Here is a 57,671-nt window from a genome sequence, read left to right on the forward strand (position 1 = left end):
CGCAGCACAACCCCATCCCGCAGACACTTACCGCTTAACCTGCAGAAACAGGATCACGCGGAGATCAACTCATACACCACTCCGCTGGACGTGACCCGCGAACCACCCATGCCCGGACTCCGGTTGAAAGGCTGAACATCCTTCTTCGGAAGGCTGCCCCCGACCAGGACAACCCACCCGACACCGCAGACCTGGACCGGCTGCTGATCACGCCACCCCGACTACGCACCCACCTCGAAAGCCGCATCGGTGGCCGTGTCGCCCAGGTTCGCGTAACCGGCACGTTGGACCGGCGATTGGTCTTCCTCCAGCAGCAAGACATGACCTGGCTGGTCGCAGACCTGTCCGGCGAGTCCCACGACAGCCGGGAGTGGCCCGCATGGACGGCCGGCCACCTGGAGCTGGAGACCCCCGACTCCTGGCTGTCGGCAGCCAGCCTGGACGACCACGCCGTTCATCGGCTCTCCCGGCCGCGTATCCTGCTGACCGCTCTCTACCACCCCGAACACTTCCCGCTGCCGCGTTTCCCCCTGGGAATCAGCGACCTGGCTCGGGCCGCCCGCTCCACCCTGCTGGGAGAGGTCACCCTGACCGACATGCAGCTGGGAGTCACGTTGCCGGACCTGATGCGGGACGTCATCGACGACCAGCCCGACATCCTCGGGATCTCGGCGACCTTCGGCCAGCACGACCTGATGATCGAGCTGCTGGACACCGTTTACCGCTTGTCGACTCCGCCCCTGGTCGTCGCCGGAGGCAGCCTCACCGCGCGTAACGAGGGTCTGCTTTTGGATCGTTACACCGGACTGCTGATCGCCCGAGGAGCCGGAGAGTCGACCATCGCCGATCTTCTGACCTACTGGCATGGCGACATCGTCCAGGGTCAAGTTCACGGGATCGGCTACAACGGCGCCGCCCGAGGAACCGGGACCATGACCATCGGCCGACGGCACACCGCCAAGCCGATCAGTCGTGCTCAGGACGACATCCTGCCCGAACTGGATCTCCTGCCCGCCACCTTCGATCACCACGGCGTGGCCCAGCTCGAAGGCTCGCGCGGCTGCACCAACTTCTGTTCGTTCTGCCCGCGTGGTCACAAGGGCCGATGGTCAGGTGCCGAACCGGCCTCGTTTCCCTGGATCCTCGATCAGATGGGGCGCATCTTCGACCACTATCCCGGTATCTCCCGCACCGTGTACCTGGTTGACGAGGAGTTCGTGGGACGCGGCCCTGACGCGGTGACAAGAGCACTGGAGATGGCGAACACCCTCCACCGCGCCGGATTCCGGTGGGAGACGAGCTGCCGCATCGACCAGGTGGTCCGACGGGACCGGGACCATGCTTGGCACGAAGAGCGCGCCGTCATGTGGCGGACCCTGGTGGAGCGTGGCCTGCGCCGCTGCCTGTTCGGCGTGGAGTCGGGCGTGGACTCCATCCTTACCCGCTTCAACAAGGAGACCACCGGCGAACAGAACGTCCTGGCGATCCGTACCCTGTCGGCTCTGGGCGTCCCCACTCGCTTCACCTACATCACCTTCGACCAGCTCATGACCCTCGACGAACTGAAGGCGACCCATGCGTTCCAGGGACGCACGGACCTTCTGCTGAAGCCGTTGCCACACCTGACGCCCGAGGAGATCGTCGAAGGTGTTCGCGACCCGGAGTTCGTCGCCCGGACCACGACAGGCAGGCCCTTTTACAGCGGCATCTCCTACATGCTGGTCTCCATGGAGTGCCTGATCGGCGCGGCCTATACCAAGCAGGCCCAGGCCGCTGGCCTGACCGGCGACATCCGGCCGTCGATGGGCCGACAGGACGCCCGGTTCGCCGACCCTCGCATCGGAGCGTGCAGCCAATGGGCACAGCTGTGGGTGGACCGCAACTTCGCCTTGGACTACACCCTCAAGTCCCTGGAGAAGATCCTCGACGGTCACCCACGCCAGGCCGTACGACAGGCCCGCGTGGTCATCAAGGACGCCGCCTACACCGTGTTCGGGCACATGATCCAGGCCATCGACGGCACCTCGTTGACCTCGGCCGACGCCGAGCGGATGGGCACACGCCTGCATCAGGTCCTGGACACCGAGATTCGCGCTCTGCGGGAACGCATGGGCCTGGTCGTCGAGCAGGTCATCAGTGCTCTGCCACCGGAGAACGCGCGAGTCCTGGAGCAGGAGCACACACGATGGGCCGACACGACAGGGTGGCGGCTGATCAACGCCGCAGATCCCTGCGGGACGTGACAGGAGCGAACGACATGGAGCATCGGCACCTTCCCGGGCTCGCCCGCGACGTCTCGGCCATTGGCGCCGGCTGTTGGACCATCGGCGGCCTGGCCAGCAACCGCGGAGTGCCCATCGGCTGGGCCGGGATCGACCCTGACCAGGCATACGCGGCCCTGACCCGTGCCTTTGAGCTGGGCATCACCCTGTACGACACCGCCGACGTCTACGGCCTGGGCGAGTCGGAGCGACTGCTCGGGCGGTTGCTGGGCCAGGTCGACCGCAGCCGGATCGTGGTCTCCAGCAAAGTGGGCTACTTCGCAGGCACCGCCGTGCACCCGTACCAGGAACGGCAGCTCCTACGCCAGTTCGAGACCACCCGCGACAACCTCGGCACCGGCTACCTGGATCTGTATTTCCTGCACAGCGCGGACTTTGGCCCGGCCGACCGCTACTTGGACGAGGCCGCCGACACCTTGAGACGTCTTCGGGCCGACGGTTTGATCCGCGCCATGGGTATAAGAGCACCGCACGAGTTCGCCGAGGAATGGGCAACGGACCCGAGCCACCCCCAGGCCACCGCGACGGCTCGATTCCTGTATCTGTTCAACCGCATCCGGCCTGACGTGGTCACCGTGCGTCACAACCTGATGAGCCTGACCTATTCGCTGGCAGAGACCGACATCTTCGCTTTCACCCGTAAGCGCGGGGTAGGGGTACTGATGAAGCAGGTCCTCGGCCAGGGGCTCCTCCTGGGCACCTACAGCCCGGACGCGCCGCCGCTCTTTCCGCCCGAGGACCATCGCCACGCCGACCCCCGATTCACCCGGCCGATCCTGCGAATCATCCACGACGGCCTGACGGCCCTCGGGCACCGCTTCGGCTACCGGCCCGTCGACTTGGCGCGAGTAGCCCTGTGCTACGCCCTTCAGGCCGATCCGAACGCGGTCGCATTGGTCGGCTTCCGCAACCCCGCCCAAATCACCGCCAACCTCGACGTTCTGCGGTGCCCCCTGAGTCCACAGGACATTGACGAGATCCGGCACCTCACGGCACCTCTTCGCGTCATGCTGGCCCAGCACACCCACCCACCCGTCCGCGGCCGATAGGAGCAGCGCATGAAGTACATCGAGGTTGAGCAGAAGTTCCGCCTCCTCAGCCCGGTGGACGAGTTGAAGGCCACCCTCACCGAGCGCGGGGCCAAGGCCGAGGAGTCCTCCCGTCAGGTGGACACCTACTTCAACGCCCCGCACCGCGACTTCCTCGGCGGGGAGATCATCTCCGAGTGGCTGCGCATCAGGGAGGAGGCCGGGAGCGCGTCCCTGAACTTCAAGCGGTGGCACCCGCTGAAGGAGAAGATCAAGACGCACTGCGACGAGTACGAGAGCGCGATCTCCGATGCCGAGGCTGTCCGCCGTACTCTGGCGGCTTTGGACTTCACCGAGCTAACGGTCGTGGACAAGACGCGCGAGGAGTGGCACCTGGACGGCATCGCGCTGGCCTTCGACAGCGTGACCGGTCTCGGCGACTTCGTCGAGTTCGAGTTCAAGGGCGAAGCCGAGAGCATCGAGCAGGCCACCGCGGCCATCACCGAGTTCGTCGACAGCCTCGGCATTGAGCTCGGGGAGAAGATCAACGCGGGATACCCGCACCTTGCCTTGGGCATCCACCCGTCGGTCTGAGCGCCGCCAAACGGCGGATATCGGGCAATCGCGTGGCGCCGGACGATCGGAACGTGAAACAGCCCCGTTCCGGTTGGCCGACCGATGAAGTAGTAGGTATCTCCTCTCTGGCCCGTTGGCCGGTCATGTTTCCGAAGGAGAGGACGAGAAGCAACACGGTAGAAGTTTTCCCAGTTCAGGACGGACCAGGGCATGCGTGGTCAGGTGCCTGCCTGCCCCGGTGCGGCCGAGCGGTTGTTGGTATGTTGTTCCGCGTTTCGTGTGGCCCGTCCCAAGTGCAGGAAGCTGGTTTTCTGCAAAACGGCCGGAAGCCGTTCAGGCCGAATACCTACTACTTCCTTCGCCGGTGGCGGTCTTCAATGAGATGGTGATCACGCTTCGGTGGCCGGGATCGAGCCCAGGCGGCCTGCCTTGTAGTCGTCGAAGGCCTTGACGAGTTCTTCGTGGGTGTTCATGACGAAGGGGCCGTAGTGGGCGACCGGCTCGCCGATGGGTTCGCCGCCGAGGACGATGACCTCCAGGCCCGAGGTGGGTGAGGCGGTGATGGTGATGGTCTCGGCGTCGGTGGTCAGGCCGGGGCGGTTGCCGAAGCCCTCGAAGACGGCGAGCTGCCCGCTGGTGATGGGTGCCTTCTCCGTGCCGACGCTGCCCTTGCCGGACAGGGCGTAGGTCAGGGCGTTGAAGTCCTTGCGCCAGGGCATGGTGAGCCGGGCGCCGGGGCTGATGCTGGCGTGGAGCAGGGTGATCGGGGTGTGGGTGGAGCCGGGGCCTGCGTGTCCGGCCACGTCGCCGGCGATCAGGCGGACCAGGGCGCCGCCGTCGTGGCTGCTGAGCAGGGAGACCTTGGCGCGTCCGATGTCCTGGTACTTCGGGGTGAGCATCTTCTCCTTGGAGGGCAGGTTCACCCAGAGCTGGATGCCGTGGAAGAGGCCGCCCTGCTGGACGAGCCACTCCGGCGGCGCCTCGATGTGCAACAGGCCAGATCCAGCAGTCATCCATTGAGTGTCGCCGTCCGCGATGACGCCGCCGCCGCCGTGGGAGTCCTGGTGGACGAAGGTGCCGTCGATGATGTAGGTGACGGTCTCGAAGCCGCGGTGCGGGTGCCAGGGGGTGCCCTTGGGCTCGCCCGGCGCGTAGTCCACCTCGCCCATCTGGTCCATCATGATGAACGGGTCGAGGTACTCGAGCTTGATAGCCGCCAGGGCCTTGCGGACGGGGAAGCCCTCGCCCTCGAAGCCGCTGGGCGCGGTCTCGACGGCGAGCACCTTCCTGTCGATCCCCAGGTCCTGCGGGATGCGGGGCAGGGCGAGGATGTTGTCTACGGTTACGGCGGGCATGTGGTGCTCCCTTCCTGTGGAGTTCACCGTCGTCAACTCAGTTGATATTTCAACTATTCCGGATGGTGAGTCGGGATGTCGAACCGCTGTGCACCTAGGCAGCCACTGTCTCCCTGTCAGGGCAGACACCTGCTTGAACGGTCTGACGGGGCACCCCTCTTCGGGGCCGTTTAAGGGTGGGGGCACCCTGGTGAAGGCGCCAAACGTGCTGCACGCCGAAACCGAGGCGGGAGGCTGTACCAAGAGGCGGTACTTCTCGCGCGCACGGGTCCGTGCGTGCTGCCACTCTGAAACTGGTGGTCGGTGTCTTCAGCGCTTCTTGCCCAAACCTGGCAGGCCGCTCGACATCGTGCGCACGCTCACCGACGGCCCCTCGGGCGGGACAGCGTGTCTCTTGGTGGGTGGCGGTGTGCTGTGCGGTTCCTCCAGGGGAGGCAACATAGGCGGCGTGCCTCCCGCGGGCTCCAAGACCAAGGAGCCGGAAGCGCTGCAAACCTTGGTTGATTTAGGTATGGGATGGGAGTACAGGCGGCCGGTGCGCTGATTGGCGCGTGTGCTGGCTCCGCATTCCGAACAAAGGTGATCCACCGCATCGGGGTTACGCACCATGAGCTCCACCCTTGTGCGGCAGCGCCTGCTCGTCCAGAGCCTATTTCATGTCGAGCCTCTCGGCGGTAATGCATGGTCGAGTGCCCGTCCAACGTCGTTTCCTGATCGTGTCCATGTCTTGATGGGCACTAACGCCAGGTATATGGACATGCTGGTCGGACTTGGCGGAGGTGACCCGCAGCAGGTCAGGCGAGGGTGGGCGCTCCTTTTGCAAGAACGAATCAACCGCACTGCGTTGACCCTGAGAGAAGCTACCGACGAGGGTGAGATACTGGTGGGGGTGATCGGTCCGTCGATGCTGGTTGCCGCGAACATGCTCAACGTGGTCAATCGGCGAAATATGGTTCCCGATATGGTGGCCCAAGTCTTCGATACAGCTGAACGTAACCTGGAAGCTGTGCATAACACCCTTAGCGAGGTACGTGAGATTTTTCGTGAGCGTGCCTTTCCTGACCTATAAGGTTCCCTGCTGCGGACACAATCCCACGACATAGCGCGACGGTAGCAGCCCTACCTGCTGCGGCCTCCGGCGCAGCTCACATGTCATCACCCTCATCGGAAGCTTCGTCGATAGTGGTGCCGGTTTCTGGAGCCTGTTCCTGCTCTGTGCCGGCTTGGGCGCCGTCCCCACTGGACGATTCCGTTGCGGTATCGTCCCACTGGATTCGCCCGAAGCCGTCCTTTTGTCGAATGACCTTCCAGCCAGTTGGCAAGCAGTGCTCACCATCCGGCTGTGACAATCGGGCATCAGTGAACCAGGTGTCCCCTCCGTAGGTCACCTCGCTGAACACAGCCTTCCCTATAAAGGCCACCCCGCTGAAGCTGACGCTCTCCATAAAGGTCACCCTGTCGAACCGGGCGCACTCTTGAAAGGTCGCCCCGTCGAACCGAGTGTCCCCTCCGTAGGTCACCTCGCTGAACACAGCCTTCCTCGTGAAGGTCGTCCCGTCGAACCAAGCGTCCCTCGTAAAGGTCATCCCGCTAAACACGGCGTTCCCTATGAAGGTCACCCCGCTGAACTGTGCTTCGGTAATACGACATGCAACAAAGTCAAGGTCGATGAGGGTGGCGCCGGTCAGATCAAGTCGGATGTCGGGCCAGAACCGGGCTGGGGGCGAGGTCAGGCGCTGCCAACCTTGGTGCTTAGCAAGTGAGGAGTAACGCAGGTGATCGGCTAGGACGCGCTGCGCGGTGAGGCGGACCTGGCGTTCTTCGTACGGATCGTGCCCAGTGGCAGAGGTGGAGACTCTAGCGACGGTGGCGCATGGGACGGTGTGGCCCAGATCGCTCTGTGCGGCGGCCTTGGGTGGGGTGTAGGGCATGCGCAGGTAGGCGCAGATCACGTTGATGACGGTCTGGCGATGGGGCGAGTTGTCCTGGGCCAGGCGCTCCAGCGCGTACAAGCCAGCCAGGCGGACGGCGGCCTTGTCATGGCCGAGCTGCTCGACGGCCTTGGTATACAGCTCGGTGATGTGGTGGTTACTGCTGGCATTCAGGTAGATGATGGTCTTGACCATGCCGCCGGAGCGGGGAGTCAGTATGGCTCGGGCGTGGGGCAGCAACTGAGCATAGGCAGGCCAGGAGGTGCTGTCTGTCGGGTCATCGGGCAGGGCCGCATCGATGAGCGCAGCTGCGCGCTTGCGGATGGCAGTGCGCTGGCGCTTGGACAGGTCAGTGCGGATAACTGCTTGGACCAAGCGGTGCATGATGACCGCATCACCATCGGCCGAGCGACTGATCATGTTATAGGAGGTCAGCACCCGTAGCGCCTCGGCCACCGCGACCTCGTTGGCGTCTTGCATGCCGTACAGCACCTGGCAGGGCAGCTGCTCAGGGGCGTAGCAGGCCAGCAGATGCAGCATCTTGGTGGCCAGAGGATTGATCTGGGTGATGCGGGTGATGGTGAGCGTCAGTGAGCGGCCTACCACTTCCAGTACTCCTGGTCGGCCACCCGCAGAGACAGGGGCAGTGCGCAACAGCCGCAGGTAACGGGTCAGATCCATGCCAGGCACAGTGGCGATGTAGGCACCGACGTGCCGCAACGCCAGCGGCAGCCCATCCAGTTCCTTGGCGAGCTCTTCAGCCAGCGTTTGATCCCAGGCGGCGGCTTCGCCGATCGTCTCGCGAAGCATTGTCACAGCCGTGGAGTGCTCTAGCACTTCCAGCTGTACCACGGTGCCCGCGTCGGTCCACTCGGTACTGCGGCGGCTGGTGATCAGGACATGGCCGGTGTTCAGCCGCCCTAGATACGGCTGAACATGAGCAGCCTCTTCGACATTGTCGAATACCAGTAGCCACCGAGAGTGGGCGTTGAGCCAGGCCAGCGCCCAGTCCTCGGCTTCTTGAGCCAACGCTTGGGCAGCGGCCGCCGAGGCCGTGCCAGCGCACAAGGCCCGACATAGCTCGACCAAGCCCACTCGCACGGCCCCCGACGTTTCGGCGTCCATCCACCAAATGAGGTCGTAATCGTGGCGGTGGATGGTGGCGTGTTGCAGAACTAGTTCGGTCTTGCCGATGCCACCTAACCCGACCACGGCTTGAGCGACCATCCCTGGCCCCTGTTTCAATGCCTGGGCCAACTGCCGCAACTGCGGCTCGCGACCGATGAACACTGCCGAGGCCCGCCGTGGCAAGCTGAACAAACTGTTCGCAGGCACTTGGGTTACCGGCGGCAGTCCCGGCCCGGCTGCGGCCATCCCCACGGGCACATTGGTCAGGGTGATCGACGCATTTCTACCGGTGACGATGACGCCGGGATTATTGCCTCCCAGCGCAGCCGCACCTCGCCCGGCCGCCTCCGCTCGGGTGGTGGCCGTGCCAGTGACCGAGCCGTGGAAGACGCCGCCAGAGAGGTCGATGTGGTCTCCGCTGTAGGCGCGCGTCGGCACGCCGTTGTCCGCAGGCGGTGCTACGGCTGAAAGCGACGGGCTACGGAGCTGCAGCAGAAGGGCGGCGCCAGCGATGAGCAGTCCAACTAGGCCAGTGAACATGCTGATCACGCTGGCGCGTTTGTCCAGCACGTCAAGGACTTCGTCCGGTATGTGCAGCGGGTCGGCGAAGAATCCGACCACTCCGGCTCCCAGTAGTCCCAGCGAGACGAGAATTACCACGGCGGTCACAGCGCGACGAGTACGGGAGCGGTGTGGGGCCTGGGACGCGGTCTCAGGACCTGACGACGGGAGAGGGGGCGGCACGTTTTCCAGCTTGGCGCCAGCTGATGGCAGGTGGGGGAGGGTAGCCGATTTGTTACCGATTACCGGATAGGGCGAACGCTCTTTCTATCTACGTCTCACCCCCGATGGCGGGAGGTATCGGGGGTGCGCAGGCGCAGCAGTCCAGCTGTTGGGACCCCTAAGTTTCCGACAGTTAGCGCCCAAAACTCGGCTAGAAGGTACGTAAGTTCACTTATCGTAATTCAGGCACGAGAATTCACACTCTCGCCACTGGTCCGAGGTGTTTGGCGGCGACCAGGACGTTGGTCAGCGAGCAGCGCTTTCGGCCAGCGCTCCTGTGTGGTTCGCCGGGGGACATCTACGGTGTCGCTGATCCTCCCGCAATGCTGGAGGGTCTCGGACTGGTACCGCCTCTGATCAGGAATTTTGGGCCAAGCCGCTTCCTACCTCCTCTTGGGCCAGGTGACTGGTCCCATCTGGTGTCGTTTCCAGTCGCCACCCATCAGGCCACACATGTGCGGCCGCAGGATCGACTACCACCATTCTGTTGGACCAGACGTTTCCGGCAAAGATCACCTTGTCGAACCAGGCGCGCTCGGCGAAGGTCGCCCCGAAGAACCAGGCGTCCTCGGTGAAGGCCGCCGCCTCAAATCGGGCTACGCTGCGGAAGGTCGCCATGCGGAACCCGGCTTCTCCTGCGAAGGTTACTTCGCCGAACCGGGCAGTTTCGGCGAAGGTTGCCTTGTCGAACCCAGCGTGCTTACAGAAGGTTGCCCGCACGAAATCGGCGACCTCGGCGAAAGTCGCCTTATCGAACCAGGCGATCTCGCGGAAGGTCGCCTCGTAGAACCTGGCTGCCCCAGTGAAGGCTGTCCCGCGGAAGACAGTGTCTTCGTAGAAGACTGCTCGCTCGAAGCCGGCGTCGGTGACGCGACCATTGGTCAGGTTGAAATCGATGAGGGTGGCGCCGGTCAAGTCCAGACTCATTCCCTCCCAGAAGGCCGGTGCGGCCGGGAGCGTGGAGGGTTGGTCCGCGGGGCGGTCGTCGCGCAGGTGGACGCTGAGAATACGCTGAGCGGTCAGCCGCACCTGCAGTTCGCCTTCCTGGCCACCGCTTTCCTGCCGAGACGCGGGCTCGGCAAGCAGGAGTATGCCGGCGCGGGCGGCCTGGTGACGGCGCCGAGCCGCTCGCAACGCGACCTTGCGATCTCGCTCGGGATTAGGGGCGTGTGCGACCTTGGGTGGGGTGTAGGGCATGCGCAGGTAGGCACAGATCAGGTTGATGATGGTTTGGCGATGGGGCGGGTTGTCCTGGGCCAGGCGCTCCAGCGCGTACAAGCCAGCCAGGCGGACGGCGGCCTTGTCATGGCCGAGCTGCTCGGCAGCTTTGGTATATAGGTCGGTCACTCGCCGCTCGGTGGCGTCGTACTTGGTGTTGTCGGCCACCTGCTCAGCCAACGCGGCGTTGCGTTCAGCGAGGTAGGCGGTGACGTGCGCGGTGTGCTCCTGATGGCGTTGGCGGCGGAAGGCGAGCATCAGTGTGATCGCCGCGCCGACCCCAGCGCCAGCCGCCAGCGCGGTCTGAACCGCGCCCTGACGAATAGTGGCCTCGGCCGCGCTCCACCCGGCGGCTAGCAGCAGCCAAGCTACCCCGCCGACCACACCGCCCACCAGCAGTGTGATCGGCATGATCCACCATGCGGCAGGCCTGGGAGTGCGCAACTGCGGCGGAACTATTTTTGCCGCGACGACAGGCACATCGGCTCCGGAGGGGCGGTGAGGCGGAAATAACGGCATGCTCTCCATTCCAGCGGTCTGCGGCCCGCGCCTAACCGAATGGCGTCTGATCGTTACAAAGCGGATCGGACAGCACCGATATTCTGTCAAGTATCACTGGCTGGTGTCCGCCGCACCTGGGCTGCTGAAACGGCAGCACATCCTGCCCTACTGCCAAAGTCTGTACCGATCCTCCTTGGAGACCAGTAGGCGCATGCAAGCTCCACGGTCACGGAGTCGGGGGAGCCAGTTTGTCAATGAGGAACCGGGCGGCGCAGGTAAGGCTCAGCAAACGATGGTGCACTTCCGCAGCGGTAGTCACACCCGGGTGCGGCCCATTGGTGTGGGAGATTTGCCACAGTCCGCGGAGGTAACCACCGCCGTCACGCTCCGGCAGAGCAGTGGAGTTGATGAGATGGTTGATCGCGGGGCCACCACCGCCGTGGCCGGAAGCGACGACGAAGCCGTTCTTTTGCGCAAAGTGAACGACGACTGCTTCGAACATCGCACGCAATTGGCCGTTCGCCGCCTCCATCCGGTTGTCGGTATAACAGTCGACGGCCTGCTGGTAGTGATTGAGCGCGGTCGTCAGACCGAGGCGAGCAAGGTCGTCTTCCAGGGCTGTGATGCTCCTGCCGGGCGGGATCTCTGGTTCGTCGATCGGAAGGATCCGCACCCCGCGGAAGTAACCATCGGCTGAAAACATCCGTCGTAGGTCGAAGCCATCGACCAGCAAGCGTTCCCGCAGCTCCCACAACGGCGTGCCATGCTCTAACTCGCCCTCTGGGTACAGCGGCGCAAGCTTGGTCGCCACTGCAATGACCAGCTCACTCAAACCCTCTGTTGCTGCCACATCACCACTGTCCGCCGCAGCCTTTGCAGTCCTCACGGTGTTGGAGACCGTCGCAAGCTTCCCATAAGCGGACGAATAGTACTCATCTAGCCCTGCCGCCATGAACAGCATCTCGATTTCCCCCATGGTGTACTTCTCGGGAATCTGTTGAGCCGCATAGCCAATGACGCGGGAAGAAAACGGTCGCATAACCCTTGATCCTGGACCGCGTGCCGCCAGCTGTCATCCGGATTGGTCGCTCTCACTCGATATAGGACTCAGATCTAACTCTTGCTGACCTAGGCGATCGCGATCGTGTGTACCTGGTGACACGAGTCTCGCCGACATCCCGAGCCGTATCTGCAGTTCGTGCAGGCTCTTACGCACGCGCGGGCGACAGCTCACGAAATCCTGCTGACGGCTGCGTTCCGCGATGCGGGCGGTGGCATCGAGATCTCCCGCACCGTCCGCCCAGGCGGCGCTAAGACGGTGCGGACTACCCCGCCCAACGGCAGGTTAGCCCTGGAGATCCTGGGCCTGATGAGTCTGGACTGGCGGTGGAGATCTTCGGGTCGTAGGGCGGGAGAGAAGGCCGGCTACGACCCCGGGGTGATCGAGCGTCTGGCCAAACGAGTCAGCCGCGCCCGGGCTGAGTACGAACAGTACGAGCCAGGCAGCCCGGGAGAAAGCCGATGAAACGGCTCTGGTGTTGTGAGCCGTCATCACCGGCTACGTGGTCTCGAACGTCGACCTGGCCGGTGTCGGGGTTGAGAACTCGTCTCCTCGCCTATCTCTGGGGTAAGACGAGAGAGAAGACTTTTCACGCGGTGGCTCGTATGATGACCAGGCTTAAGGGGTGGCACTCTTTACAGTCAGCCCTGTGAAGGCGGAAGGCCTCCTGCCCATTGAGGTCGGGAAACCTGCGGCAGGAGGCCCTCCATCCCCTACAGGAGGGGATGCACAGGTAAAGCCTCACCAACGGTGAACAGCATCCACAGGGCCCATATCACAAACCTCACGTAGGCGAGATGCGTACGAGTCCTCCAGTACCGCTCAGCCGCCGTCTCGGCGCTGTCCCGTGGCCCTTCTTCAGGGTCTCCGTTTGCACGGACGAACCTTCTCTCCCAGCAGGACGCCGGGGTGCCTCGCCGGGCCATCCGACGAGCTCGACCCGGATGATCTGGCTATGCGGGACAGACGCTAGAGCCATCGATGCCTGTACGGCAACGTCAACTCCGAAGACGTCCGGTATGACCGATTGACGTGTGCGATACGCGCTCTTGTCGTGCGTGTCGGCAGAGATCCGCTTGTCGACCGCGTGTGTCCCATGGGTGGCAGCTCGCCGCAGTTCTGTGCGGCTGGCCGGAGCACGGTAGAAAGAGGCGACGCAGGCGTGGACGTACTGTCTGGTCCGACGGTCGCCTTCGTTCATGCCAGATCGGCGAAGCCGCGCACCGTTGCCGGACCTGATTGGACGACGTAGATCCCGCTTCCCATACCGGTCTCTTTTGAGCGGGCCTTGAGGGCTTCGACGTCCATCTCTTCTGACCACTTTGTTCTGCTCTCGGACCACTGCACACCAGTGAGGTCGACGCTGATCACGTTTGCGGCGCGTAGATCAGCTGTCGTGAAGTCGTCCAGGAAAGCCTTGATCAACTCCTTGTGGAGAACAGGTAGATCTTGACCTAGTGCCAGGGCGATGGCGCGGCGGACTTGGTCCACGCAAAAGCCGATGAGGTCGTCGGTGCGGGCGAGGGCGAGGGCGAAGACACGGGCGAGGGTGTGGGCGAGGGCGAGGGCCTGCTCCTGGGAAAGAGCAGAGATAAGAGGGCGGTCGTTAACACGGCTGGAGGCGTGGGTGAGGTCAAGTGAAAGGTTGCCCACGATTTCGTAGATGTGGGTGAGGTCACGGACGAGGAGGTGGGGGAGCATGAAGTTGAGGGCCATGTCGTGGGCGAGGTCGCTGGCGTGTGCGAGGTTTTCGACGAGGTCGATGATGAGGTAGCGGATGCGATAAGGGTCGCGGATACGGTCGGAGCCGTGGGCAAGCCGGTGAGCGCGGGTGAGGATGTCGTTGAGGGTTAGGACCTCTTCGAGGTGGCGGGATGCTGATACGACGACGGGGCGACGGCGTAGTAGCAGGCGGCTTTCGGGGCTGACTGACCGGAGGAACTGCTCGACAGTAGTGTGACCTCGCTCCTCCGTGCGCAGCCCCGACTGGGCGACCGGTGCGGATGGGGGTTTGGCAGGCAGGATCGCAGCCAGACCGGCTTCGACATCCAGGACGGTGTCTAGGTCGTTCCCGAGGACAGAGTGACGGGATTGGAGCAGGACCTCCTGTAGACCAGCTTCGATATCAAGGAGAGAACCGAGGCCGCTTTCGAGGACGTGTTGGTGCTCGTTGAGCCAGCGGTCGACGGCAGCGTCGTGGTGCTCAGGCGGGTGATGGGCGTTCACTGCTCCTCCTCTCTGGTCTTGAGGTAGTGGGCGGCGGCGCGGCGGGCCTTCTTGAGATTGGCGCTGACTGTGTTGGGGGTTATGCAGAGCTGTTCGGCGATCTCGGTGGGGGTGTAGCCATCGAGGGTCCAGGCCAGGATCTGGCGCTGCCGGGGCGGCAGGTTTCGCAGCATCCGCAGTGTGTCGTGGCGGGCCTCCCATTCTGCGGCGGCGTCTGGGTGGGGTAGCAATGATGTCGGTTCGGGGAGTTGGTCGCAGGGGTCCTCGAGGATGTCGACGATCTTGCGAATCAAAGCGCGGGAGGCCACGGCGTAGGCCCATGCCTTGGGCTGATCGATCTCGGTCCAGCGCTGGTATGCCTTGGTCATCGTGTCCTGAGCGATGTCCGCAGCCACGGTCAGCTCGGCGCCTTGGCTGAGCAGGAAAACGACCAGCTGGCGGATAGTGGTGCGGTAGAAGGTGGAGAACTCATGGTCAACCGCGAGACGCGCTGTGTCGGGTTGGTCGAGAGCGTCCGAGGGACTAACTGGGAGGAGGGGCGGAGGGAGGGTACGCTCCGGTTCATGATCGCTCATGCTGCCTGGTTTCTTTGCGACGCCGGAGTGCCGACGATCTTCACATGCATGTGGTGACTCGCGCCCCCCTGCTCGTCGAACTCCAGCCGGCCGCCCCGGGCGACCGCCTTGCTCATGCGGGTGAGGTATCGGTCTCGAATCTCTTCACGTCGTATCCGCGAGCGCAACCACAGTTCCAGCAGACCGCACGTTCGGACCGTGATGATTGCGCCGAGGGCGACCACAGCTGTGAGTACGTCCATGCACATCTCCTTCTACAGGGAGTGGGGCCGGTGATGAGCTCTTCATGAGTAAGAGGCGGAACGAGGCGTGTGCATGAACTCTGACTTCAAGATTTTTTGAGGGAAGACGGTGGATCCGCGGGGCAGAGCCGGATCCAGCGCGGGGAGATAGTTTCTCTGCCATGTTGGGTCTGGCCGGTGCGTCTGGGGGCGAAGGCGCAGTTAGTCGACTCTGGCTCCTGATAATATTTCTTCTCAAGAGTCAGAAATGAACGAGCGGAGCCCCCACCCGTGACCGAGATCGCCCGATACGCCGAGGCGCGAATCGTCCCCACCCTCGCCGCCGAAGTGTCCATCCACGCCGAGGCCGATCTCCACCTCAGCCACACCGCCCAGGCCGCTATCGCCGCGGGAATCCCGGGGGCGACCCGTCGCGCGTACGCCACCGACTGGAAGACGTTCGCCGCCTGGTGCGACCGGCAGGGCCGAGTGTCGATGCCCGCCACCGTGCAGACCGTCACCGAATACGTCACTCACTTGACGGTGACCCCCTCGGCGCGCACCGGCCGCCCGCTGTCGCCCTCCAGCATCGAACGAGCCTTGGCCGCCATCCGGACCATGCACTCGGCAGCCGAGGCCGTCCAGCCAGAAACCAAGGCCGCCCGTAAGGTGCTGAGCGGCTACCGCGAGCGCCTGGCCCTGACACACGACCCGGCCGCACAGACCCGCAAGGCCGATCCCGCCGTCCCCGGAGCGCTGCGCGCCATGCTGGCCACCCTCGACCGGGCGACGCTGGCAGGAATGCGGGACGCCGCCCTCCTGCTGCTCGGCTACGCCTGCGCCGCCCGCGTCTCCGAGCTGGTCGCCCTGGACATCTCCAATGTCACCGAAACCCCTGACGGATTGCTGGTTACGATCTACCGCCGCAAGATCAAGGCGTTCACCGAGGTCGCCGTTCCCTATGGCAGCAACCCGGCAACCTGCCCCGTCCGCACGGTACGTGCTCTGATCACCGCGATGGCCAGCCAGGGACGTACGACTGGACCGCTTTTGGTCCGTATCGACCGTCACGGCCGCATCGCCCCGCCGATGATGCGCAAGGGGCTTCCCATTGGTGACCCGCTCGGCCGCATGACCTCCGAGGCCGCCGCTGATGTCGTGACCCGCATCGCCGAAGCGGCCGGACTGGACGGTAGATGGACCGGCCACTCTCTGCGCCGGGGCTTCGCCACTGCCGCCCGACGGGCTGGAGCCAACTTGGAGCGGATCGGCCGTCATGGCGGTTGGGCCGACGGCTCCCGCGCGCTGCTCGGCTACCTCGAAGAGGGAGACCGCTGGACCGATAATCCAGTCACGGGGCTGTAGAGCGCTACCTGCATATATAGAGTTCCCCTCTGGCGCTGCCACCAGCCAATCGCCTTGCGCACGATGGACAGCTCCCAGTTGACGGTGTCGGCGTCCATCTCGCTCGTCCGCGCCGCTGTCAGCTCAGCCAATACCTCCGCCGACGCCGAGTCATCGATCGAGGCGACAGGGAAGACGGGCGGCTTCGCGCCCCGGCGGGCAGGGTCGGTCGGCACCAGGTAGCCAGCGAACATCCCCCCACATCGTCAGCGAGATCTGGGGGATCCGAGCAGAGGAGTTCGCGATGCCGCACTGGTGAGGTATCGCTCGACTGTTGCGGTGTACGACGACAGCAGGGCAGACAGGGGCACCACCCAGGCGTGGGACAGTCGGAGTGCGTGCCCGCCCCCGAGCTCGGTCACTGGTCCGATGACCATGCCCGTCCCGCCTTCCATGCTGCCGCAGTAAATACGCACACCTCACTCCGGCAGCTGGAATGGTCCGTCGCAGGTCACGATGATTACGCTAAAGGCCTTTCCGTGATAAACGTGACATTTGCCACGGTAAATCGGTCACCTTGGCCTATTTGTCGACAAAATCGACAATTAAGAGGCTAAATTTCCGAACAGCGTGCAGTGCGGATGACTTTCATTATTATGTGAGACACATAGCAACCTGCGGGCTCGGAAAGAAAGTTATCTATGACCATCACTGTCGATTCGTCACGTCTCTCCCTGGTGCGCGAGGAGTCCACCTACCTGGCGATCCGGACCAGCCAGGGCGGCCGGACTGTTTACACGACGCGCATCCCGCTCGCCGACCTCTCGGTCATCCTCACCATCCCTGACCCGATCAAGCCGGACCCGGACAACCGCAAGGTAGACATCAACCACGCCAAGGGCTTCGGCCAGTACCTTGCCGACAACCCTGGCTGGGTGGCTCCGGCCCTCCTCATCCGCGACACCGGCGGTTGTCGTTTCGAGCCGATCAGTGAAGACGGCTCGATCGGTTACCTTACCGTTCCGTGGTCCATTGGCGGCATCGGACGCCTGATCACGATTGACGGCCAGCACCGCATCCTCGGCGTCCATTTGGAGAAGAAGCGCATCACGGACGAGGTCTCCCGCGTCGACCGGGAGATCCACCGCGCCAACGAGGCTAAGAAGGCGAAGCTGGAGCAGGAACGTGAGGCCTTGATCGGCCGAATGCAGCGACTCAAGGACGAGTTTGTCGGCATTGACATCTACGTTGAGCCTGACGGCGTCAAGGGGCAGCAGATGTTCGTCGACGTTGCGGACAACGCCAAGGGCATCTCCGGCGCTGTCCGGGCCCGCTTCGACACCTCACGTATCGCCAACCGCACGCTCAGCGACATCGTCACCCACCCTCTCTTCCTGGGCAAGATTGACATCGAGCGGGACCGGATGACCCTGGCCAACCGCAACCTGATGGGTGCCAAGCACGTTGCCGACATCACGCGGGCCGTTATCGCTGGCCCCGGTGGCCGCGTCAGCAAAAAGGTTGAGTCGCTGACCGATAACGAGGTCATCGAGAGTGTCCGCGGCTTCCTGGATGTCATCTCCGTCGCTTTCACTGCGCTCGCGGAGATCACCGAGGAGGATGTCGACAACTACGACCCCTCGCTCTCCGAGAAGAAGAAGAACGAGCCGCCGGCGCCCCCCACTAAGGCCATGAGGCTGCGTGAGTCCTCGCTCCTGGGCTCGGTGGGCATGCTCCGGGTCATCGGCGGCGTCTACCGCAACCTGCGCGAGGACGGAGCCGAGGACGGTGACATCCAGGAATTCTTCAAGCGGCTTGACCGGCATATGGCCGCACCGGTCACCGAGGACAGCCTCTGGCGTACTACGGCTGCGAACGAGGACTTCGAGCCGAACGCCTCCGCCCCGATCATGCGTCAGCAGAACGTAGTACACCTGACCAAGGTGATTACTGACTGGTACAAGAAGCCCCCGGCCGCCATCTGATCCACCAGCAGCACCGGGGCCCCTCCATATCTCACGCGGAGGGGCTCCTTCCACATCGCGCCAGCATGCCTCGGCCCCAATCAGGGAGGTCGTAAGTTCTTAAAACGCCGAGTGGCTGGAGGTGCCTCTCGACGTTGCAGAGGGCCGTACCCTGGCGAAGGTTCTGTTGAAGTAAGGGAAAGAAGTATTATTCAGGCACATATCAGTCCGCTGCTCAATGCGGTCGTGTTCTAAGAATCCCATCTTGAACTGACCCGGCTTCTGTTCGCTGACTTCGATACGTTCGTCTTGGGCATTATCGTCGGCCCTTCCTCCTTACAGTCGCGCTCGACGGTACGGTCCGCAGGCATGTTTCCGACTTCCTGTTGTTGATCCGACTGGTTCAGTGATCGTTGACGTCAAGCTTGCCGACCACGTGGCGGCGCCGAAAGTAGTTGTCACCTCCGTCTCGGACTCGACAAGTGGTTGAATCTCGCGGCTGGCGCTACGAGTGATGGAGCGAGGCGGAACTGTGCGCGACTGAACCGGACACCTCATGGCAGCCCTCATGCGGCGCGTCATGAGCGCACAGGTTGGCGACATCGAACAAGTGCCCGAACTCGGCTCACATGAAGCGCTAGCATCTCGTCTTGCTTTTACTCTACGTGTCAGGAGTGTCCCGAATCGTGACCGCTGAAGTGTTATCCGAGTATCCGGATCCGCCTACACCCGACACTGTCGACCGCCTGGTCGAGGCCGCGTTGGCTACTGATGGCATCAATGTGCCCCGCGAGGCGCTGACGGCCGCATTTGTCTACGTTGCCGAGCCGGTCGAGCACCTAATCACTAGCGAACGAGGCCGCGAACAAATCCACCCCTCTCGCCTGCGCCCCATTCGTGCCGGCGGCGAAGACGCCTTGGAGCTTTCCCTGCGGCTGCTTGGCTGTGCCGGTAGTACCTGGGAACGTAACGAGCGCAACGACACTTATTGGGCCTCCCCGGCCGACCCGGCCTCGGCCACCGCAAAGTGGATGCTTCCGCCCATCGAGGTCTGGCATGGTCCGGACGGCAAACCAACAGCCGCGCTGAGCGTCACAATGACGAGTGCCGAGCGCGTTGTCGAGGTGGTCAAGCGCTCCGCGGAACTGCTCGCCGAAGGCGACGGCCGTCGCGGCTACGATCTCACCGCCGACCTGCTGCTGAGCGGGCAGGAGGACTCCTGCATGATGGTCGCCCAGGTCTATCGCACCCCTGAGGGCGATTTCTGGGCCTGGCCCACCGTCAAGGGCAACAACCGGACGAAGAGTCGCCATCAGATCCTGAACACCAACCAGACGGCGCTGCTCACGGCGCCGGACGTGACTGCTGCCCTTCAGTTGTGGGTGGACGAGCGCAATGCTGAGCTGAAGCATGCCGATTCAGATGAGTACTCGGCGCGACTCGCGCTCCAGGTCGCCGTCGTGGAGACCCGGCTCGTTGTCGGTTGCACCAAGCCCGAACTGCTGTACCAGACGGTGCAGACTGGGAATCGGCGCGACCACATCCACGCAAACTTGGAATTCACGGCAAGCAATCAGGACCGCGCGATCGGCCGTCGTGTCTTGGAGGAGTACCGGGTCGCCGGGATCCTCGACGACACCGTGTTCGGGGTGCTCGCTGGAGACCTGCCGATCACACGGTTGCGCGAGTGTCCACCCGATGCTGGCGTCTGTGAGCAGCGAGACCTGCGCTGCATGCTGTTGCTCGCTCAATTCTTCCCTGTCGCAGGAGACAGCCGCCGCCGTCCTCTGATCCGCAAAGCGATGGCGGAGCCTTACGGCGAGTTGCTGAACTCACAGCACACGACCGAGCGGTTGCGGGCCTACTCTGCGCTGTGCTCGGTGAGCTGGCCAGAGGCGTGGAACCCGCGTGTGGACGACAACACCGTCCCAGTTGTCAATGCCCGGCGTGGCGTCACACTCAGCGGTAAGAGCGCCGTGCAGTTGCTGACTGTCGCGGACAAAGACGCCGATGCGTTCGATGAGCTGCTCCGTTATCGGGCGCCACAGTGGCTGGCCGCGTTCAAGCTCGCCGACGCCGATCGCGGTTCCATGGGCGCCCAGGCTAACCGCGGCGCAGACGACCAGTCCGGGGCCAGCGTTCGGGCCCGGCGCGGTATCCCGGATGTGCTCGCTGCCATGAACGCCCGACGGGCGCAGGCAGTGGGGCTGATGCGCGAAATGGCCACCGCGATGGAGGAGGGGCGTGCTCCGCGGCGCGTTGACCCTTTAGGGCACGCCGACGCCGCTGGCATGGTCGCCGATCAGGCGTGGTTCGACGACGCTTTCCCCAAGGGAAAGGGCCTGCGCCTGCCTAAGCCTCCGTACACCGAACCCTCCAAGCCTCCGCACACCGCACCTTCGTCCGCGCCGACGGCTGGCAGGCAGGTGCAGCAGCCGTTGTTTCGTGGGGCGCCGCCGCCCAGCGACCGTGAACTCGCCGATAGAAGGAAGGCGGGTGTACGAAATCTGCTGGACCAGATCGAGTCCCTCACCAGGGATTTGGTGACGCGGGTCGATGACGCACGCAGCCATGCTGCCGCAGCTGGCATGATCCCGGCTTGGGAGGCGAACGAATCCGAGCGCCTCAACGTCCAGGCAGGAAACATCATTGAGAGCTTGAAGCATGCCGTGGAGGGCACTCGGCCGCCCGAAGAGGGCCTCGCGATTAGGCCGCTACCGCGATGACACCAGCCTGCCTGCGCACAACTGTCGGCTGCGCGTAGGCAGGCCGGGTGCTTCGAGTTCGGATCACAACAGAGCTTCCGGTCTCAGAGAGGGAAGGCCGCGCCACGAGCAACCGACCTCCTAGTCTGAGGCACTCTGAGGCGCTGCCCGTCGGCAGATCGGAACCCGGCCGTCATGACTACAGAAGCCAACACGAGGAGATGCTGCTGATCCTGAGACAAGAGCATCCTGCCACGGTGTGAGATGCCCTAGAACCTGCTGGTCAGTGCCCCTGTGTCACGAGCCGTGAGGTTCTACACCGCGCTCGCAGCTACCCGGCCTCCAATGGGGGCCTTGCGAGCGCGGTCTGATCTTGGAGGTGTCAAACCGGATGGAACTGGGATGTTCAGGACTATGCTGCCCGATATGGGCACGTCTCCGGACGCCGCCCAGCACTGCCAGGCCGCCACCTGCGGCCAACCGGCCGCCTTCTCTCTGCGCTATCAGGAACGTGGGCAACTCATCAGGTTCGTGCTCTGCGAACCCGACCTTGATGTCAAGAGCTGGGATGTAGGCCAGTCACCTATGGTCGGCTCGCGACCATACCCGCGGTTTCCCGTCCGGAGCGTCGGCCGATCATGTTCGAGGCAGGCGACGGGGACGAGGAGTTGAAGATTGACTACATCTTCTTCGCCAGCTCGGATTCCTGGAGCCGCCTCCTTGGCGGGCCGCGACCGTTCGAGTGGCCGAGTAAGGCCACTGTGCTGCTCCTCGGGGCGAGAACCGTGCCCAAGATCCAGAAACCGTGGGACCTACTCTCGAGAGCAGTAGGTATCACGGCTGCCCCCTGAGCCGGTGCCCGGCCTCGGCCCTGACTCTCTGAGCCCTCCCAGCCTGGGGCCCCGGGCGCGCTTGCGCGCCTGGTCTACGAAGTAGACCTCTCCTAATACTCTCCTCTCTTTATGGAGGACATCTGTGACACATCTGGGAGGACATCCCTGACACGGTGACCGGACATCTCTGACCCAGATGAGGGCACCGGTGACACAACAGACGAGGCTGAGATCCCGGCCAGCGCGACCTGCAGACCCTACAAAATCCGCCGCCTGCATACCAACTCGGAATTGTCGACTCTCGACAAATATCCCAACTTGATTGCGATGCGCGCCGTCGTGAAAGCATCATCTGTCATGATCACGATTGACACTGAAAAAGATCATCCTGCTACGCTGAATCGAAGACGGAAAAGAAGCCCGCGCGCTCTGCCAAGCGCCGGGCTGGTGAGACGAAGTCTGGAGCTTCATCTATGTCCATCGTAGCAGGCGAAAAGCAGGACAAGCGGTATTCGCAGCTCCCTGCGACCGTCAGCCACTCGCGACACCTTCGCCCCTTGGATGTCATCGTCTGGGCATACATCGACTGCCGAAAATGGCGAGATGCCGGTTCCGTTGTCTGGCCTCTTCTCAAGGCTGATGAGATCGCCAATGCGCTATCCGTGTCAACCAGCTCGGTGAATCGCGCTGTCCGTAATCTCCGAAAATTCGGCTTCTTGGAAACGATGCGGACGCAGACTGGTAACCGCATGATCCTCGGAGCGCGGGCCAATGCTCCTGATACGTTTCGCGGCCGTCAGGCTGGAGATCCGGAGAAGGATTTCACACGCCTTCCCTTGTTGCTCATCACGTCAGGCGTTGAGAAGTTGAGCCTGCTCGTGTGGGTCCTCCTCGACCGCAGGAAGGGGGCTGGCAAGACGGTCTCCCTCACCCAGGCGACGCTGGCCAAGATGCTTCAGGTGGATGTTCGCACGGTCCGCCGAGCGATTGAAGAGCTCCAGAAATGCGGCCTCGTCGCGGTGTACCGCCAGGGGTACAAGCGTGCAAACTGGTATTCACTGAGCAGTGAGCTGGCGATGCGCAAGGAACCGCATCCCATGGAGAGCAATCCTGTTAATCGAATTTTCTATGCTTGGGCACGTGCTGCCTTCAAGGAGGTGGAGCGCGCGCGAGGGTGGGTATCTGAAAACCCGGAAAAGTTCCGAGAAATGCTTGGGCTGATCCGGGAGGCCCTCCCTCTGTATAGTGAGACTGACATCAGGAGCGTGATTTACCTGGCAGTGAAGGGGCGTGATCCAGCTGGGCTGTTTTACGCGCTTCTCCTTGAAATGGTGGACGATGCCTATGGCGAGGCGAACGGGCCTGCCTTGCCTGAAGCGTCTTGAAGTGTTGCCAGGCCAACGGCGGTGCCGTCCAGTGCGGGCCGCTGATATCACGGCAGAGTTGGGATGCGTCAACTAAATCGCGCGAATTGACATCGAAGTTGGGATGCGGTTTAGCGTCGGGGCGTGGCAGAGATTGACTGGTCGAAGCATCCAAGTGAGTGCACCGAGGCGGAGCGATGGAACCGCTTCTACTCGGTGCTGGCGATGGGGCTTGTCGAAGCGTGGAGGGAAGGTCGTCTGGTCGACGGCCAGGCGGCCGACACCCCTGCGGCTGCCTAGTACGGGACGACTTCCCACCGTCCACCTGGATGGCCGGCCGGGTGAAGGATGATTTCCCTGATCACCTGCTTGAGGGCCTGCCTCTTCCTGTCATCTGAGAGGCTTGGCCAGGCGTTACGCAGGTCCTTGTAGAAGGTCACCGGAACCTCGGTCCGATCTTCGCGAAGCTCCTCCAGAGTGATCCTAGCTTGCCGCTGCTCGCCCTCGCGTTTGGCCTTCCGCTCCAAGTACTTGGCCTTCGACATTCCGCCGGACTCGTAGAGGTCGAGAAGCCGATCCAGGGCGGCGCCGGTCTCAGAGATCACCTTCTCCAGTCGCCGAATCTCGGCCGCCTCCCGGTTCACGGTCGCGGCCTTCTTCGCCAGACGTTCGACCTTCCCGCCGTCGGTTGCCCGCTCTTCCAGCCAGGCCAGGACGGCTGCTTCGCCGAGGTGAAGGAGGCTGTATACGCCCTTGCACTGCTTGGTGACTAGGCCCTGACACCGGAACATGACCTCTCCGGCCTTACGCGGTGTGCCGGTGGCGCCGCACTTGAACTTGAAGCATCGGCCGCACATGATCAGTCCGGACAGCGAGTACTTCGCCTTCGGGTCGGCCCAGTTTCGCCCGAGGCTGGCCAGCCGCTTCCGCTTGTACGCCTCCCAGAGTTCGGCCGAGATGAGCGGATTGTGGGCGCCGGGGAACCAGTCCCAGTTGTCGAACCTCTTGGACTTACTCTCCGGCTTGCGCTTCCGGATCAGCCCTGCTGCGAAACCGGAGTCCATGATCATTATCCAGCGGCTGTTATCCAGGATGTCGTCGTTCGGTGCACGGATGCCGACCTCGGCCATGTCCCGTACCACGGCCCGGAGCTTCTCCCCGGCTACCCAGCGCTCGTACACCTCTGCCAGGGCCGGGCCGTTCAGCTCCTCGTCGGGTCGGAATCCTTTGCCGTCCTTCACGTAGCCGAACCGCGCGTGACCGTTGTGGGGGAGGCCCATGCGTAGCCGTACGGCGTGAGTGTCCTTCCATGAATCGGAGATCATGTCCGACTGGAGCTCGGCGACGCTGAGCATCTGGTTCCTGCTGAAGCGGCCCATGGTGGTCCGGCCGTCCCCGGGCTCGGTAGCGGCGATGACCTCACCGCCGGCTTCTTCCTCCAGTTCATGGATGTTGGCCAACGACAGGCGCATGTTCCGGCCGAAGCGATTCCACTTCCACACTCCGACGACTTCGTAGTCTCCTCGCCGGACCTCCTGGATCATCTGTCTGATCTTGCGCTCGGCGAATCCGCGGCCGGACTTGTCCAGATCCATCACGACGTCGAGCAGTTCGATGTTCTCTCGCTCGAACAGTCTCCGGATGGCATCCTCTTGGATCTCCGGGGAGAAGAGCTCTTCGCGGCCCATGATGGCCGACACCCTGACGTACCCTTTGCCGCGACGACGGCGCTGCTGAACCATGGGGGAACTAAGTACCTCTATGTGCCTGAACGAGGGGTTGTGTCCCGGAGGGTATCAGCGATCTAGTTCTTTGGAGTACCCTGCACCGGCGGTCATCCACTGGGTGTCGCCGTCCGCGATGACCCCGCCGCCGCCGTGGGAGTCCTGGTGGACGAACGTGCCGTCGATGATGTAGGTGACGGTCTCGAAGCCGCGGTGCGGGTGCCACGGCGTGCCCTTGGGCTCGCCCGGCGCGTAGTCCACCTCGCCCATCTGGTCCATCATGATGAACGGGTCGAGGTACTCGGGCTTGATGGTGGCCAGGGCCTTGCGGACCGGGAAGCCCTCGCCCTCGAAGCCGCTCGGCGCGGTCTCGACGGCGAGCACCTTCCGGCCGATCCCCAGGTTCTCCGGGATACGGGGCAGGGCCAGGATGTTGTCGACGGTCACGGCGGGCATGTGGTGCTCCTTCCTGTGGAGTTCACCGTCGTCAACTCAGTTGATATTTCAACTATTCCGGGGGCGGCGAACCGGGACGCCGAACCGCGACGGGCCCGTCGCGATCGCCTCCTCACCACGCTGTGAGGGACGATCCCGGTCGCGCCCGGACCGCGACGTTCCGATCGGCCGGTCCCGCCGGAAAGGGCCGTACCCGTCTCGGGAACCTGCGGACGACTCGGATCCGGGTCAGAACGTGTACGTGATCTCGTGGACCAGGAAGGCGCCGAGTTCGACGAGACGGTTCTGCGGCATGCGGGAGGTCGGTCCGGACAGGGCGATCGAACCGATGCACCTGCCGCCGTGGTTCAGGGGCGCCGCGACGCAGGACGCGCCGACGAGGGTCTCGTCGAGGTCGAGGGCGAAGCCGACACCGCGGGCTTCCTCGACCCGCTGGCGCAGCTCCAGCGGCCCCTTGGGGGCGCGCTTGGTGCCGCCTGAGTAGTTCAGGGTGCCGAGGACCTCGTCGAGGGCCTCGTCGTCGAACGTCGATAAGTAGGCCCTGCCCACCGCGGAGCAGTGGATGGGCCGAACGGTGCCGAGCCGCTCGCGAAGTGTGAGCACCTCCGATGAGGGCTGGTACTGGACGTAGACCATGTTGCCGCTGGCGGGGGCGGCGAAGAGCGACGCCTCGCCGGTCTCGCCGGTCAGCCGTTTGAGCAGGGGCCCGACCCTCTCTATCAGCTGCTCGTGGGCGGGGTGGTTGACGATCAGCCCGTAGAAGCGTTCCGGGCGGATGGTGAACTCCTTGGTGGCGTCGTCGCGGGCGACGTAGCCGGCGTCCACGAGGTCGCCGAGGATCCGCAGGGCGCTGCTGCGGTTCACGTTGACCAGCCTGCCCACCTCGGCCGCAGTCGCAGACTTGGTGGCCAGTTGCTCAAGAACCATGAGGCCCCGCCTGATGTGCGACATGCTCCCGAGGTCGCTGCTGTCCCGTGATCGCTCGTCTGGCATAGAGACGATTCTCTCCTCACCAAGATCCTGGGCTGACGTGTTCTCGGAATTTTCTCAACGTGCTGTGGGACAAGCCACGCACTGAGAGGTGTTGCGCTACCGACAACGATATGTGTTGCGCTGTCAACAACGTACCACGCCTCAATCGGGGCGAGGAAGCGCTCGAATCTCTGTCGAGGCTGCCCTATGACCAGGCGTATAGCACCTCTCCGCCGGTGACCCCCTTGACACGCCTTCCAGGGCTACCTATGTTCATCAGCCATACGCGTTGCATTGATTGCAACTTTAGCGAGGAGTTGAGGATGTCCGAGATGTCGGAGGGCGTCCAGGTCGTCGACCAGGTCGCGACGGGCGGTGAGGTTGAGTTGGACGGCCTGTCGAAGAGATACGGAACCGTCGAGGCGGTGCGTGGTGTCTCGCTGAACATCCGCCGCGGTGAGTTCCTGGCGATCCTGGGGCCCTCCGGCGCGGGAAAGACGACACTGCTCAACATGCTCACCGGGTTCGAGGAGCCCACGAGCGGTGCGATCCGGATCAACGGCCGGGACGTCGCGCGGCTGGCACCGCACAAGCGCGGGATCGGCGTCGTGTTCCAGCACTACGCGCTGTTCAAGCACATGACCGTCGCCCAGAACGTGGGGTTCCCGCTGCGCATGCGACGGATGCCGCTGCGGGAACAGCGCAGTCACATCCAGCACGCCCTTGAGATGGTCAAGCTCGACGGGTACGCGACCCGGTTCCCCGACCAGCTGTCCGGCGGCCAGCAGCAGCGGGTCGCGCTCGCCCGCGCCATCGTGTTCCGGCCCGCGCTGCTCCTCATGGACGAGCCGCTCGGCGCGCTCGACAAGCGTCTGCGCGAGCACATGCGCGTCGAGATCAAACGCCTCCAGCGGAACCTCGGCGCGACCGTCATCTACGTGACCCACGACCAGGGCGAGGCGCTCACGATGGCCGACCGCGTCGCGGTGATGAACGACGGCGCCGTCGAGCAGCTCGGGCCGCCGACCGAGCTGTACGAGAGGCCGGTGAGCGCCTTCGTGGCCGACTTCGTCGGGGAGACCAACTTCTTCCGTGGCCGCACCGTTCTCGACGCCGACGGCCGGGTCCGCGTCGTTCTCGACGGCGACCGGCTGGAGCACCGCCGCGACGTGGACAACGCGGCGACGCTCAAGCCCGACCACGGTGTCGACGTCGGGGTGCGCCCGGAGCAGGTCTCGCTGCTGCCGGTGGAGGGCGCCGACGAGCTGGCCGTGCCGGGCACGGTGAGCGAGGTTCTGTACGAGGGCGGGACGGCCCTGCACGTCGTCGAGACGGCGATCGGGAACCTCAACGCGCGACTCTCGCTCACGAACCACCTCCAAACCCGATGGGCCGTGGGCGACCAGGTCGCCGTTCACTGGGACGCCCGGGCGGCACGGGGCTACCACGACGCGAGCCGGGGTTCGTCCCCGTCGTGACACCGCGGCGGCGCCTCAGCCCAGGCTGCCGAACAGGACTCCAAACCGCGTCAGAGATCTGCACGAAAGAAAGGTTCGGCTGATGAAGTTTTCTCGGAAGACCGCGCTGGGGGCGGTGGTGGCGGCCAGCACACTGCTCACAACTGTCGCCTGTGGGAGCGGAGACGACTCGGAAAAGGCCTCTTCCGCCGGTACGGTCGTCGTCCCCGATCCCGGTGGTGACCTGGGCAAGGCGATGAAGCAGGCGTTCTTCGACCCGTTCGAGAAGAAGACCGGGATCGACGTCGTGCTCAGCTCCGGTGAGTTCGACGCCGCCGTCGTGCTCGCGGGCGTCAAAGCCGGGGCCCCGGCCTTCGACCTGGTGAACCCCAACGGCGCGGTGCTCCAACGCTTCCGCGACAGCTCGGCGCTCGAACCGATCGACTACACGCTCTGGAAGGCCGGCGACCGTGACAAGATCGCCCCGGTGAAGGCCGCCGCCGACGCGGTACCGGCCTACTACATCTCCGTCGTTCCGGCCTGGAGCACCGCCAAGCTCGGCGACCAGGCGCTGACCTCCTGGGCGGACTTCTGGAACGTCGAGAAGTTCCCCGGGAAGCGCACCCTCGCACCGGGCGCGTGGGGAGCGGGCGGCGCGACGTTCGAGATCGCGGCACTGGCCGACGGCGTGGCGCCGAAGGACCTCTACCCGATCGACTACGACCGGGTGTTCGCGAGCCTGGACAAGCTCAAGCCGAACCTGGTGAAGTTCTGGGAGACCGGCGCCGAGCCCATCCAACTGCTCACCGGTGGTCAGGTGACGGTCGCCAGCGCGTGGAACGGCCGCGTCGCCGGCGCCCAGGACAAGGGCGTGCCGGTGGCCGGCACGTGGAACCAGTCGGTCCTCCAGTACGACAACTGGGCGATCCTCAAGGGCGCCAAGAACGTCGCGAACGCGCAGAAGCTTCTGGCCTTCATGATGGAGGCCGGACCCCAGGCGGACTTCGCGAAGGCGATCACCTACTCGCCGGCGAACTCGGCGGCGTTCGACCTGCTCCCCGCCGACCGTGCGGCCCTGCTGCCGACCTCGCCGAAGAACGTCGCGTCCGCCGTGACCCAGGACTACGACTGGTGGACCGCCACCGCGCCGGGGACGGACAAGTCCAATGAGGAAGTCGCCATCGAGCGCTGGCAAGCGTGGGCCTCGAAGTAGCCCGCGGCCTGTCTGCGACCAAGACGACCTCGATCTAGGAGATCCATGTCGGTCGACAGCCCTCCGGAGCAGTTCACCGGTGGCCTGACCATCCGCCCTCGGCGCAGGCCAGACCACCGGTGGCTCACCCTCGTGCCGCTCCTCGCGGTCCTGATCCTGCTGTTCGTCGTCCCGCTGGGCTCGCTGCTGGTCGACAGTTTCCGCGGCGGGCAGGGATTCACCCTGGAGAACTACCGCGAGCAGGTGACCTCGCCGGTCTTCTGGCGCGCGATACGCCGCACCCTGGTCATCGCCGCGCTCTCGACCGGGATCTGCGTCGTGCTCGGGTACTGCATGGCCTACGTGCTCACCCGCATACCCAAGCGGCTGCGTGGCGTGCTGCTGGTCGTGGTGCTCGTGCCGTACTTCACGAGCATCCTGATCCGCTCCTACGCGTGGATCGCGATCCTCGCACCGAGCGGGCTCGTCGCCAGGACGCTCGCGCTGTTCGGGGTCGACACTCCTCCCGAGCTGGTGTTCAACCAGACCGGCATGCTGATCGGGACCGTGCAGATCCTGCTGCCGCTGGCGCTGCTGCCGATCTACAGCGTGATGAGCGGCATCGACCGCGCCCCGGTGCGCGCCGCGCAGAGCCTGGGTGCCTCGCCCGCCGTCGCGCACTGGCATGTGTACCGCCCCGCCACGTCGTCGGCGGTCACGGCGGCCGCCGCCCTGGTCTTCATCAGCACCCTCGGCTTCTACGTGACGCCCGCGTTGCTGGGCGGGCCAGGCGACACGCTCATCGCGCAGTCCATCCTCGTGCAGTTCTCGAACCTCGTCGATCCCGCAGGGGCCGCGGCGCAGGCCACGCTGCTCCTGCTGGTCGTCCTGCTGCTGTTCGTCATCCTCTTCCGCTATCTCGCGCCCTCGCTCTCCGTCGCGGGCGCCGAGCCGACGCCTGCGAGCACCGCCACGCGGTCAGGCCGGCGTTTCTCCCGCGCCGCGGGCTCCACCGAACGGCACGAGGAGCTGCGCGCCCTGCGTGCGCGGATCCTCGACACCGGTCTCGACGTCGTCGGGCGGCTACGCCTGCCCATCCTGGCGGGCAGCTGGATCGTGGGCGCGGCGCTGCTGGTCACGCCACTGGTCGTGGTGGCCATCTGGTCCTTCAGCGACGCGACGTACCTGACGTTCCCGCCGGAGGAGTACTCCACCCGGTGGTTCGCCGACTACTTCGCCGACGAGGCGTGGCTCGACTCGACGTTCCTCAGCCTGGGCATCGCCTCCGCCTCCGCCGCGATCAGCGTCGTCATCGGCGGCCTCGGGGCCTTCGGTCTCGTACGGGGCCCGCGGGTGCCGCGGGTGCCGGTCGCGATCCTGGTCGCGATGCCGATGATCGTCCCTCCGATGATCTACAGCCTCGGGTTCTTCGTGCTCGTGGCGCCGCACGGTCTCGTCGGCACGCATCTGGGCCTGATCCTGCCCTACCTGGTGCTGGGACTGCCCTTCGCGGTGTCCATCACGGCGGCGGCACTGCGCAACCTCGACGTGCGGCTGGAGAACGCCGCGCGCAGCCTGGGCGCGGGACCGCTCTCGGTGCTCCGGCACGTCCTGCTGCCCGCGCTGCGCCCGGCGCTGGTCAGCGGCTTCGTGTTCGCCTTCCTCGCGGCGTTCGACGACGTCGTCGTCGCCACCTTCATGTCCGGGCCGACAGCGGTGACGCTGCCGCTGCGGATGTTCCAGGACATCAAACTCGAAGTGAGCCCGAGGACAGCCGTGGTCGCCGTCGTCCTGCTTGGAGCAGGAGCGGCCGCGGTGCTCCTCCGGTTCGTAACGGCTTGGCTCGTGCGCGCCGTACGGGTGGCGCTGAGCCGACTGGGAGACTCATGAACACCACGGCGAAGAACGACCCGACCACGGTCATCGCGGAGATGACCGCACCCTATGTCGAACATCAGGAGTTCCCCGACATCGTCTACCCGACCTCGGTCACGGCCACGCTGGCGGCCTTCCGGCGATCGTTCCCGGCAGCGACGCGGCTCGTGCCGGAGCAGGACGACGGGGCGGCGGCACTGAGCGTGCACAGCCGCGACTACGTCGACTTCGTCAAGGAGGGCAGCCGGCGACCGGAGGGCGCCACGAAGTTCCCGCTGAACGTCATCGCGCTCCCCGAGCTGAGGGTCTCCGAGCCGCGTACCTTCGAGGGCCGGCACACGCGGTACTTCTTCGACGAGGTCACGCGTGCCACCCCCGCGGTGTGCGAGGGAGCGCTGCACAGCGCGGCGGCCTCCCTGCAGGGGGCCCGCTGGCTCGCCGACACGGTCGCCGCGCAGACCGCGGAGCGCGCCGACCGGCCGTCGTCGTCGTCGGCGGCGCTGGTGCTCGTGCCGTCCCGTCCTCCGGGTCACCACGCCCTGCCCACCGTGGGCGGCGGTCTGTGCCTGTTCGCGAACGCCGCCATCGCGGCCCGCGAGCTCTCCCGCAGCGGCCGGGTCGTCGTGCTCGACATCGACCAGGACCACGGCAACGGCACCCAGGCCGTCTTCTACGACGACCCGTCGGTCCTGACGATCTCGATCCACGCCGAGGGCTGGCCCCACGTCGCCGGGTTCTCCGAGGAGACCGGGGGTCCCGGCGCGCCCGGCGGCAACCTCAACCTCCCGCTGCCCACCGGTTCGGGGTTCGCCGCCTACGAGCCCGCCCTTGAGACCGCGCTGGAGGCGATCGGCCGCTTCGAACCCCGGTACCTCGTCCTCGCCCTGGGCTACGACGCCCAGAAGGAACAGGGGTTCGGCGCGCTCCGCCTGGAGACGGAGCACTTCGGCGTCCTCGGCCGCCGTATCGCCGACCTGCGCCTGCCGACACTCGTGACCACCGAGGGGTGCTACGGGTACTACGAGTCGACCGCCGAGGCGGCGACCCTCTTCTTCGAGGGGTGGGCGGAGCGGTGGCGGTGAGTACCACCATGCGCGCCGCGCTCCTGACCGGCGTCGGTCGGCCGCTGGAGATCCGCGAGGTGCCCGTCCCCCGGATCGGGCCCGACGAGGTCCTGGTCAGGACGCTGTCCAGCGGCGTGTGCCGGACGGACCTGCACATCCAGGACGGCCTGGCCTACGTGCCGGAACTGCCGCACATCATGGGCCACGAACCCGCGGGCGTCGTGGTCGAACGCGGCCCGGCGGTGTCAGAGGTCGAGGTCGGCGAGGTGGTCGTGCCGCACCTGTTCGTCGCGGACGGGGACTGTCGCTTCACCCGGGCCGGCGCCGACGCGCAGGCCCTGCACCTGCGAGGAATCCTCGGCGTGACGCTGCCCGGAGGCTTCGCGGAGTACTTCGGCGCACCCGCCAGGAACCTCCTGAAGGTCCCCGCCGGGCTCGACCCCAGGGTCGCCGGGCTTTCCAGCTGCGCGATCGTCACGGCCCTGCACGCCTACCGTCGCGGCACGGTGACACCGGCGAGGACCGCGGTGGTGATCGGCGCGGGCGGCATCGGGCAGATCATCATCCAGCTCCTGACCGGTGCGGGCGTGTCGGCCGCGGCCGTCGACGTGCGGGAGGACAATCTGGCGCTGGCGATCCGCAACGGGGCCGGCCACACCGCGTCGGCGTTCGCGGCGGACCGCGTGCCCGCCGTTCGCGCCTGGGCCGAGTCCCGGGCCGACGACGCCGGTGACGGAGTGGACCTGGTGATCGACCTGGTGGGGTCGTCGGCGACGATGGCCGACGCCGCCCAGTACGTGCGTCGCCGGGGCCGGATCGTCGTGGTCGGCGAGGAACCCGACTTCCCCGGCATCAGCTCGACGACCCTCGCCCAGCGCGAGCTGGAGATCGTCGGTTCGCGCAACGGCGATCGCGGCGATCAGCACGACGCGCTGCGGCTGCTCGCCGAGGGCGTCATCACCCCGCCGCTGGACGAGGAGTATCCCCTGGAGCGTGCCAACGAGGCACTCGCCCGCCTGCGAAGCGGTCAGGCGCACGGCCGGGTCCTCATCACGCACGAGGCGTTACGCGCACACCGGGGCGACTGACAGGACGACGCCCGTCGCGGGGCCGACGGGCGACCGGCGGGGCGGGGTGAGACCCGCGAGACAGACCAGCCTGCGTAGCCAGGCACAACGATCAGTGAGGAGTGAGATGAAGATCGCGACCGACACGTGGATGCTGCGTCCACAGCCAATCGACGCGGTGTTCTCGACCGTACGGGAGGCGGGCTTCGAGTACCTGGAGCTCTCGCCACGGCCCGACGTGATGCCGAGCTACGGGGGCAGGCGGGCGTCGAAGGCCAAGATCGCCGAGATCGCGGAGGCGTCGAAGACCCACGGCGTCGAGATCGCGTCCATCTTCATCGAGCAGGCCTGGGGAAGCTCGGAGGAGGACATCCGGCGGGCGGCGGTCGGCTACTGGAAACAGACCGTCCAGCTGGCCGTCGACCTGGGCTGCGACCGGATCAACTCCGAGTTCACCGGCCGCCCGACCGCCCCGCAGGCCGGCGAGGCCGCGATGCGCCGCTCCCTGGAGGAGGTGCTGCCGCTGGCGGAGTCCGAGGGCGTCACGCTCGCGCTCGAACCGCATCCGGGCGACTGGGTGGAGTCCGGCGTCGGGGCCGTCGACTTCATCCGGGGTCTGCAGAGCGACCACGTCACCTACCTGCACTGTGTGCCGCACACCTTCTACCTCACCGGTGTGGAGGACGAGCGCGGTCAGTTCAAGGACGTCAACCGCGACATCATCACCTACGCGGGCGACACCATGGACCACGTCCATCTGGCGGACACCCTGCTGCCCGGCCGTACCTTCCTCAATCCCGGAAGTCCCGGGGTGCGCAACCACCAGCACCTCGACATCGGCCAGGGCGACATCGACTGGGACGAGGTGTTCACCGCCCTGCGGGAGGTCGGGTTCGACGGCGTCGTGTCGGTGGCCGTCTTCCGGCACGAGTCACGGGTGATGGAGTCGCTCACCCACAACCGACGCATCATTCGCGAACGCCTCGAAGGGGGTGCTGACCAGTGACCGGATCGGTGCGCTTCGGCGTCGTCGGCCTCGGAGAGATCTACCAGCTCGCCCACCACCTCGCCTACCAGCGGGCGGACGGCCTGGAGGCCGTGGTCGTCTGCGACTTCGACCAGGACGTCGCCACGCGGACGGGGCAGTCGCTCGGCGCGGAGGCGTGCACCGACTACCGCCGGCTGCTCGAGGACGACCGGATCCAGGCCGTCGACCTCGTGCTTCCCCACAACGTGCACTACGAGATCGCCCGCGAGTTCCTGGAGGCGGGCAAGCACGTCCTGATCGAGAAGCCCATGACCGTCGACGCCGCGCACGCGCGCGAACTCGTCGACCTCGCGGCGAGCAAGGGTCTCAAGTTCACCGTCAACGAGAACACCCGGTTCATCCCCGCCTACCAGGCGGCCCTCGACGCGATCAACGGCGGCGAGATAGGGGACGTGACGCTCGTCCGCACCCTGATCAGCGGCAACGAGTTCGAGCGGCTCGGCAACCCGAAGCTGTGGAAGGGCCGCCAGGACGGCTCGGGCGGCGGCACCATCATCGACGCGGGCGCCCACTCCTTCTACCTGCTGAAGTGGATGTTCGGCGAGGTCGCCTCGCTGCGCGCGCTCTCCGAGCGCCTCGTCGGCGCCAGCCAGGTCGAGGACTGGTCGGTCGTGTGCGGCCGGACGCGATCGGGCGCGCTGTTCTCCGTCGAGTCCACCTTCACCTCGGGCGGGCCCTGGAACGAGCGCCTCGAGGTGCACGGAACCAAGGGGCTCATCGTCGTCGACCAGCACCAGAACCCCCCGGCCGTGCTTTTCCGCGGCAAACGCGACCACACCGGATCGCCGCTGCCCGGCACGGCCTACGAGCCGACCACCTGGAAGTACAACTCGATCGCGGCCGGGATCGAAAGCTTCGCCCGTTCGATCGCGGGCGACGAGCCGACCGCCGTCGCGCCCGAGGACGGCGCGTACGCGGTGCGGATCATCGAGCTCGCCTACGAGTCGGTGGCCACGGGCCTGCCCGTCACCGTCTGAGCGTCCCGACCCCGGCAGTCTGCTTCCGGCAGGCTGCCCCGGCACTCCGACTCCGGCGGTCTGACCTCAGAGGTCCGACCTCGGCGGTCCGGCTCCGGGTGCCGGAGCTTCTCCCGCCTGCCCAGAGCGTGGCGCGACGTGTGGCCGCTCGCCTCAACGCGCCACGACGCAGCAGGCCGTCACCCCCGAACTCCCCCCAGCACGTACATGAAGCGACAAGGAGACCCCATGGATCCGCTCGTCATCACCGTCACGGTCGACAGCACGATGTCCTATCCCGGCTACCAGGGCATGCCGGCCATCGAGGACACCGACAAGGTCGGCCAGGAGTACATCGACTCGGTGAACGCGGGTGCGACACTGTGCCACCACCACGGTGTCCACTACTTGGAGGACGCCATCCAGGACGACGGCAAGAAGTTGTCCAAGATCGATTTTGATGGCTGGAAGAATCTCACTGAGAAGATCCGGACCGTGGGCACCGATCCGATCATGCAGTTCGGCATCGCCAGCGCCCGGCTCCCCGAGAAGGTCGAGCTCATGTCGCTCAAGCCCGACATGATGTCCTACGCCTTCAACGTGCACGACGAGTACTTCCAGCCCGACCCGGCCTACCCCGCCAACGAGATGTACTCCCTGCACCCGCGGGACGAGCTCGTCGAGTTCGTCACGGCGGCGGAGGCGAACGGTGTGAAGCCGGAGATCGAGTGCTTCTACACCGGGGCGTTCTGGAACCTGGAGTATGTCCGGCGGCAGGGCCTGCTGAAGGAGAAGGCGTGGGCGACCTTGTTCTTCGGCTGGCAGGGCGGCGCGTGGACGCCTCCGACCCCGGACGCGCTCATGTACATGGTCAAGCACCTCCCGCCGAACACGAACTGGAACGTCAGCGTGATGGACCCGGTCGCGCAGTGGCAGCTGCTGCCGCTGGCCATCGCGATGGGCGGCCACGTCCGCGTCGGCTGGGAGGACAACCCCTACCTGCCCGGCGGTGAGCCCTCGCGCAGCAACGCCGAGCTGGTGGAGGTCGTGGTCACGATGGCCCAGCAGATCGGCCGCCCGATCGCGAACGTCGAAGAGGCTCGGCGCATCGCCGGGGTGAGCCGGTGACGACGGCCCTGACCTCGGAGGCCCCGGACGTCTCGACCCCGCCCGCGGCGCGGGGTCTGGCGCGCGCCCGCCTGAACGGCCGCGTCGTGCTCGTCCGGATCTCGCAGGGCCACGCGACGGTGCTCGCGACCGAGTCCGACCATCCCGCCGCCGACGTCCTGCGGGAGGCGCTGCACACCGGCGCGTGGCGCGCGGACGGCGACGACGCCGGAGCGGCGAGGGTTCCGGTCGAGGATCTCGAACTGCTCGCTCCGGTCGCGAACCCCTCGAAGATCCTGTGCGTCGGTCTGAACTATCTCGACCACGCGGACGAGTCGGGGGTGCAGGCCCCCGCCAAGCCGCTGCTGTTCGCGAAGTTCCCCAACGCGTTGCGAGCCGGCGGCGCCGCCGTCGAGGTGCCGAGCGACCTCTCCGGCGAGCTCGACTACGAGGGTGAGCTGGCCGTCGTGATCGGGCGCCGGGCGAGCGACGTCAGCCGGGACGAGGCTCTCGACCACGTCCTCGGTTACGTCGCGGCGAACGACCTGTCGGCGCGGGACGCCCAGTTCTCCGACGGTCAATGGCTCCGTGGCAAGTCCGCCGACGGTTTCTGCCCGGTCGGGCCGATCGTGGTGCTCGCCCAGGACGTCGAAGACCCTCAGGCGCTGCGCATCACCACCCGGCTCAACGACCAGGTCGTCCAGGACTGCTCAACGGCTGAGATGATCTTCTCCGTGGCGGAGATCATCTCCTATGCCTCCCGCTACCTGACGCTCGAACCGGGGGACCTGATCCTGACGGGCACGCCGCCGGGTGTGGGTTTCGCACGCAAACCCCCGCTGCTGGTCCGGGACGGCGACGTGGTGACGGTGACCGTGGAGGGCGTCGGCAGCGTCGCCAACCGGGTGCTCGTCGTATGAGACGACCGGCGGCCGGCCCACGGTGATCACGGCGCCGGACAGGTTCCGACGCCGGTGCGTCTGACCGATCGGCTGTTCGTCAAAGCCTGACGACGAGGCGACGGGACTCTGACGGATCATCCTGCGACCGGGCAGGGAGACCGACAGGAGTCCCGTCGCGGAGCATGCCCGTCATCACCCGTGCGGATCGGGACAGTTCCCGGCGGCACGGCGGGCATCGACCGGGCACGACGACGGGTCAGGTGGGCCGACGCGCCGGCCGTCCTGGAAAACGTCCCCTGGAGGACGATCAGTGAAGAGAGATCAGGTGAGCCATGACATGACAGGGCGTATGGCGGGGCGGGTCGTCGTCGCGCCGGACAAGTTCCGCGGGTCGCTGACCTCTCCCGAGGTGGCCGCCCACGTGGCCGCCGGACTGCGTTCCGCGGGTTCGGGGCAGGTGCTCGTCGTCCGGCTTCCGGTCGCCGACGGCGGCGACGGCACCGTCGACGCGGTGGTCGCGAGCGGGTTCACCCGGGTCGAGACGGAGGTGACCGGACCGGTCGGCGAGCGGGTCCTGGCGGCCTATGCCGTACGCGACGAGCCGGACGGCCGGGTCGCGGTGATCGAGCTGGCCGAGGCGTCGGGCCTGCGGCGGCTGCCGGAGGGGGCCGCCCCGGCCCCGCTGACCGCCACGAGCCGCGGCGCCGGCGAGCTCGTCGCCCACGCCGTACGACACGGCGCGACGCGGATCGTGCTCGGCCTCGGCGGCAGCGCCTGCACCGACGGAGGCGCGGGCATGGTCCAGGCGCTCGGCGTGCGGCTGCTGGACGCGGCCGGGAACGACCTGCCGCCGGGCGGGGCCGCGCTGCGCGACCTGCACGCGATCGACGTCTCCGGCAGACTGCGCGGCTTCGAGGTCGTCGTGGCGAGCGACGTGGACAACCCGCTGCTCGGGCCGTACGGCGCCGCGACCGTGTACGGCCCGCAGAAGGGCGCGACCCCCGGGGACGTGACCGTGCTGGAGGCCGGCCTGGCCCGGCTGGCGGCCGTCGTCGCACGCACCCGCGCTCTGGCGGGCGCCGCCGGGCACGGCGGCGTCGTGCGCGCGGCGGGTGTGGCCGACCGGCCGGGCGCGGGAGCCGCCGGTGGAGTGGGGTTCGGCGCGCTGGCCTTCCTGGAGGCGAGGATCCGGCCGGGCATCGGCTATCTGCTGGACCTGGTGGACTTCGACCGGCACGTGGAGGGGGCCCGGCTGGTGATCACCGGCGAGGGCTCGATCGACGAGCAGACGCTGCGCGGCAAGGCCCCCGTGGGCGTCGCGGCGGCCGCGGCCAGGCACGGCGTGCCGGTCGTGGCGGTCTGCGGCCGACGCTCGGTGGGCGACGAGGAGCTGCGGGCGGTCGGCATCGAGGCGGCGTACGCGCTGACCGACGTCGAGCCCGACGTGCGGCGTTGCATGGCCGAGGCCGGGCCGCTGCTCGAACGGCTCGCCGGGCGGATCGCCGCCGCGTTCTTCACACCCTGAGACCGGGGCGCGCACGGCCTGCGGGCGGACGGCGCGGTGCCGCCGATCATCCGCGATGACGAGACCGCGGCGCGGAGAACGCCGCGGTCTCGTCAGCCAGGCCCGCCCCCTGCCAGGGCCGGGTTCGTCTACCTCCCCTTGACCAGGGAGAACGATCCCTTGGTCAGCGAGACCAGCTGGGGAACGGTGGCACTGTCCTCGAGGGCCTTCCTGGGGTTGTTGGCCAGCGCGGTGACGACGTAGGTCTTCCCGCGGGCGGAGCGCCCGAGATAGGCCAGATCCAGCACGCCGAGCTCGGAGCCGCCCTTGAACCAGACGGTCGGCCACTTCTTCGGATCGAGGTCCAGTCCGTCGAAGCCGGACAGCGTCTCGTTGAGCTGCTTGGAGTACAGCTTGCTCAGGCCGGCGTAGGCACGGCAGACGTCACGCGGCGAGCCGAACCACTCGAGCGTGTCGATCTCGCGGGGCTCGGTCCAGGGCTTGGCGTCCTCGATCGACTGCTTGGCGACCGTCTTCCTCAGGTAGGCGCGCCTGCCCGCCGTGTCGAGCGCCAGGTAGGTCCTGGCCTGCCGGGGATAGTCGACGGCCTTGAGCAGGCCCCACTCGCGTGTGGTCAGGAAGGGGATGTTCAGTGAGGCGTGGTCGGACCACTGGCGGACCTTGGCCTCGACGGCCCCGCGGCCGACGGTGTGCAGGAGGATGTCGGCGGCGGTGTTGTCGCTGATCGAGATCATCAGCTTCGCGGCCTCGCGGACCGAGATCTTGCTGTTGTCCGGCCGCTCCCAGATGCCGCCCTCGCTCGGGCTCTTCCACTCCGGCCTGATCGTGACCTTGGTGTTCCAGCTCAGCTTCCCGTCGCGGATCTTCTCCGCCACCGCGCCCAGCACGTAGAGCTTGAAGATCGAGCCGAGCGGCTGCGGCCTGTCCACGGCCACGCCGTGCACGACCTGGCACCGGCCCCTGGCGTCGATCTCGGCGGCGAGGAAGCCGACGTCGGGGGCGACCGTGCGCAGCCGGGCGTCCAGTTCCTTCCAGTCCTTGGGGCCGGGCAGGGGCGGCTGCTCCGGGGGCACCTGCAGACCGTTGATCCTCCCGTCGGCGTCGACGGAGATCATCAGGTTGTACCTCTGGTCGCCGAGCGTCGCCGTGCCCTGGAGCAGCGTGGGCTGGACGACGACCAGCTTCTCCAGCGTCAGCCCCTTGAGGGCCTTGGCGGACTTGTTGAGCTCGTCGACCGGAACCGCCTTGAGGAAGTCCGCCGTGAAGTGCTCCTGGTACTCGCTCTCGGCGATGGGCGTACGGGACAGGGCGTCGAGGAACCAGGTCAGCTGCTTGCCGGCCGGGCTGTCCGGAATCTCCGGCGCCGCGGTGACCGACCGGGCGGCCGCGACCGCGGACTGCCCGCCGCCCGCGAGGACGGTCACGGGCACGACCGCCGTGACGAGGGCCAGGGCGAGCAGACGCGTCGATCTGAACGGCAATCTCACGAGGAGCTCCTTCGGTGCAGGTGTCGTGGCCGCCCCCGGCGGCCTGGTCCGAAACTAGGGAGATCCGTCGCTCCGAAACACCTGGCCACCCTCCGTCCCGCAGGGTGCGGCAAACTGCATGGAGTGTGCGGACAACCTCATGGACGGCGCCTTCCACGGCAGGTCACGCTGCCTTCCATGGCTCACGTGACTCCGGCTCCCGCCCTCGCCGCGCTGATGGCCGCGGTGGCCGCGGCCGGGGTCGTCGCGGGCGGGTTGCTGGAGACCGGAATGCCCGCGCCGCCCAGCCAGTGGCTGTTCGTCGCGACGTGCCTGATCATGCCCACGGTCGGCTGGCTCGTCGCGGCGAGGCGTCCCGACAACGTCTACGGCTGGCTGCTGCTGGCCGCGGCGGACTGCCTGGGACTGGGCGCCCTTGGCGCGGGCATCCTGATCGCGGATCCGTCGGGCCAGAGCCCGCTGGGCGGCGTCGGCGCCCTGCTGGGTTCGCTGTTCCCCGTCTTCTACGGTCTGAACTGGGTCTTCCTTCCCCTGCTGTTCCCCGACGGGCGGCTGCCCTCGCGCCGCTGGCGGGTCGGGGCCGGGATCGCGGCCGTGGCGATCGCCGCCCACTGGGCGGGCCTGCTGCTGAGCGGCGACGAGATCTACATCCCGGTCTTCGGCAGGGGCAACCCGTTGGGACTCGACGGGACGCCGGGGCTGGTCGCCGCCCTCGTCGGCGCCGCGGGCCAGGCGGTGACCTTCCTGGTGGCGCTGTCGGTGCTGGTCTCCCTCGTGCTGCGCTGGCGGCGGAGCGCGGCCGTCGAACGCCGCAGGCTCCGCTGGATGATCGCCGGGGTCGTGGGCACCCTGGGCGGGTTCGCGCTGGTGGCGGTCTTCGAACCGGACACCTACGGCGTGGGCCTCGGGATCGGCCTGATGACGTCCCTGGTCGCACTGCCCAGTGTGATCATCGCGACCGTGTTCCGCCACAACCTCCTCGACATCAGGGTGGGCGTCAGGGGTTCCCGGATCTTCCTCGTCTTCGACCTCAGGCCGACGGTCGACGAGCTCCTGACGGAACTCGGTCCCGCGCTGGAGGAGGTGGAGCCGGTCGAGCAGCTGGGGCGGCTGGCGGGAGCCGTACGGGCGGGGCTGGAGACCCGGTGGGCCGCCGTCGAACTCGCGGACGGCACCCGGATGGTCGCGGGCGACGAGGACAGCAAGGCCGTGCTCACCGTGCCCGCGGGTCTGGGGCACATCGTGTGCGGACCCAAGGTGGCCGGCCGCTTCACCGCCGAGGACCGCAGGCTGCTCAGGGCGCTGGCGGTGCCGGTCGGGCTCGCGATCCAGAGCGTGGGCCTGGCGGCCAGGCTGGTCAACGCGCAGGAGGCGGAGCGGCGGCGGATCGAGCGCAACATCCACGACGGGGCACAGCAACAGCTCGTCGCACTGATCGCCGGTCTCGAGCTGGCACGGGCGACCGGCGGCGGCCCCGAGACCCTGGCGCTCCTGCGCGAGCAGGCCCGTCAGACGCTCACCGACCTGAGGGAGCTCGCGGCGGGCATCCACCCGTCCGTGCTCAGCCAGGGCGGCCTGGTCGAGGCGGTCGAGGAGCGTTGCTCACGGCTGCCGGTGACCACCACGGTGACGGCCGACCCCGCTCTGCGCGAACGCCGTTTTCCCGACGAGATCGAGGGCGCGCTGTACTTCACGGTGAGCGAGGCGATCGCCAACGCGCTCAAGCACGCCGCGGCCTCCCGGATCGAGGTACGGCTGACGCAGGCGGAGGGGCGGCTCCAGGCCATGGTCTCCGACGACGGCAGGGGCTTCGACACGGGCGCGGCGCGGCGCCGGGGGCTGGAGACGCTCGCGGACCGGATGAGCGCCCTCGGCGGGGGAATGCGGCTGACCAGCGGCCCCGGGACGGGCACGCGGATACGGGCCTGGGTGCCCGTGCAGGCCTGAGCGGCCACCCCGCTCTCCTGGCCCCCCTCCGTCGGCTCATCGGGGCCGGACGCCCCGCCCGGACGTCTCCGTGCCGTCGGGGGGCTCCGAACGCCTCCGTGCCGTCGGGGCTCCGAACGCCTCCTGCGCCGCCGGGGGCTCCGGGCGGGCGAGGCCCCCGGTCTCAGCCGAACACCCCGGGCGGCGGGACGGGGATGACCACCGGGTCGCCGTCGCGCAGCGGCGGCGCTCCGGCGACGAACCTGGTCAGCTCCTCCCCGTACAGGCAGCGGGCCTGGACGAGGCCGCCCGCGGCCCTGCGGGTCAGGCCCGCGAAGGGAAGCTCGGCGCGGGAGGCGGCGACGATGAGGTTGCCGAAGCGGCGTCCCCGCAGGACGCCGGGGTCCGCCAGCAGCGCCCTGTGCCCGAAGGAGCCGCCGACGGTGGCGAGCAGCCTGCGGGCGAAGGCGAGACCCTTGCCGTCCGCGACGTTGACCAGCAGGGTTCCGCTGTGCCGCAGGACGCGTGCCACGTCGTCCATGTACTCGGAGGTGGCCAGGTCGATGGGCATCGTGGCGCCGCTGAACGCGTCCAGCACGACCAGGTCGGCCGAGTCGTCGAGCAGGCCCGCCGTCGCCGTGCGGCCGTCGAGGATCCTGACCTTGAGCCGGGGCACCGACTTCAACCGGAGCTGGTCCCTGACCAGCTGGACGAGCCCGCCGTCCGGCTCCACGACGATCTGCCGTGAACCCGGCCTGGTCGCCGCCACGTAGCGGGGCAGGGTGCAGGCGCAGCCCCCCACGTGCACCGCGTCCAGCGGGCCCTCGTCGAGAAGGTCGATCACGACGGCCATCAGCTGCACGTACTCGAAGTCGAGATACGTGGGGTCCTCCAGGTCCACGTAGGACTGGGGCACGCCGTCCTTGGAGATCACCCATCCGGAGGGCCTGTCCAGATCTCCCAGGAGGTCGACCTCGCCGAAGGTCACCGGATAGCGGCCCGGCATCGGCCCCGGCGCTTCCCGCCTGATCACTTTTGTCCCACTTTCCACTGCCGTCGAGGTGCAACCGGGGAAACCCCTGGAAGAAACCGTATGCGCATCCGGACCGTCGCACGCCGTCGATCCCCCTGGAACGTCCGCCTGCCGGGCTCCCCGCGGCTCCCTCGACCGGATCGGAGATGATCCGCGCCTTTCGCACCGGTTCCGGGTTTTCTCGGCCACGCCGGGGGAGACGGCGTTAGATTCGACACGACGGGGTGCGGGCGCACGCGCCGTCGGGGGCCTTCGCGCTGACGGCAAGGGGAGCTTCCACATGGACGTGGATCGTGCGGTTCCGGCCGGCGACCAGCGGGTCCAGGCGTACGGCCACGCCCAGCAGGCCGCGCAGCACGGCGGCACGCAGATCAACAACTTCGGCGGAGGGCAGCCCCGCCGCATCGAGGGGACGCTGGACACGCTGGTGCCGCCGCCTGCCACGATGGTCGGGCGGGAGGACGAACTGGCGGACCTGCTCGCCCTGGTCGAGCGGGCGAGCCCGGACGGGCGTCCCGTGGTGCTCTCCGCGGTGCACGGCATGGGCGGGGTCGGCAAGACCGCGCTGGTGCGCGCCCTGACCGCGCGGGTCCGTGACCGGTTCGCCGACGCCAGGATCGAGCTGGACCTGTTCGGCTTCACCCCCGGGGAGGAGCCGCGCGATCCGGGGGACGCCCTGTCCGAACTGCTGGGCCTGGCCGGGTTCCCCGCCTCCGAGGTTCCCGTGGACACGGCGGGCAAGTCCCAGCTGTGGCGGGCCTGGCTGGCGGGCCGCCGGGTGCTGCTGGTGCTCGACAACGCCCGTGACGCCGCCCAGGTGCGGCCGCTGCTTCCCGGCCACGCCCGGCACTGCCTGGTGCTGGTCACCAGCCGTGACCGGCTGGACGAGCTGGACGCCCACGGGAGGGTGCCGGTGGGCACGCTGCCGGAGTCCGACGCGGTCGCGCTGCTGGCGGGCGCCCCCGGGCGGGAGGGCGCCGACCGTTCGGCGCTGGCCGAGCTGGCGCGACTGTGCGGGTGCCTGCCGCTGGCGCTGCGTCCCGTGGGCGCGCTGCTCGCCGAGCTCGGCCCGGCGGACCTCGTGGAGGCGATGAGCGACACCGCGCGGCCGCTGCGGCACATCCGCGACGGGGAGCGGGGCGCCCGCGCCGCGTTCGACCTGTCCTACGGAGCGCTGGAGGAGGACCTGCGCGACCTGCTGGACGCCTGCGCCCGGCACCCGGGCCCCGACTTCGACGCCGCCTCGATCGGGGCGCTCGCCGGCCTGCCCCGTCCCGTGGCCGGGGTCGGGCTGGCCGAGCTGGCCAAGCGCAGCATGCTCGTCCTCGCCATGCCCGGCCGCTACGCCTTCCACGACCTGTTCCTGGGGTACGCCCGCAGCCGGGCGGACGCCGGGCACGACGCCGCGCGGGCGCGTCAGGCCAGGGTCAGGCTGTACCGGCGCCTCTACCACGCGGCCGACGTCGAGACCGAGGTCCTCCTCGGACGTCGCGGCCGGTCGGGCGGCGCACGGGACGCGCCGGGCTCCGGCGGACCGGCGCGGGGCAGGGCGTGGCTGCTCCCCGCGACCGGCGAGCTGCGCGCGTGCTGCGCGGCCGCGCTGGACGACCGCTGGGAACGGGCGACCGGGTTCGTCAAGGTCGTCGGATGGTGGCTGCTTCTGGAGGGGCGCGCCGACCAGGCCCACGCCCTCCACACGGCCGCCAACCACGTCGCCGAGGAGGCGGGAAACCCCTGGGGACGAGCCGTCGCGCTGCACGGCCTGGCCAACGTGGCCGAGAAACGCGCCGACTACGACCACGCCGCGGGCCTCTACCGGCGGGCGCTCGCCCTGTACGAGGAGGTCGGCGACCAGCACGGCAGGCTCTCCGCGCTGTGCGGCCTGGCGGACGTCATCCGGCTGTGCGGGGAGCACGGGCAGGCCGTGGAGACCTACCGGCGGGCGTTGGAACTGGCGGAGGGGATCGGCGACCTGCTCGGCCAGGCCGACGCGCTGTTCGGCGTGGGCGACGTGGCCAGGCTGCGCGACGACTACGGCCGCGCGGACGTCGACTACCGGCGGGCGCTCGCCCTGTACGAGGAGGTCGGCGACCTGCTCGGCCAGGCCAACGCGCTGCGGGGGGTGGCCGACGTGGCGCGGCTGGGCGGGGAGCACGAGCACGCGGTGGAGACCTACGGCCGGGCGCTGGCGTTGTTCGAGGAGATCGGCGACCGGCGCGGTCAGGCCGACGTGCTGCGCGGTGTGGCCGAGGCCGACAAGCTGCACGGGGACCACGAGCACGCGGTGGAGACCTACGGGCGGGCGCTGGCGTTGTTCGAGGAGATCGGCGACCGGCACGGCCAGGCCAGCACGCTGCGGGGCATGGCGGACGTGGCCAGGCTGTGCGGGGAGCACGAGCGGTCGGTGGAGACCTACGGGCGGGCGCTGATGATGTACGAGGAGGTCGGCGACCTGCTCGGCCGGGCCGGCGCCTTCCTCGCCCTCGCTCAGGTCGAGGCGGCCCAGAACCGGCTGCGGGACGCCCGCGAGACCTATCGCGGGGCCGCGAGGATCTACGCGTCGTTCGGGCTGGCCAATTGGGTCGAGCACTGCGAGAACAGGATCAGGAATCTCGGCCTCGCCTGACGCGGCGGCGCGTCCCCCGGCGCGGAGGCGTACGGAGGCGTGCGGCGGGCCGGTGCGGCCCGCGGTGGGGAGACGCGGGTGCGCGGACGCGGGGAGGTGGGGGAGCGCGGCGCGGCCCGGGGCACGAGGGCGGAAGGCCGCGGTGGGACGGCGGCCACGGACGGAGAGGGTCACAACCTACGCGAGCGTAGGTTACGGTAACGTAGGTTCATGACCACGACCGCTGTCGAGGGCTTCACGCTCTCCGGGCCGGCCAAGCCCCGCCTGCGAGGCTGGTTGCACGCCGGAGCCCTGCCCGTCGCGCTGATCGCCGGATTCGCCCTCGTCGCCCTGGGCCCCACCCTGCAGGCGCGGCTGGCCGCCGCCGTCTACGCCGTCACCTCCGGCCTGCTCTTCGGCGTCTCCGCCACCTACCACAGGGGCGCGCTCTCCCCGCGCCTGGAGGAGGCGCTGCGCCGTCTCGACCACGCCAACATCTACCTGATCATCGCGGGCACCTACACGCCCTTCGCGCTCCTGGCCCTCGACGGGCCCGCCAGTGCCGTGGTCCTCGGCGTGATCTGGACGGGCGCGGTCGCCGGGGTGCTGTTCAGAGTGCTGTGGACCGCCGCCCCCCGTTGGCTGTCCACGGCGCTCTACATCGCCCTCGGCTGGACGGCGGTCTTCGTCCTGCCCCAGCTGACGGCGGGGGCGGGAACGGCCGCGCTCGTCCTCCTCCTCGTCGGCGGCCTGCTCTACACCGCGGGCGGCGTGGTGTACGGCGTCCGCCGCCCGGACCCCTCACCTCGCTGGTTCGGCTTCCACGAGGTCTTCCACGCCTTCACCGTCGCCGCCTACCTGGTGCAGTACGTCGCGGTCTCGCTGGTGGTCTACGCGGCGGCGTAGGGAGGAGGCCGGGGCGCGGCGGGTCAGACCGCCGAGAGCCCGAGGCGGCGCGCCGCGAGCTCGGCGTAGAACGCGGCCCCGTCGGGCAGCACCGCGTCGTCGAACACCGCGTCGGGGGCGTGGTTGTAGGCGGCCTTCTCCGGGTCGGCGTCGGTCAGGCACGCCCCCAGTGCCACGAACGCCGACGGCACCTGGTCGCAGACGTAGGAGAAGTCCTCCGAGCCGGTGAAGGGGTGCGGGGCCCGCCGGAAGCGCTCCTCGCCGTAGACCTCCCTGACGGCGCCGGCGACGAAGTCGGCCTCCGCGTCGCTGTTGACCGTGACCGGGTAGTTCACCCGGTACTCGGTCTCCACGTCCAGCCCGTGGGCGGCGCCGATGCCCTTGACCAGCGCCACCGCCCGCTCCTGGAGCCGTTCGTGGGCGGCCCTGGAGAACGACCGGATCGTCACCTCGAAGCGGGCCTCCTCGGGGATCACGTTGTTGACGGTGCCGGAGTGGAAGCTGCCGACGGTGACGACCACCGGGTCGAAGACGTCGAAGCCCCGCGTGACCATGGTCTGCAGCGCGGTGACCATCTCGCACGCGGCGGGGATGGGGTCCTTGGCGCGGTGCGGGGCCGAGCCGTGGCCGCCCACGCCGCGCACGGTCACGATCATGTCGTCGACGGCGGACATCATCGGCCCGCCCCTGGTGTAGAACATCCCCTGCGGAAGCATCGAGCTGACCACGTGCAGGGCGTAGGCCGCCACGGGGCGCTCGCCGGCCGCGTCCAGCGTGCCCTCGTCGATCATGATCTTCGCGCCGCCGTACCCCTCCTCGCCGGGCTGGAACATGAAGACCACGTTCCCCGCGAGCCGGTCGCGCCCGGCGGCCAGCAGGTGCGCGGCACCGGCCAGCATGGTGGTGTGCAGGTCGTGGCCGCACGCGTGCATCCGGCCCTCCAGCTGAGAGGTCACCGCCGCGCCGCCGCGCTCGGAGACCGGCAGGGCGTCCATGTCGCCCCGCAGCAGCACGGTCGGGCCTGGCCGTGCCCCGCGCAGCACCGCCGTGACCGAGCTGAGCCGCTCGCCGAGACGCACCTCGAGGGGGAGGCCGGAGATCGCCTCCAGCACCTTCTCCTGGGTGCGCGGCAGGTCGAGGCCGAGTTCCGGCTCCCGGTGCAGGGCGTGCCTGAGGCGGACCAGTTCGTCCCGCATGTCGGCGGCGGATTCACGAAAGGACATCGATCATTCCTCCTGGCAGTTGCACGACTTGATCGCACGATAGCCCGATTTAACCGATTTGAGGTCTCGCGTTGCCCGTCTACTGGAAATGAACGGATCACACGGGACCGATCGCTGGGGAGGTCACATGGAAGAGTTGTCACGCACCTGGTGGGTTTATCTGGTCCGCGGCATCTGCGCGATCCTGTTCGGCCTGGTGACGCTCGTCTGGCCCGCCATCACCGTCTACGCCCTGGTCGTCGTTTTCGCCGCGTACGCCATCGTGGACGGGGTGTTCGCCCTGTTCGGCGCGGGGCGAGGGGCGGCCTCCGGATCCCGGGGATGGATGATCTTCTACGGTGTCGTCAGTGTCCTGACCGGCATCGCGGTCTTCGCCTGGCCGAAGATGACCGCGCTCATCCTGCTGCTCTTCATCGCGGCCTGGGCCGTCGTCACCGGCGTGCTGGAGATCGTGGCGGGGGTACGGCTGCGCAAGGCCGGGGTGAACGAGTGGATGTTCATCATCGGCGGCGCGTTGTCGCTGCTGTTCGGCGTCCTGCTGTTCGTCTGGCCGGCCGCGGGCGTGCTGACCGTCGTCTGGCTCGTCGGCATCATGGCCGTTGTGTACGGCGCCGCCCTGGTCGTGCTGGCCTTCCAGGTCAAGGGCCTCGCCTCCCGCAGGCCGGGACCCTCAGGCACCCCGCGTGTCGTCTAGGTTCAGGAGAATCTCCCGAAAAATCGGCTTCTACGCGTAATCTCTCCATGTGTACGCATCATTAGCGGGGAATAATCTCCTCATCCCACCGTGGAGGAGACATGGACGTGCACGGCCGCCTCGCTCGACACCTGCTCGTAGACGGTTACCGGCTGGTCCTGGACCTCGAACGGAGCCGGGGCTCCCGGCTCGTCGACGCCCGCACCGACCGGAGCTACCTGGACTTCTACACCTTCTTCGCCTCGGCGCCCCTCGGCGTGAACCCGTTCGACGACGACCCGGAGTTCCTGGCGCTCCTCGGCAGGATCGCCGCGAACAAGCCCGCCAACTCCGATCTCTACACCAGCCATCTCGCGGACTTCACCGAGACGTTCAGCCGTGTCCTCGGCGACCCCGAACTGCCGCACCTGTTCTTCGTCGAAGGCGGGGCGCTGGCCGTGGAGAACGCGCTGAAGTGCGCCTTCGACTGGAAGAGCCGTCGCAACGAGGCCGCGGGCCGTTCCCCGAGCCTGGGCGCCAAGGTGCTCCACCTCACCCGCGCCTTCCACGGGCGCAGCGGCTACACGCTCTCACTGACCAACACCGACCCGATCAAGACCGACCGCTTCCCGATGTTCGACTGGCCCAGGATCGAGGTCCCCGCGATCCACTTCGGTGACGTCGAGGCGGCGGAGAGGCGGGCGCTGGCCCAGGCGCGGGCCGCCTTCGAGCGCCATCCGCACGACATCGCCTGCTTCATCGCCGAGCCGATCCAGGGCGAGGGCGGCGACAACCACATGCGGGCCGAGTTCCTGCAGGCGATGGAACACCTGTGCCACGAGCACGACGCGCTGTTCGTCATGGACGAGGTGCAGACGGGCGCCGGGATCACCGGCACCCCCTGGGCGCACCAGCAACTCGGCCTGCGCCCCGACATCGTGGCCTTCGCCAAGAAGATCCAGGTCGGCGGGGTCATGGCGGGCCGCAGGGTCGACCTGGTCCCGGACAACGTCTTCCGGGTCAGCGGCCGGATCAACTCCACCTGGGGCGGCGGACTCGTCGACATGGTGCGCTCCCGCAGGATGCTGGAGATCATCGAGCGCGACGGCCTGATCCGGCGCGCGGGCGAACTCGGCCGCGACCTCCTCGACGCGCTGCTGAAGATCCAGGCCCGCTTCCCCGGCCTGGTCCGCAACGCGCGGGGACGCGGTCTCATGTGCGCCTTCGACCTGCCGGACCCGGTCGCGCGCGACCGCCTGATCGCCAGGCTCAGGCGGGACGAGGGCGTGCTCGTCCTGCCCTGCGGGGAGCGCTCGGTACGGCTCCGCCCCGCGCTCTCGGTCACCGCCGAGGAACTCGCGGAAGGGACGACCGCGCTCGGCCGGGCACTGGAGGCCTCCCAGGACCTGAGGCTGTCAGCGTGACTTATTGCGACGCCTGGGGCGTCGCGGATGTTATGGGGTCGTCCGCCGGGGCTGGGGGGCGTCGTGGCCCGCGCGGTCGCGCCACAGGCCGATCGCGGTGACCCGTGAGTCCGCGCCGAGCTTGGCGTAGATCCGGTTGACGTGGTTCTTCACGGTCTTCTCGCTGAGGAACAGGTGCTGGGCGATCTGCCCGTTCGAGCAGCCTGTCGCGATCAGCTCCATGACCTCGGTCTCGCGCCTGCTCAAGCCCGTCACGACTGTGGGTTCGGCGTCGAACGGTGCGTCGTCGACTCTCATCCGGCCTCCGTGGCAGCAACACGTTCAGGTCGCCGAAACCCCCCGTCTTACGGCGTAGCGATAGCAGCGAGCATAACCCGGGATATCCATTTTTGGTGGATAAGTCTGAAGCGAGAGAAAACGCGAACGGCCGGTCCCGTAGGACCGGCCGTTCATCCGGGTGAGCGAGGGGACTTGAACCCCCGGCATCCAGGACCACAACCTGGCGCTCTGCCAACTGAGCTACGCCCACCATGTGCGCCGCAGTGGCACATGAAAAGTGTAGCGGTCTTTGGGAGTCGTTTCGCACCCGGTTTTCGTGGCGTCGCTCAGGTGGCGAGGGTGGAGACGGTCTCGGCCAGCTCGCGGGCCGTCGCGGAGTCGGGCCCCGGCTGGGGCACGAAGACCGCCGCGCGGTAGTAGCGCAGCTCGCGGATGCTCTCGGTGATGTCGGCCAGCGCCCGGTGGCCGCCCTGCTTCTCGGGCGAGGCGAAGTAGACGCGGGGATACCACCGCCGGGCGAGCTCCTTCACCGACGACACGTCGATCATCCGGTAGTGCAGGAACGTGTCCACGGCAGGCATGTCGCGCGCGATGAACGAGCGGTCGGTGGCGATGGAGTTGCCGCACAGAGGCGCCCTCTTCGGCTCCGGGATGTGCCTCTTGATGTAGTCGAGCACCAGGGCCTCGGCCTCGGCCAGCGTCACACCCCCGCCCAGCGCCTCCAGCAGCCCGGAGGCGGTGTGCATCTCCCGGACGACCTGCGACATCTGCTCCAGTGCCTCCGGCGGGGGCTTGATGACCACGTCCACCCCCTGGTCAAGCTGGTTCAGCTCGCCGTCCGTGACCACGCAGGCCACCTCGATCAGCGCGTCTCGGCCGAGGTCGAGCCCGGTCATCTCACAGTCGATCCAGACCAGCAGGTCACTCATAGCCTTCAGGGTAGTACTCCCTTCAGGAGATCTTGAGCGAGTCGACCACCCGGTCCGCGACCGAGGTGTCGAGATTGTCGGGCACGGACAGGTAGAGCAGGGCCGGACGTTTTCCCTCGCCGCGGTCCACGATCACGAAGGCGGCCCGTTCCTTCTTCCACTTCCAGCCGTTGGCCTTGGCCTGCTCGGAGAAGTCCAGGTCGAACATGAACAGCCAGGCGTCCCTGCCGCTCACCTTGATCGCCTCGTCCTTGACGACCTTCCGCCTGTGGGCGGGAGTGTAGTAGACCGCTTCGGCCGCGTGCAGCAGCGTCGCGGCGATCCCGCGCATGCTGCCGACGCCGTCATAGCCGTACTTGTCGGGAAGCTCCCCGGTGAAGACGTTGCCGAGCCACCTGCCGCCCTTGCCGTCGTAGTCGTCCTGGGCGATCGCCACGGAGCCGCTGGTCCACACGAACCCGAGCGGATCCGTGCCCGTGACCTCAGGCACTGCCCACGGACTTCCGGGGAAGTGGTAGGACAAGCCGGTCGCCGGGTCCTGGATGCGTCCGTCCTGCGGCGCGGGCAGCTCGGCGGTCGACCTGGGAAGGGGGGTCTCCTGCGGCTGCTCGGTGAACTGCGGTTCGGGCGTCGAGGGTGAGGAGGGCTCCAGCGTCGGCACGATCGGCGGGGGAGTGGAGTCCTCCGCGGTCGTCCCGCCCCTGGGGTTCAGCAGGAACACGGCCGCGACCACGATCCCGACGACCAGGATCACCACCCCGCCGCCGCCCAGGATCCACGGCCACGGGGTGCTCTTCTTCGGCGGGGCTCCCTGGGGAAGGCCGTAGGTCCCCGCGGGCAGCTGCATCGTGTTGCCGTTCTGCGGGGCGTCCCAGTGCGGCTGCCCCGCCTGCGACGCCGCGGGCCCCTGGGGGCCGTTCCACTGTCCCGTGGGGCCGGGCTGCGGGCCCGTCGGTTGCGCGAAGGGCCCTGTCCCCGCCCCCGGGGGCGGAGAGGGCGGTCCTGAGGGCGGTCCCGCGGGCGGGGCGAGGGGCCCTGTCGGCGGTCCGGACGGCTGTGCGAAGGGGCCGGTCCCGACCCCCGTGGGCTGGGGGAGGGGTCCGGTCCCGGACCCCTGGGGTACGGCCTGCCCGGCCTGGGGTTCGACCGGGTGTGTGGCGTCGGTCCACTGGTCGCCGTCCCACCAGCGCAACTGCGGTGAACCGTAGGGATCGGGGTACCAGCCCGAGGGGGTCTGCGTGGTCATGGCCGTCAGAGTAGTAAGAACCGGTTTGCCGTGCATTGTGGACCTTTAAGGCCCTCACGGACATTTGTAGGTGAAACTCGCCTTGTCCTGGACTTTTCCGTCCGCAGGCAGGGGAGAGAGCAGCTTCAGGGTGGCCGTCCCCCTGAAGCGTCCCTCGCCCTTGACCGTCCACTGCAGATCCACCTCGTGAGAGGTCTGCCCCGAGGAGACGGTGTCCTCCTGGACGATCGGAGCCTTGCGGTCGCTGCGCTTCCACTGGTAACGGATCTGCCCCGCGGAGCCGTTCGTGGCGAACACCCCCGTGATCCTGACCGTGGCGTCGCACCCCTGCGTCTTCTTCGGCGCGGTCGTCTCGACCCCCGTGACCGCCAGCGGGGTCGCCGCGCCGCGCAGCAGCCAGGCCGCCAGGATGCCCACGACCATCAGCGCCAGGATCGCCGAGGCGAGAGCCGTACGGCGGCGGCGCCGTCTGGCCGGGACCCCCAGCGCGCGCAACCTGCCCGAGGGGGGCTCGGTCTGCTGCTGGTCCCGGCCCGCGCGCCAGATCTGCGCCGCCGTGGTCTCGGCCGGCACGCCGGGGCCGAAACGCATGACCACGTTTCCGCCGCTCTCCGGGGGCGCGGTGTCCGCCGTGCCCGTGCCCTGCCCCGCGTTCCCGGCACGGCTCTCGCCCGTTCTCGGGACGTGCAGCAGTGTGACGATCTCCCCTTCGTCGGGGCCGGGCAGCGCGGCCGCCTGGGCGGCGGCCTGCCGGTCCTGCCGGGTCTGGGGCGTCGCAGCGGATGACGACTCCCGCCGCGCGGCCTCCGCCAGCCCGTCCCGGCCGAAAGACCCCTGCGGGAGCAGGTCACGTCCGGCGAGCAGGGCGTCACGGGCCTGGATGAGCCCACCGGCCGAGGCCGTCGCCGCCGCCCGCTCGAACAACCCGGCCGTGTCGGGGGAGGCCGCCGGGCTCGCGGCCAGATCGCGCGCGAGCGACGCCCAGGCCGCGACGTCACCCTCGGGGAGGGAGGGACGCCCGTGCAGCGCGTCGGCCAGTCCCCGTTCCGCGAGCAGCGCCGCCCCGTCGGCGGCGATCACCACGGTGTCGGGGCGCACCGCCCCGTGGGCGAGCCCCGCGGCGTGCAGGGTCAGCAGTGTCTGCGCGGTCTCCAGCAGGACGGCGGCCAGGCCGCCCGCGTCGGGGCGCGGGACGCCCGAGGAGAGCAGATCGGCCAGCGTGGGGCTCGCCGGAACCGCGGTGAGCAGCCAGACCTCGCCCTGCGTCGAGACCAGGTCGGAGATCGGGACCAGCCCGGTCAGGCCCGCCTGGATCAGCCCTCTGTCCGCGACCACGGCCGCGACCAGCCGGTCGCGCGCCGCCGGATCCGCGATCGAGCGCGGGTCGAACCCGAGCACGCCCGCCGGCCGCCCGTCGGGCGCGACCGCTGACGACCAGACGCCCAGCTCGCCGGTCCGGCTCACGCCGGTGAGCCGGAACCCGGCGACGTTCCCCCGCTCGCTGTTCACAGCTTCCCCCGTCCAGCCATCTGCCGCCTCCGCCGTTCGGTCTCCACGGCCTTCCTCGCCCCGCCGCTACCGCCTCCGCCTGCGGTGCCGGCCGGCCATGCGTCGCTTCACGGCCAGTGTGAGGGGGACGGCGCCGCTCGTCACCAGACCGAACGCCAGCAACGCCGAGGGGGCCGTGTCAACGGGAGGCGTGGGCGAGGCGGTCAGGGTCGGAGTCTCTCCGCCCCCGTCGGTCGAGGTCTCCGTCGGCTCCGGGCTGGTGGGGCTGCTCGTCGGGGTGGCCGTGGCGGTGGGCGTGCTCGGAGGGGTGCGCGTAGGCGTCGGCGCGGGCGGCGCGGTCGTCCTGGTCGGCGACGGGGTCGCCGACTTGGTCGGGGTGGAGGGGGCGCTCGGGCTGTCGAGGTCTGAGCTCTCCTCCTCGGAGGGGGCGGGGGAGGGCTGGGGCGCGGGGGACTTGCTCGGCCTGGCGGTGCGGGTCGCCGACGGCTTGGGCGTCGGGCTCGCCTTCTTGGTCGGCGAGACCGGCGGAGGGGTGGCCGCGCTGGTCGTCGTCGCGGTCGGGGTCGGCTCCGGAGTCGTGCTCTGCGGCGAAGGCTTGCCCGTCGGCTCCTGGGTGGGCTCGTCGGTCTCCTCCGACGGGATGATCGACTCCACGCTCTCGGGGAGGGTCGGGCTCTCCGAGGTGACCAGGCTCTGCGGCGCGATCTCGGTGGTGCCCGCCGAGTTGACCAGCACCGCGGTCACGCCGCCGATCACCGCGACGCATCCGACGCCGACCAGGATCTTGACGCTCAGCTTGCTGAGCGCGGACGGCTTGCGGCGTCCCCCGCCGCCGCCGAGGTTCGTCTCGGCCACCGAGGAACCGGTGTCGGCCTTCGGGGCCTCCAGCGGGAACAGCGCGGGCAGGAGCGCGACGAGGCCTGCCAGGCGGCGGCGGCCCCGGTCGTGCCAGTCGGGGCCGTACGCGTCGGCGGCGACGGCCTCCAGCTCGGTGAGGAAGGCGGCGGCGGTCGGCGGCCGGTCCGCGGGATGTTTGGCGAGCCCCCGCTCGACCAGGCCCTGCAGGGCGGGCGGCACCTCCTCGACGGGCGGTGGCGCGCTCTGGTGCTGCCTGGCCAGCGCGGCGGCGTTCGTCGCACGGAAGGGTCTGGTGCCCGTCAGGCACTCGAAGAACACGACGGTGGCGGCGTAGACGTCGGTCGAGGGCCCGGCGGGGGCGCCCGTCCACTGCTCGGGGGCCATGTAGGGCGGCGTGCCCGCGGGGGCGTCCCCGTCGCCCGAGCGGACCGCGATGCCGAAGTCGACGAGCTTGCTCGTCCCGTCGGCCTCGACCATCACGTTCTCCGGCTTGAAGTCGCGGTGCACGACACCCGCCGTGTGCGCGGTCGACAGGCCGAGAAGGGCGCCCTTGAGCACGACCAGCGCGGCCTCGGGGCCGGTCGGCCCCTCGGAGCGCAGGATCGCGCGCAGCGCGACGCCGTTGATCAGCTCCATGACGATGGCCGCGCCCTCGCCGGTCTCGACGTAGTCGTAGAGCCGGACGGCGTGCGGGCTGTCCAGGGTGTTGAGCACCCGGGCCTCGTGCCGGAAGCGCGCGACGAACCCGACGTCGCTCCTGAGCTCGTCGGACAGGTACTTGATCGCCACCTGGATGCCGTCGACGTCGTGTCGCGCCATCACCACGCGTCCGCCGGCACCCGCACCCAGCTCGCGTATCTCGGTGTATCCGGGGACTCGCCAGCCTGATGGCGTGCCGTACATGCGGTCTCCTCAGTTGTCTGGGCCCCCACCCATAACAGACGGACCGTAGCTTAGCCATAGATCACTGAATTTCGCTCATCAATCACAAATCAGTCTCAGAACTCTGAGTGATCGACGGCCGTGCGGCAGGCGGACGCCTCGCGCCGGGACCTACCTGCCGGGCGCGGGCCGTGCGGCGACGTGCGCGGGAACCTCCAGCTCAGAGGTCATGGCGGGGTCGGTCTCCGGGGCGCCCCATGACTGGCGCAGCGGCAGCACCCCGGCCCAGATCGGCAGAGCGTAGTCCTCCTCGTCGTCCTTCGGCGGGCCCTGCCGCACCTTCACCGACGCCTCGGCCAGCGAGAGGGCCACCACGGCGGTCGCCGCGAGCTCCTTCCTGGTCGGCGCGCGCGTGGCGTCCCACTGCCCGGGGGCGAGCTGTTCGGTGATCGCCCGCAGGCCCGCGAGACGCTCCTCCTCGTCCAGCACGAGGCGGGGACGGCCGTAGATCATGGCGGAGCGGTAGTTCATCGAGTGGTGGAAGACCGACCGGGCCAGCACCACCCCGTCCAGGTGCGTCACGGTGACGCAGACCTCGCCGTCGCCGCGCAGGGAGGTCGCGCCCGTCGAGCCGTGCAGGTAGAGGGTGTCGCCGATCCGGCCGTAGCCGGTGGGGACGACCCTCGGGGAGCCGTCGACCACCACGCCCAGGTGACAGACCAGCCCGGCGTCCAGTACGGCGTACAGGTCGTCGCGGCTCGTCCGGCCCCTTTCCTTGGAACGGCCGAGAGAGGTGCGGGGAGTAGTGGAGAGCATGGCTCTAACCTAGGAAGAAGTGGACATGGAAACCATGGCCACTTCCCACCGCCTTCGGGAGACCACTTTGCCGCGCACCTCTGTCGACCTGCCCCTCTCGGTGGACCGCCAGGCCCCCGCGGCCCTCGCCAGACAGCTCGGCGACCGGCTGCGCGCCGCCATGCGCGACGGCACCATCAGGTCCGGCGAGCGGTTGCCCTCGACCCGCGCCCTCGCCCGCCAGCTCGCGGTGAGCCGCACCGTCGTCACCGAGGCCTACCAGCAGCTCTACGCAGAGGGGTGGCTCGACGGACGCCACGGCTCCGGCACCTACGTCGCGGACCTGACCGTCCACATCCCGTCCAGGCCGCAGGGGCAGGACGCGGAGACCGTCGCACCCCCGCCGTCCGCGCGCGTGCCAGGCCTCGACCCGGGCCCGCGTTCCCGCCAGGAGGACGGCGCGCCCACCGCCCCGGCCACGGCCGGCGGGCACGCGGGGCCCGTGATCGACCTGCGTCCGGGGCAGCCCTGGGTCCGTGACTACGACGAGGCGGCCTGGCGCAGGGCGTGGCGCGCGGCCGCGGACCTGCCTCCCGGGGACAGCCCCGACGCCTACGGCCTGCCCAGGCTCCGCCGCGCGCTGGCCGAGCACCTGCGCAGGGCCAGGGCGGTCGCGGTCGGCCCCGAGGACGTCATGGTCGTCCGGGGCACCGCCAACGGCCTCGACCTCGTCGCCGCCACGCTGCTGCGCCCCGGGGACCGGGTGGGAGTCGAGGACCCCGGCTACCGCGTCGCCAGGAACGTCTTCGCCGCGCGAGGCGCCGAGGTCGTGTCCTGCCCGGTCGACGGGGACGGCGTCGTCGTCGAGGCGCTCCCCGACGACCTGCGTGTGCTGTACACCACCCCGGCGCACCAGTACCCCCTCGGCGGACGCCTGCCCGTCCCCCGCAGGGAACGCCTGCTCGCCTGGGCCCGCCGCACCGGGGCGATCGTCGTCGAGGACGACTACGACGCCGAGTTCCGCTACGACGTCGCCCCGCTGCCCGCCCTGCACGGTCTCGACCCCGGCAGGGTGGTCCTGCTCGGCACCCTGTCCAAGTCGCTCGCCCCCGACATCGGCGTCGGCTGGCTGGTCGCCCCGCCCGACCTCCTCGCCGCCGTCGCCAGGACCCGCTACGACCTGGGCGACCGCACCAGCGGCCCGGCCCAGCAGGCGATGGCCGTCCTGCTCGAACGGGGGGACCTGGACCGGCACCTGCGCAGGATGCGCCTGGAGTACGCCCGCCGCCGCGCCGCGATCGTGGAGGTCCTCGGCTCGCTGGTGACGGGCGACACCGCCGGGCTGCACGTCATGGTCGAGCTGCCCGAGCACGCCGTCGGCCCCCTGTCCGCCGCCGCGGCCGAACGCGGCGTGCTCCTCGACGTGATGAACCACCACCATCACGGGGGCGTCCCCG

Annotated in this window: 44 protein-coding genes and 1 tRNA gene (1 of these 45 running past the window's edge); 25 read left to right on the top strand and 20 right to left on the bottom strand. The window is 68.0% G+C overall.

The genetic code is table 11. From position 1 onward, the window contains the following. The first annotated feature begins 320 nt into the window (after window positions 1-320). From PKF00_RS33760 to cyaB, 3 genes are read left to right on the top strand one after another with little or no spacing between them, the layout of a single operon-like run. Window positions 321-2,243, top strand: coding sequence for a B12-binding domain-containing radical SAM protein (locus PKF00_RS33760; RefSeq protein ID WP_271221764.1), 1,923 nt, complete (start codon window positions 321-323; stop codon window positions 2,241-2,243). Window positions 2,244-2,257: 14 nt separating this feature from the next. Continuing rightward, complete coding sequence (locus tag PKF00_RS33765) at window positions 2,258-3,331, top strand: aldo/keto reductase (RefSeq protein WP_271221765.1); 1,074 nt, start codon at window positions 2,258-2,260, stop codon at window positions 3,329-3,331. A gap of 9 nt (window positions 3,332-3,340) precedes the next feature. Then, a complete protein-coding gene (gene cyaB / locus PKF00_RS33770; RefSeq protein WP_271221766.1) occupies window positions 3,341-3,904 on the top strand; it encodes a class IV adenylate cyclase in 564 nt (187 codons plus the stop codon). 371 nt (window positions 3,905-4,275) lie between these two features. On the opposite strand, the gene PKF00_RS33775 is transcribed toward cyaB, so the two are convergent. After that, a complete protein-coding gene (locus PKF00_RS33775; RefSeq protein ID WP_271221767.1) occupies window positions 4,276-5,241 on the bottom strand; it encodes a pirin family protein in 966 nt (321 codons plus the stop codon). A 607-nt stretch (window positions 5,242-5,848) separates the two neighbouring features. On the opposite strand from PKF00_RS33775, the gene PKF00_RS33780 reads away from it, so the two are divergent. Continuing rightward, window positions 5,849-6,310: a hypothetical protein gene (locus tag PKF00_RS33780; protein ID WP_271221768.1), complete on the top strand. Its 462-nt coding sequence runs from the start codon at window positions 5,849-5,851 to the stop codon at window positions 6,308-6,310. A 76-nt stretch (window positions 6,311-6,386) separates the two neighbouring features. On the opposite strand, the gene PKF00_RS33785 is transcribed toward PKF00_RS33780, so the two are convergent. The 6 genes from PKF00_RS33785 to PKF00_RS33810 form a co-directional block, all read right to left on the bottom strand. Continuing rightward, window positions 6,387-8,969 carry a pentapeptide repeat-containing protein gene (locus PKF00_RS33785; RefSeq protein WP_271221769.1) on the bottom strand — a complete coding sequence of 861 codons (2,583 nt, stop codon included), beginning with the start codon at window positions 8,967-8,969 and terminating at the stop codon, window positions 6,387-6,389. A 471-nt stretch (window positions 8,970-9,440) separates the two neighbouring features. Then, entirely contained in the window at window positions 9,441-10,712 is a 1,272-nt protein-coding gene (locus tag PKF00_RS33790) for a pentapeptide repeat-containing protein (protein WP_271221770.1), read from the bottom strand. 316 nt (window positions 10,713-11,028) lie between these two features. After that, window positions 11,029-11,841 (bottom strand): hypothetical protein, encoded by an 813-nt coding sequence (locus PKF00_RS33795; RefSeq protein WP_271221771.1) that lies wholly within the window; start codon window positions 11,839-11,841, stop codon window positions 11,029-11,031. Between the two features lie 1,218 nt (window positions 11,842-13,059). After that, window positions 13,060-14,088, bottom strand: a complete 1,029-nt coding sequence (locus tag PKF00_RS33800) for a hypothetical protein (protein WP_271221772.1) — start codon at window positions 14,086-14,088, stop codon at window positions 13,060-13,062. Next, complete coding sequence (locus tag PKF00_RS33805) at window positions 14,085-14,663, bottom strand: RNA polymerase sigma factor (RefSeq protein ID WP_271221773.1); 579 nt, start codon at window positions 14,661-14,663, stop codon at window positions 14,085-14,087. The genes PKF00_RS33800 and PKF00_RS33805 overlap by 4 nt, the downstream gene beginning before the upstream one ends. Beyond that, entirely contained in the window at window positions 14,660-14,905 is a 246-nt protein-coding gene (locus PKF00_RS33810; RefSeq protein WP_271221774.1) for a hypothetical protein, read from the bottom strand. The genes PKF00_RS33805 and PKF00_RS33810 overlap by 4 nt, the downstream gene beginning before the upstream one ends. A 270-nt stretch (window positions 14,906-15,175) precedes the next feature. Between PKF00_RS33810 and PKF00_RS33815 the strand changes: the two genes are divergently transcribed. From PKF00_RS33815 to PKF00_RS33835, 5 genes are all read left to right on the top strand, one after another. Further along, the gene (locus tag PKF00_RS33815; RefSeq protein ID WP_271221775.1) at window positions 15,176-16,249 is read left to right on the top strand and encodes a site-specific integrase; all 1,074 of its coding nucleotides are present in this window, start codon (window positions 15,176-15,178) and stop codon (window positions 16,247-16,249) included. Between the two features lie 680 nt (window positions 16,250-16,929). Then, on the top strand, window positions 16,930-18,213 hold the full coding sequence (locus PKF00_RS33820; protein WP_271221776.1) for a DNA sulfur modification protein DndB: 1,284 nt from the start codon (window positions 16,930-16,932) through the stop codon (window positions 18,211-18,213). A gap of 665 nt (window positions 18,214-18,878) precedes the next feature. Further along, a complete protein-coding gene (locus PKF00_RS33825; protein ID WP_271221777.1) occupies window positions 18,879-20,918 on the top strand; it encodes a hypothetical protein in 2,040 nt (679 codons plus the stop codon). Window positions 20,919-22,203: 1,285 nt separating this feature from the next. Next, entirely contained in the window at window positions 22,204-23,115 is a 912-nt protein-coding gene (locus PKF00_RS33830) for an HTH domain-containing protein (protein ID WP_271221778.1), read from the top strand. Window positions 23,116-23,238: 123 nt separating this feature from the next. Then, on the top strand, window positions 23,239-23,394 hold the full coding sequence (locus tag PKF00_RS33835) for a hypothetical protein (protein ID WP_271221779.1): 156 nt from the start codon (window positions 23,239-23,241) through the stop codon (window positions 23,392-23,394). On the opposite strand, the gene PKF00_RS33840 is transcribed toward PKF00_RS33835, so the two are convergent. The 3 genes from PKF00_RS33840 to PKF00_RS33850 all read right to left on the bottom strand — a co-directional run bounded on the left by PKF00_RS33840 (window position 23,391) and on the right by PKF00_RS33850 (window position 26,267). After that, window positions 23,391-24,836, bottom strand: a complete 1,446-nt coding sequence (locus tag PKF00_RS33840; RefSeq protein WP_271221780.1) for a recombinase family protein — start codon at window positions 24,834-24,836, stop codon at window positions 23,391-23,393. The two genes, PKF00_RS33835 and PKF00_RS33840, sit on opposite strands and share 4 nt — an antisense overlap. A 54-nt stretch (window positions 24,837-24,890) precedes the next feature. Further along, complete coding sequence (locus PKF00_RS33845) at window positions 24,891-25,274, bottom strand: pirin family protein (protein WP_271221781.1); 384 nt, start codon at window positions 25,272-25,274, stop codon at window positions 24,891-24,893. Window positions 25,275-25,502: 228 nt separating this feature from the next. Further along, window positions 25,503-26,267, bottom strand: coding sequence for an IclR family transcriptional regulator (locus PKF00_RS33850; RefSeq protein WP_271221782.1), 765 nt, complete (start codon window positions 26,265-26,267; stop codon window positions 25,503-25,505). 302 nt (window positions 26,268-26,569) lie between these two features. Here PKF00_RS33850 and PKF00_RS33855 point away from each other — a divergent pair, with 302 nt between their 5' ends. From PKF00_RS33855 to PKF00_RS33900, 10 genes are all read left to right on the top strand, one after another. After that, window positions 26,570-27,724, top strand: coding sequence for an ABC transporter ATP-binding protein (locus PKF00_RS33855; protein WP_271221783.1), 1,155 nt, complete (start codon window positions 26,570-26,572; stop codon window positions 27,722-27,724). Between the two features lie 82 nt (window positions 27,725-27,806). Then, window positions 27,807-28,916, top strand: coding sequence for an ABC transporter substrate-binding protein (locus PKF00_RS33860; protein ID WP_271221784.1), 1,110 nt, complete (start codon window positions 27,807-27,809; stop codon window positions 28,914-28,916). Window positions 28,917-28,961: 45 nt separating this feature from the next. Continuing rightward, window positions 28,962-30,785, top strand: coding sequence for an ABC transporter permease subunit (locus tag PKF00_RS33865; protein ID WP_271221785.1), 1,824 nt, complete (start codon window positions 28,962-28,964; stop codon window positions 30,783-30,785). Next, window positions 30,782-31,852 carry an arginase family protein gene (locus PKF00_RS33870; RefSeq protein ID WP_271221786.1) on the top strand — a complete coding sequence of 357 codons (1,071 nt, stop codon included), beginning with the start codon at window positions 30,782-30,784 and terminating at the stop codon, window positions 31,850-31,852. The genes PKF00_RS33865 and PKF00_RS33870 overlap by 4 nt, the downstream gene beginning before the upstream one ends. Continuing rightward, entirely contained in the window at window positions 31,849-32,922 is a 1,074-nt protein-coding gene (locus PKF00_RS33875; protein WP_271221787.1) for an alcohol dehydrogenase catalytic domain-containing protein, read from the top strand. Before PKF00_RS33870 ends, PKF00_RS33875 begins: the two co-directional genes overlap by 4 nt. Before the next feature lie 106 nt (window positions 32,923-33,028). After that, window positions 33,029-33,907 carry a sugar phosphate isomerase/epimerase family protein gene (locus PKF00_RS33880; protein ID WP_271221788.1) on the top strand — a complete coding sequence of 293 codons (879 nt, stop codon included), beginning with the start codon at window positions 33,029-33,031 and terminating at the stop codon, window positions 33,905-33,907. Beyond that, window positions 33,904-34,926, top strand: a complete 1,023-nt coding sequence (locus PKF00_RS33885) for a Gfo/Idh/MocA family protein (RefSeq protein WP_271221789.1) — start codon at window positions 33,904-33,906, stop codon at window positions 34,924-34,926. The genes PKF00_RS33880 and PKF00_RS33885 overlap by 4 nt, the downstream gene beginning before the upstream one ends. Window positions 34,927-35,154: 228 nt before the next feature. Next, a complete protein-coding gene (locus tag PKF00_RS33890) occupies window positions 35,155-36,033 on the top strand; it encodes a beta-keto acid cleavage family enzyme (RefSeq protein ID WP_271221790.1) in 879 nt (292 codons plus the stop codon). Beyond that, on the top strand, window positions 36,030-36,932 hold the full coding sequence (locus tag PKF00_RS33895) for a fumarylacetoacetate hydrolase family protein (RefSeq protein WP_271221791.1): 903 nt from the start codon (window positions 36,030-36,032) through the stop codon (window positions 36,930-36,932). Before PKF00_RS33890 ends, PKF00_RS33895 begins: the two co-directional genes overlap by 4 nt. Window positions 36,933-37,251: 319 nt before the next feature. Next, a complete protein-coding gene (locus PKF00_RS33900; protein WP_271221792.1) occupies window positions 37,252-38,439 on the top strand; it encodes a glycerate kinase in 1,188 nt (395 codons plus the stop codon). Window positions 38,440-38,567: 128 nt separating this feature from the next. Here the strand turns inward: PKF00_RS33900 and PKF00_RS33905 are convergent, their stop codons facing one another. Continuing rightward, window positions 38,568-39,926, bottom strand: coding sequence for a serine hydrolase (locus PKF00_RS33905; protein ID WP_271221793.1), 1,359 nt, complete (start codon window positions 39,924-39,926; stop codon window positions 38,568-38,570). Window positions 39,927-40,103: 177 nt separating this feature from the next. Here PKF00_RS33905 and PKF00_RS33910 point away from each other — a divergent pair, with 177 nt between their 5' ends. Then, complete coding sequence (locus PKF00_RS33910; protein ID WP_271221794.1) at window positions 40,104-41,873, top strand: sensor histidine kinase; 1,770 nt, start codon at window positions 40,104-40,106, stop codon at window positions 41,871-41,873. Window positions 41,874-42,036: 163 nt separating this feature from the next. Here PKF00_RS33910 and PKF00_RS33915 read toward each other — a convergent pair whose 3' ends face one another. After that, window positions 42,037-42,858, bottom strand: coding sequence for a spermidine synthase (locus PKF00_RS33915; RefSeq protein ID WP_271221864.1), 822 nt, complete (start codon window positions 42,856-42,858; stop codon window positions 42,037-42,039). 307 nt (window positions 42,859-43,165) lie between these two features. On the opposite strand from PKF00_RS33915, the gene PKF00_RS33920 reads away from it, so the two are divergent. Continuing rightward, window positions 43,166-45,511, top strand: coding sequence for a tetratricopeptide repeat protein (locus PKF00_RS33920; protein ID WP_271221795.1), 2,346 nt, complete (start codon window positions 43,166-43,168; stop codon window positions 45,509-45,511). Between the two features lie 210 nt (window positions 45,512-45,721). Continuing rightward, on the top strand, window positions 45,722-46,396 hold the full coding sequence (gene trhA, locus PKF00_RS33925) for a PAQR family membrane homeostasis protein TrhA (protein ID WP_271221796.1): 675 nt from the start codon (window positions 45,722-45,724) through the stop codon (window positions 46,394-46,396). Window positions 46,397-46,419: 23 nt separating this feature from the next. On the opposite strand, the gene PKF00_RS33930 is transcribed toward trhA, so the two are convergent. Next, complete coding sequence (locus PKF00_RS33930; RefSeq protein WP_271221797.1) at window positions 46,420-47,619, bottom strand: M20 metallopeptidase family protein; 1,200 nt, start codon at window positions 47,617-47,619, stop codon at window positions 46,420-46,422. A 127-nt stretch (window positions 47,620-47,746) separates the two neighbouring features. Here PKF00_RS33930 and PKF00_RS33935 point away from each other — a divergent pair, with 127 nt between their 5' ends. After that, on the top strand, window positions 47,747-48,313 hold the full coding sequence (locus PKF00_RS33935) for an HdeD family acid-resistance protein (RefSeq protein ID WP_271221798.1): 567 nt from the start codon (window positions 47,747-47,749) through the stop codon (window positions 48,311-48,313). Window positions 48,314-48,414: 101 nt separating this feature from the next. Then, on the top strand, window positions 48,415-49,716 hold the full coding sequence (gene lat, locus PKF00_RS33940) for an L-lysine 6-transaminase (protein WP_271221799.1): 1,302 nt from the start codon (window positions 48,415-48,417) through the stop codon (window positions 49,714-49,716). Window positions 49,717-49,746: 30 nt separating this feature from the next. Here lat and PKF00_RS33945 read toward each other — a convergent pair whose 3' ends face one another. From PKF00_RS33945 to PKF00_RS33975, 7 genes are all read right to left on the bottom strand, one after another. Then, window positions 49,747-50,013: a helix-turn-helix domain-containing protein gene (locus PKF00_RS33945; protein WP_309298464.1), complete on the bottom strand. Its 267-nt coding sequence runs from the start codon at window positions 50,011-50,013 to the stop codon at window positions 49,747-49,749. A 159-nt stretch (window positions 50,014-50,172) separates the two neighbouring features. Further along, window positions 50,173-50,245, bottom strand: a tRNA-His gene (locus tag PKF00_RS33950). A 76-nt stretch (window positions 50,246-50,321) separates the two neighbouring features. Beyond that, a complete protein-coding gene (gene orn, locus PKF00_RS33955) occupies window positions 50,322-50,924 on the bottom strand; it encodes an oligoribonuclease (RefSeq protein WP_271221800.1) in 603 nt (200 codons plus the stop codon). Window positions 50,925-50,946: 22 nt separating this feature from the next. After that, window positions 50,947-52,170 (bottom strand): DUF2510 domain-containing protein, encoded by a 1,224-nt coding sequence (locus PKF00_RS33960; protein ID WP_271221801.1) that lies wholly within the window; start codon window positions 52,168-52,170, stop codon window positions 50,947-50,949. Between the two features lie 54 nt (window positions 52,171-52,224). After that, the gene (locus tag PKF00_RS33965) at window positions 52,225-53,679 is read right to left on the bottom strand and encodes a protein kinase family protein (protein WP_271221802.1); all 1,455 of its coding nucleotides are present in this window, start codon (window positions 53,677-53,679) and stop codon (window positions 52,225-52,227) included. A gap of 66 nt (window positions 53,680-53,745) precedes the next feature. After that, window positions 53,746-55,440, bottom strand: a complete 1,695-nt coding sequence (locus tag PKF00_RS33970) for a serine/threonine-protein kinase (protein WP_271221803.1) — start codon at window positions 55,438-55,440, stop codon at window positions 53,746-53,748. Between the two features lie 150 nt (window positions 55,441-55,590). Beyond that, a complete protein-coding gene (locus PKF00_RS33975) occupies window positions 55,591-56,235 on the bottom strand; it encodes a pyridoxamine 5'-phosphate oxidase family protein (RefSeq protein ID WP_271221804.1) in 645 nt (214 codons plus the stop codon). Between the two features lie 67 nt (window positions 56,236-56,302). Here PKF00_RS33975 and pdxR point away from each other — a divergent pair, with 67 nt between their 5' ends. Beyond that, on the top strand, window positions 56,303-57,671 hold the 5' portion of the coding sequence (pdxR, locus tag PKF00_RS33980) for a MocR-like pyridoxine biosynthesis transcription factor PdxR (RefSeq protein WP_271221805.1). It continues 131 nt past the right edge of the window; the window shows 1,369 of its 1,500 coding nt (coding positions 1-1,369); the start codon lies at window positions 56,303-56,305; its stop codon lies beyond the right edge, outside the window.

The organism is Streptosporangium carneum (genome assembly GCF_027922005.1).
In the GTDB taxonomy this organism is placed as follows: domain Bacteria; phylum Actinomycetota; class Actinomycetes; order Streptosporangiales; family Streptosporangiaceae; genus Streptosporangium; species Streptosporangium carneum.

Coding starts and splice junctions, on each gene's coding strand:
- PKF00_RS33855 (WP_271221783.1), top strand. CDS start 26,570: ATGTCCGAGATGTCGGAGGGCGTCCAGGTCGTCGACCAGGTCGCGACG.
- PKF00_RS33765 (WP_271221765.1), top strand. CDS start 2,258: ATGGAGCATCGGCACCTTCCCGGGCTCGCCCGCGACGTCTCGGCCATT.
- PKF00_RS33960 (WP_271221801.1), bottom strand. CDS start 52,170: ATGACCACGCAGACCCCCTCGGGCTGGTACCCCGATCCCTACGGTTCA.
- PKF00_RS33805 (WP_271221773.1), bottom strand. CDS start 14,663: ATGAGCGATCATGAACCGGAGCGTACCCTCCCTCCGCCCCTCCTCCCA.
- PKF00_RS33920 (WP_271221795.1), top strand. CDS start 43,166: ATGGACGTGGATCGTGCGGTTCCGGCCGGCGACCAGCGGGTCCAGGCG.
- PKF00_RS33795 (WP_271221771.1), bottom strand. CDS start 11,841: ATGCGACCGTTTTCTTCCCGCGTCATTGGCTATGCGGCTCAACAGATT.
- PKF00_RS33935 (WP_271221798.1), top strand. CDS start 47,747: ATGGAAGAGTTGTCACGCACCTGGTGGGTTTATCTGGTCCGCGGCATC.
- PKF00_RS33790 (WP_271221770.1), bottom strand. CDS start 10,712: ATGCCGATCACACTGCTGGTGGGCGGTGTGGTCGGCGGGGTAGCTTGG.
- PKF00_RS33865 (WP_271221785.1), top strand. CDS start 28,962: ATGTCGGTCGACAGCCCTCCGGAGCAGTTCACCGGTGGCCTGACCATC.
- PKF00_RS33820 (WP_271221776.1), top strand. CDS start 16,930: ATGACCATCACTGTCGATTCGTCACGTCTCTCCCTGGTGCGCGAGGAG.
- PKF00_RS33780 (WP_271221768.1), top strand. CDS start 5,849: ATGAGCTCCACCCTTGTGCGGCAGCGCCTGCTCGTCCAGAGCCTATTT.
- PKF00_RS33880 (WP_271221788.1), top strand. CDS start 33,029: ATGAAGATCGCGACCGACACGTGGATGCTGCGTCCACAGCCAATCGAC.
- PKF00_RS33975 (WP_271221804.1), bottom strand. CDS start 56,235: ATGCTCTCCACTACTCCCCGCACCTCTCTCGGCCGTTCCAAGGAAAGG.
- PKF00_RS33945 (WP_309298464.1), bottom strand. CDS start 50,013: ATGAGAGTCGACGACGCACCGTTCGACGCCGAACCCACAGTCGTGACG.
- PKF00_RS33890 (WP_271221790.1), top strand. CDS start 35,155: ATGGATCCGCTCGTCATCACCGTCACGGTCGACAGCACGATGTCCTAT.
- PKF00_RS33810 (WP_271221774.1), bottom strand. CDS start 14,905: ATGGACGTACTCACAGCTGTGGTCGCCCTCGGCGCAATCATCACGGTC.
- PKF00_RS33840 (WP_271221780.1), bottom strand. CDS start 24,836: ATGGTTCAGCAGCGCCGTCGTCGCGGCAAAGGGTACGTCAGGGTGTCG.
- orn (WP_271221800.1), bottom strand. CDS start 50,924: ATGAGTGACCTGCTGGTCTGGATCGACTGTGAGATGACCGGGCTCGAC.
- PKF00_RS33760 (WP_271221764.1), top strand. CDS start 321: ATGACCTGGCTGGTCGCAGACCTGTCCGGCGAGTCCCACGACAGCCGG.
- lat (WP_271221799.1), top strand. CDS start 48,415: ATGGACGTGCACGGCCGCCTCGCTCGACACCTGCTCGTAGACGGTTAC.
- PKF00_RS33775 (WP_271221767.1), bottom strand. CDS start 5,241: ATGCCCGCCGTAACCGTAGACAACATCCTCGCCCTGCCCCGCATCCCG.
- PKF00_RS33850 (WP_271221782.1), bottom strand. CDS start 26,267: ATGCCAGACGAGCGATCACGGGACAGCAGCGACCTCGGGAGCATGTCG.
- PKF00_RS33845 (WP_271221781.1), bottom strand. CDS start 25,274: ATGCCCGCCGTGACCGTCGACAACATCCTGGCCCTGCCCCGTATCCCG.
- PKF00_RS33915 (WP_271221864.1), bottom strand. CDS start 42,858: ATGCCGGGCCGCTATCCGGTGACCTTCGGCGAGGTCGACCTCCTGGGA.
- PKF00_RS33900 (WP_271221792.1), top strand. CDS start 37,252: ATGACAGGGCGTATGGCGGGGCGGGTCGTCGTCGCGCCGGACAAGTTC.
- PKF00_RS33970 (WP_271221803.1), bottom strand. CDS start 55,440: ATGTACGGCACGCCATCAGGCTGGCGAGTCCCCGGATACACCGAGATA.
- PKF00_RS33830 (WP_271221778.1), top strand. CDS start 22,204: ATGTCCATCGTAGCAGGCGAAAAGCAGGACAAGCGGTATTCGCAGCTC.
- PKF00_RS33870 (WP_271221786.1), top strand. CDS start 30,782: ATGAACACCACGGCGAAGAACGACCCGACCACGGTCATCGCGGAGATG.
- PKF00_RS33930 (WP_271221797.1), bottom strand. CDS start 47,619: ATGTCCTTTCGTGAATCCGCCGCCGACATGCGGGACGAACTGGTCCGC.
- PKF00_RS33910 (WP_271221794.1), top strand. CDS start 40,104: ATGGCTCACGTGACTCCGGCTCCCGCCCTCGCCGCGCTGATGGCCGCG.
- PKF00_RS33860 (WP_271221784.1), top strand. CDS start 27,807: ATGAAGTTTTCTCGGAAGACCGCGCTGGGGGCGGTGGTGGCGGCCAGC.
- cyaB (WP_271221766.1), top strand. CDS start 3,341: ATGAAGTACATCGAGGTTGAGCAGAAGTTCCGCCTCCTCAGCCCGGTG.
- trhA (WP_271221796.1), top strand. CDS start 45,722: ATGACCACGACCGCTGTCGAGGGCTTCACGCTCTCCGGGCCGGCCAAG.